General features: G+C 35.6%; 55 protein-coding genes and 1 tRNA gene (1 of these 56 running past the window's edge). 19 read left to right on the plus strand and 37 right to left on the minus strand.

All coding sequences use genetic code 11. The annotated features are described in order from the left end of the window. Positions 1 to 1,741: 1,741 nt before the first annotated feature. From F0460_RS11710 to F0460_RS11730, 6 genes are all read left to right on the plus strand, one after another. Entirely contained in the window at positions 1,742 to 2,602 is an 861-nt protein-coding gene (locus tag F0460_RS11710; protein WP_150013446.1) for an alpha/beta hydrolase, read from the plus strand. A gap of 802 nt (positions 2,603 to 3,404) precedes the next feature. After that, entirely contained in the window at positions 3,405 to 4,244 is an 840-nt protein-coding gene (locus F0460_RS11715) for an SDR family NAD(P)-dependent oxidoreductase (RefSeq protein WP_150013448.1), read from the plus strand. Between the two features lie 45 nt (positions 4,245 to 4,289). Further along, positions 4,290 to 4,466, plus strand: a complete 177-nt coding sequence (locus F0460_RS16400; protein WP_317132148.1) for a hypothetical protein — start codon at positions 4,290 to 4,292, stop codon at positions 4,464 to 4,466. Then, positions 4,450 to 5,202, plus strand: a complete 753-nt coding sequence (locus tag F0460_RS11720; protein ID WP_317132149.1) for a helix-turn-helix domain-containing protein — start codon at positions 4,450 to 4,452, stop codon at positions 5,200 to 5,202. Before F0460_RS16400 ends, F0460_RS11720 begins: the two co-directional genes overlap by 17 nt. 88 nt (positions 5,203 to 5,290) lie before the next feature. Further along, a complete protein-coding gene (locus F0460_RS11725) occupies positions 5,291 to 6,298 on the plus strand; it encodes an aldo/keto reductase (protein ID WP_150013450.1) in 1,008 nt (335 codons plus the stop codon). 266 nt (positions 6,299 to 6,564) lie between these two features. Further along, positions 6,565 to 7,461 (plus strand): helix-turn-helix domain-containing protein, encoded by an 897-nt coding sequence (locus F0460_RS11730; protein ID WP_150013452.1) that lies wholly within the window; start codon positions 6,565 to 6,567, stop codon positions 7,459 to 7,461. Between the two features lie 777 nt (positions 7,462 to 8,238). Here the strand turns inward: F0460_RS11730 and F0460_RS11735 are convergent. Then, complete coding sequence (locus F0460_RS11735; protein WP_190304147.1) at positions 8,239 to 10,011, minus strand: helix-turn-helix domain-containing protein; 1,773 nt, start codon at positions 10,009 to 10,011, stop codon at positions 8,239 to 8,241. Positions 10,012 to 10,269: 258 nt separating this feature from the next. On the opposite strand from F0460_RS11735, the gene F0460_RS11740 reads away from it, so the two are divergent. From F0460_RS11740 to F0460_RS11750, 3 genes are all read left to right on the plus strand, one after another. After that, complete coding sequence (locus F0460_RS11740) at positions 10,270 to 10,845, plus strand: hypothetical protein (protein WP_150013456.1); 576 nt, start codon at positions 10,270 to 10,272, stop codon at positions 10,843 to 10,845. A 311-nt stretch (positions 10,846 to 11,156) separates the two neighbouring features. Continuing rightward, entirely contained in the window at positions 11,157 to 11,420 is a 264-nt protein-coding gene (locus tag F0460_RS11745; protein ID WP_150013458.1) for a hypothetical protein, read from the plus strand. A gap of 512 nt (positions 11,421 to 11,932) precedes the next feature. Beyond that, positions 11,933 to 12,853: a hypothetical protein gene (locus tag F0460_RS11750; protein WP_223810809.1), complete on the plus strand. Its 921-nt coding sequence runs from the start codon at positions 11,933 to 11,935 to the stop codon at positions 12,851 to 12,853. A gap of 437 nt (positions 12,854 to 13,290) precedes the next feature. Here the strand turns inward: F0460_RS11750 and F0460_RS11755 are convergent, their stop codons facing one another. From F0460_RS11755 to F0460_RS11840, 18 genes are all read right to left on the minus strand, one after another. After that, a complete protein-coding gene (locus F0460_RS11755) occupies positions 13,291 to 15,573 on the minus strand; it encodes a multicopper oxidase domain-containing protein (protein WP_150013462.1) in 2,283 nt (760 codons plus the stop codon). A gap of 9 nt (positions 15,574 to 15,582) precedes the next feature. Further along, positions 15,583 to 16,422, minus strand: coding sequence for a DUF3347 domain-containing protein (locus tag F0460_RS11760; RefSeq protein WP_150013464.1), 840 nt, complete (start codon positions 16,420 to 16,422; stop codon positions 15,583 to 15,585). A 69-nt stretch (positions 16,423 to 16,491) separates the two neighbouring features. Next, complete coding sequence (locus tag F0460_RS11765; RefSeq protein ID WP_150013466.1) at positions 16,492 to 16,827, minus strand: hypothetical protein; 336 nt, start codon at positions 16,825 to 16,827, stop codon at positions 16,492 to 16,494. A 116-nt stretch (positions 16,828 to 16,943) separates the two neighbouring features. Next, positions 16,944 to 17,966, minus strand: coding sequence for an META domain-containing protein (locus F0460_RS11770; RefSeq protein WP_150013468.1), 1,023 nt, complete (start codon positions 17,964 to 17,966; stop codon positions 16,944 to 16,946). A 456-nt stretch (positions 17,967 to 18,422) separates the two neighbouring features. After that, entirely contained in the window at positions 18,423 to 20,546 is a 2,124-nt protein-coding gene (locus F0460_RS11775; protein WP_150013470.1) for a cation:proton antiporter, read from the minus strand. 13 nt (positions 20,547 to 20,559) lie between these two features. After that, positions 20,560 to 21,168 (minus strand): hypothetical protein, encoded by a 609-nt coding sequence (locus F0460_RS11780; protein ID WP_150013472.1) that lies wholly within the window; start codon positions 21,166 to 21,168, stop codon positions 20,560 to 20,562. A gap of 372 nt (positions 21,169 to 21,540) precedes the next feature. After that, positions 21,541 to 21,614, minus strand: a tRNA-Met gene (locus tag F0460_RS11785). Between the two features lie 123 nt (positions 21,615 to 21,737). Beyond that, positions 21,738 to 22,457, minus strand: a complete 720-nt coding sequence (locus F0460_RS11790) for a GIN domain-containing protein (RefSeq protein ID WP_150013474.1) — start codon at positions 22,455 to 22,457, stop codon at positions 21,738 to 21,740. Between the two features lie 5 nt (positions 22,458 to 22,462). Continuing rightward, positions 22,463 to 22,837, minus strand: coding sequence for a hypothetical protein (locus tag F0460_RS11795; RefSeq protein ID WP_150013476.1), 375 nt, complete (start codon positions 22,835 to 22,837; stop codon positions 22,463 to 22,465). Positions 22,838 to 22,905: 68 nt separating this feature from the next. Further along, positions 22,906 to 23,619 carry a GIN domain-containing protein gene (locus F0460_RS11800; RefSeq protein ID WP_150013478.1) on the minus strand — a complete coding sequence of 238 codons (714 nt, stop codon included), beginning with the start codon at positions 23,617 to 23,619 and terminating at the stop codon, positions 22,906 to 22,908. Between the two features lie 535 nt (positions 23,620 to 24,154). Next, on the minus strand, positions 24,155 to 25,384 hold the full coding sequence (clpX, locus tag F0460_RS11805) for an ATP-dependent Clp protease ATP-binding subunit ClpX (RefSeq protein ID WP_150013480.1): 1,230 nt from the start codon (positions 25,382 to 25,384) through the stop codon (positions 24,155 to 24,157). Between the two features lie 5 nt (positions 25,385 to 25,389). After that, a complete protein-coding gene (clpP, locus tag F0460_RS11810; RefSeq protein ID WP_150013482.1) occupies positions 25,390 to 26,067 on the minus strand; it encodes an ATP-dependent Clp endopeptidase proteolytic subunit ClpP in 678 nt (225 codons plus the stop codon). Between the two features lie 84 nt (positions 26,068 to 26,151). Further along, the gene (gene tig / locus F0460_RS11815) at positions 26,152 to 27,474 is read right to left on the minus strand and encodes a trigger factor (RefSeq protein ID WP_150013484.1); all 1,323 of its coding nucleotides are present in this window, start codon (positions 27,472 to 27,474) and stop codon (positions 26,152 to 26,154) included. Positions 27,475 to 27,572: 98 nt separating this feature from the next. Next, on the minus strand, positions 27,573 to 27,914 hold the full coding sequence (locus tag F0460_RS11820; protein ID WP_150013486.1) for a phage holin family protein: 342 nt from the start codon (positions 27,912 to 27,914) through the stop codon (positions 27,573 to 27,575). 11 nt (positions 27,915 to 27,925) lie between these two features. Continuing rightward, positions 27,926 to 29,512, minus strand: a complete 1,587-nt coding sequence (locus F0460_RS11825) for an SGNH/GDSL hydrolase family protein (protein ID WP_150013488.1) — start codon at positions 29,510 to 29,512, stop codon at positions 27,926 to 27,928. Positions 29,513 to 29,521: 9 nt separating this feature from the next. Next, the gene (locus tag F0460_RS11830; protein WP_150013490.1) at positions 29,522 to 30,772 is read right to left on the minus strand and encodes an OmpP1/FadL family transporter; all 1,251 of its coding nucleotides are present in this window, start codon (positions 30,770 to 30,772) and stop codon (positions 29,522 to 29,524) included. Between the two features lie 131 nt (positions 30,773 to 30,903). Then, entirely contained in the window at positions 30,904 to 31,674 is a 771-nt protein-coding gene (locus F0460_RS11835; protein WP_150013492.1) for an alpha/beta fold hydrolase, read from the minus strand. After that, a complete protein-coding gene (locus tag F0460_RS11840; protein ID WP_150013494.1) occupies positions 31,674 to 32,387 on the minus strand; it encodes a pyridoxine 5'-phosphate synthase in 714 nt (237 codons plus the stop codon). Before F0460_RS11840 ends, F0460_RS11835 begins: the two co-directional genes overlap by 1 nt. 71 nt (positions 32,388 to 32,458) lie before the next feature. On the opposite strand from F0460_RS11840, the gene F0460_RS11845 reads away from it, so the two are divergent. From F0460_RS11845 to murI, 8 genes are all read left to right on the plus strand, one after another. Beyond that, positions 32,459 to 33,130 (plus strand): CBS domain-containing protein, encoded by a 672-nt coding sequence (locus tag F0460_RS11845; RefSeq protein WP_150013496.1) that lies wholly within the window; start codon positions 32,459 to 32,461, stop codon positions 33,128 to 33,130. 6 nt (positions 33,131 to 33,136) lie between these two features. Beyond that, a complete protein-coding gene (locus tag F0460_RS11850; RefSeq protein ID WP_150013498.1) occupies positions 33,137 to 34,021 on the plus strand; it encodes an NAD kinase in 885 nt (294 codons plus the stop codon). Positions 34,022 to 34,096: 75 nt separating this feature from the next. Continuing rightward, on the plus strand, positions 34,097 to 34,789 hold the full coding sequence (gene porG / locus F0460_RS11855) for a type IX secretion system protein PorG (RefSeq protein ID WP_150013500.1): 693 nt from the start codon (positions 34,097 to 34,099) through the stop codon (positions 34,787 to 34,789). A 1-nt stretch (position 34,790) separates the two neighbouring features. Beyond that, positions 34,791 to 35,531, plus strand: coding sequence for an isoprenyl transferase (locus F0460_RS11860; protein ID WP_150013502.1), 741 nt, complete (start codon positions 34,791 to 34,793; stop codon positions 35,529 to 35,531). Continuing rightward, on the plus strand, positions 35,500 to 38,325 hold the full coding sequence (locus F0460_RS11865; protein WP_150013504.1) for a BamA/OMP85 family outer membrane protein: 2,826 nt from the start codon (positions 35,500 to 35,502) through the stop codon (positions 38,323 to 38,325). The genes F0460_RS11860 and F0460_RS11865 overlap by 32 nt, the downstream gene beginning before the upstream one ends. 28 nt (positions 38,326 to 38,353) lie before the next feature. Then, entirely contained in the window at positions 38,354 to 39,478 is a 1,125-nt protein-coding gene (locus F0460_RS11870) for an OmpH family outer membrane protein (protein WP_150013506.1), read from the plus strand. A gap of 63 nt (positions 39,479 to 39,541) precedes the next feature. Then, on the plus strand, positions 39,542 to 40,051 hold the full coding sequence (locus F0460_RS11875; RefSeq protein WP_150013508.1) for an OmpH family outer membrane protein: 510 nt from the start codon (positions 39,542 to 39,544) through the stop codon (positions 40,049 to 40,051). Positions 40,052 to 40,122: 71 nt separating this feature from the next. Continuing rightward, a complete protein-coding gene (gene murI / locus F0460_RS11880) occupies positions 40,123 to 40,902 on the plus strand; it encodes a glutamate racemase (RefSeq protein ID WP_150013510.1) in 780 nt (259 codons plus the stop codon). A 5-nt stretch (positions 40,903 to 40,907) separates the two neighbouring features. Here the strand turns inward: murI and F0460_RS11885 are convergent, their stop codons facing one another. Continuing rightward, positions 40,908 to 42,668, minus strand: coding sequence for a protein TolA (locus F0460_RS11885; protein WP_150013512.1), 1,761 nt, complete (start codon positions 42,666 to 42,668; stop codon positions 40,908 to 40,910). 1 nt (position 42,669) lies between these two features. Beyond that, a complete protein-coding gene (locus tag F0460_RS11890) occupies positions 42,670 to 43,656 on the minus strand; it encodes an LLM class flavin-dependent oxidoreductase (RefSeq protein WP_150013514.1) in 987 nt (328 codons plus the stop codon). A gap of 82 nt (positions 43,657 to 43,738) precedes the next feature. Here F0460_RS11890 and F0460_RS11895 point away from each other — a divergent pair, with 82 nt between their 5' ends. Both F0460_RS11895 and F0460_RS11900 read left to right on the plus strand, forming a co-directional pair. Further along, complete coding sequence (locus F0460_RS11895) at positions 43,739 to 44,359, plus strand: MarC family NAAT transporter (RefSeq protein ID WP_150013516.1); 621 nt, start codon at positions 43,739 to 43,741, stop codon at positions 44,357 to 44,359. Positions 44,360 to 44,523: 164 nt separating this feature from the next. Continuing rightward, positions 44,524 to 46,038: a SulP family inorganic anion transporter gene (locus tag F0460_RS11900; protein ID WP_150013518.1), complete on the plus strand. Its 1,515-nt coding sequence runs from the start codon at positions 44,524 to 44,526 to the stop codon at positions 46,036 to 46,038. A gap of 60 nt (positions 46,039 to 46,098) precedes the next feature. On the opposite strand, the gene F0460_RS11905 is transcribed toward F0460_RS11900, so the two are convergent. The 16 genes from F0460_RS11905 to secY all read right to left on the minus strand — a co-directional run. Further along, positions 46,099 to 46,647, minus strand: coding sequence for a hypothetical protein (locus F0460_RS11905; RefSeq protein WP_150013520.1), 549 nt, complete (start codon positions 46,645 to 46,647; stop codon positions 46,099 to 46,101). A gap of 178 nt (positions 46,648 to 46,825) precedes the next feature. Then, complete coding sequence (ctlX, locus tag F0460_RS11910) at positions 46,826 to 47,764, minus strand: citrulline utilization hydrolase CtlX (protein WP_223810810.1); 939 nt, start codon at positions 47,762 to 47,764, stop codon at positions 46,826 to 46,828. 35 nt (positions 47,765 to 47,799) lie between these two features. Next, complete coding sequence (locus F0460_RS11915) at positions 47,800 to 48,405, minus strand: hypothetical protein (protein ID WP_150013522.1); 606 nt, start codon at positions 48,403 to 48,405, stop codon at positions 47,800 to 47,802. 22 nt (positions 48,406 to 48,427) lie between these two features. Next, positions 48,428 to 49,339, minus strand: coding sequence for a dimethylarginine dimethylaminohydrolase family protein (locus F0460_RS11920; RefSeq protein WP_150013524.1), 912 nt, complete (start codon positions 49,337 to 49,339; stop codon positions 48,428 to 48,430). A gap of 111 nt (positions 49,340 to 49,450) precedes the next feature. Continuing rightward, on the minus strand, positions 49,451 to 50,734 hold the full coding sequence (locus F0460_RS11925) for a citrate synthase (protein ID WP_150013526.1): 1,284 nt from the start codon (positions 50,732 to 50,734) through the stop codon (positions 49,451 to 49,453). A gap of 276 nt (positions 50,735 to 51,010) precedes the next feature. Then, positions 51,011 to 52,306 (minus strand): phosphopyruvate hydratase, encoded by a 1,296-nt coding sequence (eno, locus tag F0460_RS11930; RefSeq protein WP_150013528.1) that lies wholly within the window; start codon positions 52,304 to 52,306, stop codon positions 51,011 to 51,013. A gap of 94 nt (positions 52,307 to 52,400) precedes the next feature. Further along, positions 52,401 to 52,718, minus strand: coding sequence for a HopJ type III effector protein (locus F0460_RS11935; RefSeq protein WP_150013530.1), 318 nt, complete (start codon positions 52,716 to 52,718; stop codon positions 52,401 to 52,403). An 81-nt stretch (positions 52,719 to 52,799) separates the two neighbouring features. Continuing rightward, positions 52,800 to 53,912 (minus strand): glutamine-hydrolyzing carbamoyl-phosphate synthase small subunit, encoded by a 1,113-nt coding sequence (gene carA / locus F0460_RS11940; protein WP_150013532.1) that lies wholly within the window; start codon positions 53,910 to 53,912, stop codon positions 52,800 to 52,802. A gap of 120 nt (positions 53,913 to 54,032) precedes the next feature. Then, positions 54,033 to 54,518, minus strand: a complete 486-nt coding sequence (rplQ, locus tag F0460_RS11945; RefSeq protein WP_150013534.1) for a 50S ribosomal protein L17 — start codon at positions 54,516 to 54,518, stop codon at positions 54,033 to 54,035. Between the two features lie 62 nt (positions 54,519 to 54,580). After that, a complete protein-coding gene (locus F0460_RS11950) occupies positions 54,581 to 55,573 on the minus strand; it encodes a DNA-directed RNA polymerase subunit alpha (protein ID WP_150013536.1) in 993 nt (330 codons plus the stop codon). 25 nt (positions 55,574 to 55,598) lie between these two features. Continuing rightward, complete coding sequence (rpsD, locus tag F0460_RS11955; RefSeq protein ID WP_150013538.1) at positions 55,599 to 56,204, minus strand: 30S ribosomal protein S4; 606 nt, start codon at positions 56,202 to 56,204, stop codon at positions 55,599 to 55,601. An 89-nt stretch (positions 56,205 to 56,293) separates the two neighbouring features. Next, complete coding sequence (gene rpsK, locus F0460_RS11960) at positions 56,294 to 56,677, minus strand: 30S ribosomal protein S11 (protein WP_091522117.1); 384 nt, start codon at positions 56,675 to 56,677, stop codon at positions 56,294 to 56,296. Positions 56,678 to 56,685: 8 nt separating this feature from the next. Then, on the minus strand, positions 56,686 to 57,060 hold the full coding sequence (gene rpsM / locus F0460_RS11965) for a 30S ribosomal protein S13 (protein WP_150013540.1): 375 nt from the start codon (positions 57,058 to 57,060) through the stop codon (positions 56,686 to 56,688). 2 nt (positions 57,061 to 57,062) lie between these two features. Beyond that, positions 57,063 to 57,179 (minus strand): type B 50S ribosomal protein L36, encoded by a 117-nt coding sequence (gene ykgO, locus F0460_RS11970; protein ID WP_002987490.1) that lies wholly within the window; start codon positions 57,177 to 57,179, stop codon positions 57,063 to 57,065. An 11-nt stretch (positions 57,180 to 57,190) separates the two neighbouring features. After that, positions 57,191 to 57,406, minus strand: a complete 216-nt coding sequence (gene infA, locus F0460_RS11975; protein WP_011963449.1) for a translation initiation factor IF-1 — start codon at positions 57,404 to 57,406, stop codon at positions 57,191 to 57,193. A 3-nt stretch (positions 57,407 to 57,409) separates the two neighbouring features. Beyond that, positions 57,410 to 57,671, minus strand: the final stretch of a protein-coding gene (gene secY, locus F0460_RS11980) for a preprotein translocase subunit SecY (protein WP_150013542.1). Its footprint extends 1,085 nt past the window's final position; only the last 262 of its 1,347 coding nucleotides appear in the window; its start codon lies beyond the right edge, outside the window; it ends in the stop codon at positions 57,410 to 57,412.

Genomic DNA, 57,671 nt, shown 5'->3' on the forward strand with positions numbered 1-57,671 from the left:
GTCCTTTACAAAATTCTCTGCTGATTTCTTTTTTGGTGTTGCCATAATTAAAGTTACATTTTTTTATGAAAACACTCCTTTAGTTTCTTTTATAAAATGTCTACTTTTTGCTGACGATTTACATTGAATGAGGAAAGGCACAATTTTGATTAATTGTTAATTTGTTTAATTGTTGAGATGCCGCCGATTTAAGCTTGATAACTTTTGTTTTGCTTGATTTTTCTCCACAGATTTACAGATTATGACTTGATTTGTTGTGCGTAAAATTACGATGATAGCATTAGAAATATACACAGATTCTGAATGTTCTATATTCAGTTGTTTACATTATGTATTTAATTGAAGTAATTTATGCAGGCTGTCTTTCTGTTGTGCATCCCCTTGTCAAGCAAGGGGTGAAAGCAAACTGCTATTTTTAGTTTGGATGTATTGGTTCTCGACTGGGCTTGAACTAACGTGACGTTGGGGTGGTAGAAATATTTGGCTTTGAGATCTCCTTTGTTAGTGATAGATGTATTAAGTTTATTGTATTCTTTTAAGAGATTAAAAGAAACAAAAATCTTCTTATTGCGGTCAAGCTTTAAACGGTCAAAATCTTGTTTGGTGTCTAACCCATCGGAACGATCGCTATGCGACCCGATGTGTTTTAACGACAACTGCACCGTTTTGACACCCGATTAAAGCTTAAATACCGCTTTTGATTCGTGCGGGTTGTATTTATTGTGTTTTCATTTTCACTGAGATATTATGCGTCGTGATTAATAGTTCTTGACTACCGCTTGAACTGACGTTGATTGGCAGTGGTGAAATATTTGGCTTTGAGATCTCCATTGATAGTTGTAGATGCATTTCGGTTTCTCCATACTTTAAGTCTAGGTATTATTTTACTAGCTTGGAAGCCGTGACTCGAGCGGAGCCACTGAACGAAGTTAATCTGACGATTTTTAAAGATAAAAAGTATCAAAAATCTTTTTGTTGCGGTGATCTTTTAAGCGATCTAATTGAACTTTTGAAGCTACATGATCGAAACGGCGCTCTGCACCCCGATAAGCTTGCGCTTCATGCCGTTATTCGACGCTTCCCGATACTCGGGGCAGGCTCCTTAAAAGTTCATACCGCTTTTGATTCGTGTGGATTGATTCTTATGTTTTTTGATTAAGGGGATATTGTTCAAGATGATAACTGGTTCTCGACTATCGCTCGAACTGACAGGTGTTTGAAGTGATAGAAATATCTCGCTTTAAGATCTCAGTTGTTAGTAGTTAATACTTTTCGGTTTCTCTGTTCGTTTATGACTAAAAGAACCAAAAGTCTTTTCTTTTTGGTCTTGCCTCGGTCTAAAATCGGTTAAATAATGTATTACAAGCTAACTAATCGAAACGTAGCAAAGCTACCCGATTAGTTTACGCTTGTTTCAACATTTTAACTGTCGATTTGATACCAATGACGCTTTGATCCGGGTGGATTGACTCATAGTGTTTTTAAGTTTAAATGAGGAATTTGTGACATGGTAACCGGTTCTTGACTGGGCTTAAACTGCAGACCACAGACTCATTGAACGGGATTTGGAGTGGTTGAACTATTTGGTTTTTACAGTTGGAGATTCCGGAACAAGTCCGGAATGACGGTTAAGTGTTAGGAAATAGGGAAATTGAGAAATAAAACTTTTCTTAAGTATAAATCTAAGAGAAATATAAAAACATCACTATATTCGGCTAATCTAAAAAAACATCAGCATTCAATGAATATATACAAAACATCATTATTATTAATTACCCTTCTTATCAGTGCCTTTTGTGCAGCTCAGGAAAACAGCAAATCTTTAACTGTAGGAAAATCTGACGTTTTACATTCGAAAATATTGAAAGAGGATAGGATAATTAACATTTATCTTCCTGAAAATTACCATGAAAGTGACACAGTAAAATATCCTGTAATCTATATTCTTGACGGAGGTATTGAAGAAGACTTTCTGCATATTGTAGGAATTGTTAGGTTTAACACGCAAGACTGGATTGCGCGTTTTCCGCGATCAATAGTTGTAGGCATTGAAGGAAATACCAGAAAACGTGATTTTACATTTGCAGTTAGCAGTATCGATTTTATTGAGAAAGAAGGTTTTTCTAAATCAAGTTTTACGCAGTACGGAGGCTCTGATAAATATATGGATTTCATTGAAAAGGAACTGCAGCCGTACATTAACAAAACCTACAAAACAGAGGCTAAAAAAACAATAATTGGAGAATCTTTAGCCGGATTACTGACTACAGAAATACTTTTAAAGCGACCACACTTGTTTGACGACTATATTATTATAAGTCCAAGTTTATGGTGGGGAGACCGATTGCTTTTAACTGATGCAGAAAACCTATTACATAAAAATCTTTCAAAAAAAGCAAATGTATACCTTGGAGTTCCCAGTAAAGAGGAAGATATAAAAATGTACAATGAAAGCGTACTGTTACAACAGCACCTGAAAAGCAACAAGAGCATTAATCTGATTTTTGACTATATGCCGGAGGAACTTCATTCTACCGTAATTCATCAGTCGGTTTATAACGCATTTAAAAAACTATACCCAAAAACAGCCTATTCAAAATAAGCTATACAGACAACCGGCTGCTGAGACCCGATGTGTTTTAACGACAACTACACCGTTTTGACACCCGCTTAAAGCTTAAATACCGCTTTTTGATTTTTGTGGATTGACTCATAGTGTTTGTAATTTTCAGAGGAGATTATGTAACATGATAACTGCGTCTCGATTCTCGACTACCGCTTGAACTGACGTGGCTTTGTGGTGCAAGAGCTATCTTGCTTCACAATCTCCATTGTGGCAACAGATACATCGGTCTCTCCATACTTTACGTCCAACTATTATTTTACCGCTTGGAAGTCGTGACTCGAGCGGAGCGACTGAAAGAAGTTTAATCTGACGATTTTCAGAGATCAAAAGAAACAAAAATCTTCTTATTGCGGTCAAACTTTAAACGGTCGAAATCTTATTTGTTGCCTAACCCATCGCGGTTAGACAAGCTCACCGGCCACCTGATAAGCCAACGCTTCCGCTATAGCGGGGCTTGTCATGAGTTATTCGACACTCCTCTATAGTGTGATCGGGACAGGCTGCTGAAAATTTAAATACCGCTTTTGATTCGCCTGGGTTGGTTTGATGTGTTTTTATAACTGGTATTTTGGCTACTGTCTATTTCCCACACATGAACAGATTCTGAATGTTGTACATTCCATATTATTCAGCACTAAATTTATACGCAAAATACTCCCCTAACTATTAACCTATATTTGTTTTGGCTACAACAATCTTTGATTCGGTCACACATAGGATTTCATTCTTACTCAACTTTGCATTGTAAATAATTAATCAATTAAAAACAATCAAAAAAATGAGTACAAAAAAAGTATGGTTCGTGACAGGAGCTTCAAAAGGTTTAGGTTTAACATTAGTGAAAAAATTATTGGCAGAAGGTTATTCGGTGGCGGCAACTTCGAGAAATATTACTGAACTTCAAAACGCTATTAGTGAAGAAAATTCAACTTTTCTACCGTTGGAAGTTGATTTGGTGAATGAAAATTCAGTTTCAGAAGCTGTTTCAAAATCAATTGAAAAATTCGGAAATATTGATGTGGTTGTAAATAATGCTGGTTACGGGCAATTGGGAACTTTGGAAGAAATTTCAGACCTCGAAAGCCGTCAGAATTTTGACACCAATGTTTTCGGTTCTTTAAATATCATCAGAAAAACAATGCCTTATTTAAGAGAGCAGAAAAGCGGTTTCATCATTAATATCGCATCAATTGGAGGATTGACGGGTGAATTTGCAGGCTGGGGAATTTATTGTGCCACCAAATTTGCAGTTGTAGGTTTTACCGAAGCTTTGGCGGCGGAAGTTAAAGAATTCGGTGTGAACGCAACCGTTGTTTATCCCGGATATTTCAGAACTGATTTCTTAACAGGCGGTTCACTCAGAACACCGAAAACTGAAATCGAAGAATATACTGTGGCGAGACAACTTCAAGTTGCGCACGAAAAAGACATCAATGGAAATCAACCCGGAAGTCCTGAAAAAGCGTCGGTTGCATTGATAGAATTGGCAGAAATGCAAAATCCTCCGGTTCATTTGGTTTTAGGCTCTGATGCTTTTCAGATTGCTGGAAATAAATTAAATGCACTTCAAAATGAAATTTCTAATTTCAAAACATTGAGTACATCTACAGATTATTAACTTTGTAAAGGCAACAGCCACAAACTGTTGCCTAATTTTGAAATAATGACCAACAGAAAATTATATACAGTCGATACGATTGCCGAATTCCACAGGATTTCAGGATTGCCCAAACCTCAACATCCGTTGATTAGTCTGGTAGATTACAGTTTGGGAATATCAAATCGAAGAATCGGAAATCAGCTGGATTCAGGATTTATATTTTATGGGTTTCAAGCGTGATATTCAAGGGAAACTGCATTATGGTCAGAGTCAATATGATTTTGATGAGGGATTAATGTGTTTTATCGCGCCGAGACAATTGGTGAAGATGATTATCGATAAATCTGGCATAAAACCTTCAGGATACCTTTTGGCTTTTCATCCAGATTTCATTTGGAATACGCCTTTGGCAAAAACCATTAATAATTACAAATTTTTCGGTTATGATGTGAACGAAGCATTATTTCTTTCCGAGAAGGAAGAGGAAACTTTAATCGGTCTTTTCAAAGGAATTGAAAAAGAATATCAGTCAGGAATTGATGAATTCACTCAAAATATTATCATTTCTCAAATCGAGGTTATTCTGAATTACTGCGAAAGATTTTATCAAAGACAATTCATTACCAGAAAAAAGAGTAATCATCAGGTTTTAGACAAATTAGAAAATATTTTGGAGGATTATTTCAAAAATGATGTTATCAACAAAGGTTTGCCAACTGCAAATTATGTCGCCGAATCTCTAAATATTTCAACCAATTATTTAGGAAGCTTGCTAAAATCTCTGACTGGGCAAACGACGCAACAACACATTCACGAAAAGTTAATTCAAAAAGCAAAAGAAAAACTTTCTACGACAGAACTTTCTGTAAGTGAAATCGCTTATGAATTGGGTTTCGAGCATTCTCAGTCTTTCAGTAAATTGTTTAAAGCTAAAACGGATCTTTCGCCTTTGGAATTTCGGAAGTCATTTAATTGACATCAGTAATTCTCATACAACATCCGTCGTTTTGCATACATCAGAGTTTTAATTTCTTCTGAATTTTGTATCTATAAAATTTAACGATATGAAATTGAATCAAGTAAAATTAGGAAGTCAGGGATTAATCGTTCCGAATATCGGTTTGGGATGTATGGGAATGACAGGCTTCGGCGATGCAGATATGTATGGAAAAACCGATGAGCAGGAAGCGATTGCAACTATTCATCGTTCTTTGGAATTGGGTGGAAACTTCCTCGACACTGCAGATTTGTACGGACCTTTTGCGAATGAACGATTGATTGCAAAAGCAATTGAAGGCAATCGTAACGACTACATTATTGCAACAAAATTTGGTTGGGAAATTGATGACAATGAGCAGGTCACTTGGAAAATCAACGGAAGTAAGGATTATGTAAAAAAATCGATTGAACGTTCGTTGAAAAATCTGAAAACCGATTACATCGACCTTTATTATATGCATCGTCTCGATAAAAATGTTCCGATTGAAGAAACGGTTGGAGCGATGAGCGATTTGGTAAAAGAAGGGAAAATTGGGTATATAGGTTTGTCGGAGGTTGGTTCGGAAACCGTGAAAAGAGCGCACGCTGTTCATCCGATTTCGGCAGTTCAAAGTGAATATTCTTTGTTTGAGAGAACCGTTGAAGAGAAAGGCGTAATCAAAACTTTGAATGAATTGGGAATTGGTTTTGTAGCGTATTCTCCACTTGGAAGAGGATTTTTGTCTGGAAATATCAAAACAATTGAAGATTTGCCGGAAAATGATTTCAGAAGAGGAATTCCACGTTTTCAGGGAGAACATTTCCATAAAAATATTGAATTGGTGGAAGCGATTGAAAATTTGGCAAAAGAAAAAGAAACCACATCTTCTCAGTTGGCTTTGGCTTGGATTATCAGCAAAGGAATTTTACCCATTCCGGGGACGAAACGCAGAACTTATCTTGAACAGAATATCGAAGCAAGTAATATCGTTTTAAGCGAATCTGATATTCAAAAGTTGGAAAGTATTGTACCTTTGGGAACGGATACGGGTGCGACTTATGATGAATTTGGGATGGGACTTTTGGATTATTAGTTTTTGCCACGAATACACGAATTTTAGCTTCAGAAATATTTAGACCTTCAAGGTTTTTGAAACCTTGAAGGTTTATTTAAAACGGAATACGATTGCGCGCCGGCTTATCTCACCTCTCTATTTTTTATTTGGAATCGATGAATCACTTCGTTAGGTTTGAACGGAGCTCTTTTTGCGGAACGAAGTGTAGCAAAAAAGCGGGAGTGGAAGACGGATAAAGGCGCCCAAATAATAATTATTACCTTTAATATTTAGAATTTCAAATTATGAACACGATAAAATCTATTTCGGCTTTTCACAGATTGTTGTCGCTTCCGGAACCGAAACATCCGATGGTGAGTGTGGTGAATCTTTCGGAAAGTGTTTTTATTGAAGATGATGTCTGGAAGGGTTTTGTGAGCCGTTATTACTGCGTTGCGCTGAAACGGAATGCGACCGGAAAAATAAAATACGGACAGCAACATTATGATTACGACAAGGGTGTTTTGAGTTTTACGGCGCCAAATCAGGTGCAATATCTCGATTTGAAAACGATGGATTGTGAAAATACGGGTTATCTTTTGATTTTTCACGAAGATTTTCTACTAAAACATTCTTTGGCGAATACGATTTCGTCTTACGGATTTTTCTCTTATGCTGTAAATGAAGCGTTACATTTATCTGAAGATGAGGAAAATGACTTGCTTGAAATTCTGAATAAAATTGATAAGGAATGTCAGCACATAGACCAACATACTCAGGAAATTATTTTGTCGCAGATTGAATTGTTGCTGAATTATTCGAAGCGTTTTTATGAGAGACAATTTATCACGAGAAAAAGTGGAAATCATCAGCTTTTGACGAAGTTTGAAACGTTTTTGAATGATTATTTTGATAAAAATTCTTCTGAAAAAGGATTGTTAACCGTTCATCAAATTGCCGAAGCGATGAATCTTTCTCCAAATTATCTGAGTGACCTTTTGCGCGTTCATACCGGACAAAATACACAGCAACATATCCACGAAAAGCTCATCAGCAAGGCAAAAGAGAAACTTTCTACAACTGAATTATCAGTAAGTGAAATTGCGTATGAACTGGGATTTGAGCATTCGCAGTCATTTTCTACGCTTTTTAAAAAGAAGACGAGTATGTCGCCAGTGGAATTTCGGCAGTCTTTTAATTAGCATAGGTGCGGGGTGTTTGGATGCTTTTACCACAGATTCACAGATTATGACTTGATTTGTTGTGCGTAAAATTACGTTGAAACTTAGAAATACACACAGATTCTGAATGTGTACATTCAGTTAGCCTAAAAATGGGCTCTCGACTACCGCTCTAACTGACGTGGATTTGTGTGGTGCAAGAGCTATCTTGCTTTGCAATCTCTATATCAGTAACAGATACGCTTCGGTTTTTCTCTTCTTTTAATAGACTAAAAGAAGCAAAAGTCTTTTTTTTTTTGCTCTTGCCTCGGTCTAAAATCGGTTAAATAATGTCTTCCAAGCTAACTAATCAAAGAGTAGCGAAGCTACCCGATTAGTTTAAACTTGTTTCAACAATTTAACGTTCGATTTTATACCAATGGAGCTTTGATTCTCGATATATATAATAATTTGTTTTTGATATTTATTTTTTTTGGTTCTCGACTATCGTTCGAGCTGACTGTAGGTAGACAGGCTCAATGACCGGGATTTGTAGTTAAATAAATATTTAGGTTACCTATTGGAGACATATCGACAGGCTGGATATCATCTCTTAAGAGGTGATAATAACCAAGCCCGCTGTGACGCATGATAATTGCAAATCTTTATAAAATAAATTCAGCCGATGTACCTACTTAGCATAAAGAATACTAATGTGAATAATACACATGTCCTAAGATTACGCCATTTAATATTTGGAAGGTTAAAAGAATAAAATACTTTGTTTTATTAAGTTTTTAAACAAGCAACATCTTTCAATTAATTACCTATCGTATTTTTAGAATGTCCGTTTTCGAGTTTTAACTGTTTAATATAATCGAGCGGACTATTATTCATTTCTGTTTTAAACTGACTGCTAAATGCTTTTGCATTAGGGAAACCGTAAATAAAGGAAATCTCTTGAAGCGTTTTTTTTCGGAGGCTTTTGCTGGTTTTAAGATCTGCGACTACTGCTGCTACCCGTAATTTACTTAAATAGTTATTGTAGCCACCTTTATGAGTGTTTAGGAAGTTTGAAAGTGTAGTGCGGTTGGTACCAAACTGTGCAGCTAACTGTTCTAGCGTAATTGTTTTTTTAAACTCTTTTTTTGCTTCAAACAGCTTAAATTCGCGCATTAAACGTTTCTCTGTTGAAGTTAATATTATAGAGTTATCTTGCTCTTTTTGATCGGATACAGTATACTTATTTTTATCTGTATCGTTTTGTAAATCTGCCTTATCTGTGAGATCTTCTTCGGTTACACCGACATTTACTACAGTATCATTCTTAGAAAACGTGCTATTTGGATTAAAATCTGCGGGTACCTTTTTATTTTGAAGTTTACGTACAAAAAAAGCACCTGCGACTATAGAAGCACTTCCAAAAACAACCAGCCATAAGACCACCGGAATTTTATTGTTATTTTTCAACTGTTTCTGTAAAGCAATCTTTTCTGCCTGTAACTCATTTGTTTCGAGCTGGTAATGCAGGACATCAGTAAGATACTGCTGTTCTTTCTCGAACTGCTGGTTTAATGCGATAAGGCTTTCCGTAGCCTGCAGCTGTAATTCTGTCTGCCCGCTATCTTTATAATACATACGTAGATAATCATAAGCCTCGCGCAACTCGTAATTTAAAAATTTCTTATCCTTAAACAATTCATCTATTTTGGTAAAGTATGTTATTGCTTTTTCTTTCTGGTTTTGTTCCCATCTTATTTTTCCCAAATATAGATATATCATATGTATGTTGGTAATATCTTCATTTTTCTGTATTTCTTTCAAAGCACTTTCAAAATAACCTTCTGCCACAGTGTAATCTTTTTGAAGAAAGGCTCCACCACCTTTTATATAGTTAATATAAGCTGCTTCCATTATTCTATCTTGTGGTTTTAGACCAGGCAACATTTTTTCGCTTTCATTAATAACGTTTTTAAGAGCCACAGGTTCATTTAATATCCAGTAACATTTACCTAAGCTGTATAAACTGCTTACATACCCCTGAACATGATTGTAATTGTGAGAAGTTTTGTAGTAATTCTTTGCCAATAAAAAATATTGCTTTGCTTTTTCATAATGCTGTGTATGAAAATAAATATTACCAATTGTAATACGTGCAGCATTTAAATTATAATGATTGTTGGTTTTTTCATTAAATTTTTCTGCTTGGATGGCATAGTCCAGTGCTTCTTTAAAATGTCTGTTTTTATAGTACAACGTGGTGCTGCGGTTATAAAAACGACCTTGTAAACTATCGTTTTTAAGACTTTGAACCAACGGATTCATTTTATGCAGTAATATTACAGCCTGATTAAAGGGTAAGAGATATGTTTTTTTTTCTAGCGCACGATATTCTTCGTAACTATTCTTTTCTGAGTGCGCTTTTTCAATGTAACTGTCTAAATAAAACAGTTTTTTTTCTTTAGCAACGGTATCGGAATCTATCAAGAGCCACAATTTATCATAAGCACCAAATTTTGACTGCGCATAAATAATGGAAGGCAGGGTAAAAATGGTACATAATACAATAACAAATAATATTTTTTTGGGCAAAATCATCAATTCTTATGTGGTTTGTCATAACAAAAATACTAAAAAAAGATCACTTTTAAAACTTACTCAATAATCTGTAAATAAATAACATACAAAAATTAAAATGGTAAATTATACAAAAAAAAACGTTTTGCCTGATGGCAAAAAAGTACATTTTTTTTATTTCTTATTTTTTTGCCAATCACTTTAGCGAAAATCAGCCACATTTGTTAAACAACAAATGCTACCCGGGCAGCACCATTAAAAATCCGAAAACAAATGAGACATTTTTTTTTATGGGCTGTAGCAATTTCAGCTTTATGCAGTTCATGTGAAACTGCCGATGAATCTATTTTTGAAAACCAGAAGGCATCTGACGTGAAGTTGGAAAATAATCATCGTACATTAAGTGATTATGACTTATACACAAGCGTTGTAAGTAGCTTTGAGTATAATAAAACACAGTCGCACTACAACAATCAGCTAGAGTTTGAACAGCATGTAAATAATTCCGTACTAAACGGCAGTACTTACGAAGCTATTAACTTTGCCCGTTTAAGTACGTTGGAACATACCGACGCCACTTTTGTAAGCCAGCTTATGTATTCAACCAATACAAAAGCTGCTATTGTTGGAATACTTAATGGAACCTTTATTATAGGTAACCTGACATTAATAACCGATACAGACGAACAAAACTTAATTATGACACTTTATGCTTTACACAATGATGGGAACGGTGACGATGAATGGAAAAATAATAGAACTATTGCGTTTGCGTACGGTGCCCAGCATAACCTTACACAGGCAATACTTTATGCAGGTACAGTAAATTTGGTACAATATAAGAATTAATAAAAAGTACACGATTAGTAAATTAAACACAAAAACGTATAACAATATTTAACTTTTTGTTTCGGAGGCCGGTGGTCCGGAATACCGGTTTACGAAACAGAACCTAACATTGTAATTATTATTACAACAGTTGAACAAAATATATTGTTCATTAAAAGTTTATAAGAAGGAAAAGATCGCCAATAATTTACCGATCCCGTACATAACACAAAGTTCTATGTGAGGGTTCTTAAAAAGCGTAGGACCTTCCTTTATATTTAGTTTGATATTTTAAATAATTCTCTTTGGAGCTCATTCTAAAATTGATCAGTATGCAGGTAAATTTTTTATTAAACGAAAAAACAATACACAGGGAGATATATAACCATTTATCGGTTTCTGCTAATAGATTTAACACAAAAACTCAGACAGCACCTTTTAAAATTTCTGAAAAAGCAGTGCTGCCAGATAAAAAAGAAATTACGGAGAAAATTATATTATTAGAGCATATTGTTAAAACACTTGAGAAAAAGGTGCGTGATTTAAGAGAATACACCAATTCTTTAAAGACTGTTGCCCCCGGCAAGGGTGTATAGAGAAGACAATAAAAAAATTATTAAACATCTTATGTTGCTTACCCCAACCACACGTGCGTTGTTAGTTTAACACGTGTGGTTTTATTTAAACATACAGCTTGCTTTAAAACCATATTGTTATTTAACCTATTGGTAAATATACTTTATGATCGTACAATTACAGTAATTATAACTGTAGAAAGATAATACAACGAACCTCCGGATCATTTCTGGGAATATAATTTAGATGAGTACGGTAAATTTAAACCGAAAACGCGTATCCAACTTATGGATCTTTTAACAATGTATATTTATTATCTGCGTATTGTATAAGAAACCCATAGACTTCCTAATGTCTATGCTTATACAAACATCTCTGTGGCGTAAGCCACCTGTAACTATTATAAACTTTATAACAAATTAACATGAAAAAATTAATTTTCACCTTGCTAACAGCAACGTTTATATTCATTTCTTGTGATTCAGAATCTGCATTTAATGAAACAGAAAATCAAACTACACAAAACACAACGATGTCTGCTAAAGCTTCACCAGGTTTGGAAAGCTTAAGAAAATCGGCACTTACTGACATTAATCAGGGAGGTACTGTATATTACAGTAACCAAAGAGGTATTACCTTTACTACCAAAACAAAAGGATCTATTGTGATACCTCCCGGTTCTATCACAACAAAAGATGGTAAACCTATTAACGGAAATATCAAGATTGAATATATTGAGATCTTTAACAGAGCTAAAATGGTTGTAACAAATAAACCAACCGTTGCAAATTTGCCGACAGGGCAAAAAGGTTTCCTTGTGACGGGAGGAGAATTCTACTTGGATATAACATATAACGGTCAGCAAGTTAATGTTGCTACACCGATAAAAGTAAATATTAACACCAACAACTCTAATGCCAATCCAATAAATATGGCACTTTGGAATGGTGCTATAGACCCCAATGGTGATCTAACATGGAACGGGGCAACTACCAATGATTTAGAGTTTGCAGTAGACGGTGCCGTGTTTGGAGGAAAAGGAGGAACAGGTGTTTATGATGTGCTTATAAAAGATTCTGGTAGCTTTGGCTGGTGTAATATTGACAGACTTATGAGCTGGCCGGGAACTAAGGTAAAACTTAAAGTAACACCGCCTGCCGGTTTTAATCAAAGTAATTCTTCTGTATATCTGGCTGTAGAAGGTGAAGACAATATGCTTGCGCAGTTTGATATGTTTTACAGTGCTACAAATACTTTCGAAGAACACACAGGACTTGTTCCAGTAGGTCTGGACTGTCATATTATTTTTGTAGGTGAACAAAGTGGTAACTACGTATACCATATCATTTCTGCCCCTATTTCCAGTACAGGTACATATACAGTGCCATCGAGCGGACTAACAACAACAACGAATTATGGACAGGTGGAAACAGCCATCTTGGCATTACCTTAAACCGATATTTGATCAAAAAAAAGTGTAAAATTTAAATTTATGATAATTAACACTGTTGTATTAATGAAAGAAATACAAAACGATGACTTTATTAGCTAATTTAAAAAGGCATTCCTGAAATATTAGTGGTATTAAGTAAAATATAAATTTTGTATTTTTAATGGCGGTTAATTAGAGAGTATATGAGTTTAAGAACCTGTAAGTTTATTGACTTGCAGGTTTTTATTTGCTGCAAAATTGCAGAGTTTTAAAAATTTTCATAATTCTGTGGCAATTAGAACAATCTGATTTCTAGTAAATAAAATCTACAATGACGATTTTAAAATAAGTCTTCGATTTCAGATGAAAAGAAGCAAAAATTTCTTCTTGCCACGATCTTTTGCTGTAATACCTTTTACAAATAAAAAAGCGCCGTATTTTCATAAAGCGCTTTTATTTTAATAATTCAATTTAAGACCTAATCCAAAGCCCATATCACTGTCGTAATGTGTTCTAAGACTGACATTCCGATTTAGAATATAGCTTAATTCGCCCATGTATTCCCTATCGGTATTTACCATAAGTCCGGCACGTATTCGTTTTGAAACAGGGATGTCTTCGCGCATTAATTGCAATCTAACATTTCCGTCGTGATAAACTTCGGCCTGAAAATTAACCAGCATAGGCAGGGTATAAACAAAGCCGGTACTTAATAAAGCTCTTTCATCTTTGGTGTTTTTTTTACCAAAAAGATTTTTTTCAACTTCGTGATGTCCCATTTTCCGGTAACGCCAATCAAAACCTACAAATACCTGGAACCATTGATTGCGGCCTAAAAACCGACCCAAATGAGTTTCAACTTCATAGCCATGCTTATCGTTATATCCCAAAGCCCACTCTGAATTTAGCGCCCAACGTGCATTTTGCAGCATTAACATTCCGTCGTTCCCGTTCGTTGCAAAATCGTTTTCGACCATAAAATGCGTCATATTACTTTCGTGCTGCAACATTTTATAAGCTTTTTCTTTATTAGGTAGTGAGGGATTTGTGTAATTTCCGACTTGGAACACACGGTTCATTCCCGCCATCATGTGGTACAGAATATGGCAGTGAAAAAACCAGTCGCCTTCTGTATTCGCCTGAAATTCTATTACATTTGTTTCCATAGGCATGATATCCAACACATTTTTTAATGGTGAATACGCACCGTTTTTATTGATTACCCGAAAATCGAAACCATGTAAATGCATGGGGTGACGCATCATTGAATTGTTGTACAACGTTATACGCAGAATCTGCCCTTTTTTAACGGGAATTTTATCTGTTTCGGACATAACCTTATCATCCATACTCCACACATACCGGTTCATGTTTCCGGTTAACTTGAATTGCAATTCTTTTACAGAAGCATGTGTTGAAAGTTCTGTATTTTCGGTTGATTTCAACATTCCGTAGTTTAATGTTGTGATATTTGACGACGAATTTCCATGTAAGGAATGATCGATTCCACTGCTTTCCGAATGTCCCATTTTCTGATCTTCTTCTTTAGAAACTTCCGATTTTTTTGAGATTTTGTTTTTGGTTTCGCCCGTAATTTCAGGATACATTACAGTATTCATATCCATTTGCTGCAAACTCATTTTCATGCCCATATCGTTCATTGTTCCGTCTGAATTCATCATATCGTTCATCATCTTCATTCCTTCAAAATATTTCAACTTGGGAAGCGGTTCGATCAATTGTTTTCTGCCCTCACCAATAAAGAGAGAAGCTGAAGAAGTTCTGTCTTCTGAAGTTGCCTGAAATTCATACGAAATTCCTTTTTCGGGAATTGTCACCACCACATCATAGGTTTCGGAAACACCGATAATCAAACGATCTACAGTAACAGGTTCGACATCGTTTCCATCGTTTGCCACCACTGTTATTTTTCCGCCGGCATAACGCAGCCAAAAATAAGTTGAAGCGCCACCGTTTGAGATTCTCAACCGGACTTTATCGCCTGCCTTAAATTGTTTTAGCTGACTTTCGGAAAATGCATTTATTAAAAACCTTTCATAATAAACATCGCTCACATCCATTGCCAGCATGCGTTTCCATTCGTTTGTGAGTTTTGTTTTAAAATGTCCGGCCCGGACTGCTTCTGCATAACTTTGCGTTGATCCTTTTTTAATTGCAAACCAGTCATTTGCATTATGTAACATTCGTTGAACGTTTCCTGGTTTTAAATCGGTCCATTCACTCAACATAACCGGTACCGCAGGCAAATCATCAATCCCTTTTCTAAAAGCCACATCACTTTCCCGTTTTTTTAAAATCATAGATCCGTACATGCCGATTTGTTCCTGATATCCGGAATGACTGTGATACCAATGTGTACCGTTTTGAATAATTGGAAACGAATACGTATAAGTTGTTCCCGGCTGAATATGCATTTGCGTAAGTAAAGGAACGCCGTCTTCTTTATTAGGAAGCCACAGTCCGTGCCAATGCAACGAAGTGCTTTCTTTTAATTGGTTGTGAACGCGAATAACCGCCGTATCACCTTCGGTAAAAACCAATGTAGGCATTGGGATTTGACCATTTACCGAAATTGCCCGTTTTTGTTTTCCCGAAAAATTAACAATGGTGTCGCGAACGAACAAATCATATTCCACCCGTTTTTGCGCGTGCAGATTAACAGAAAAAACAAACGCAATTACCGCATAAAACCAATGCTGAATTCTAAAATGTGCTTTCATGATACCAGACTATTTTAAAGTTTCTACTGTACTTCCGCACGAAAGCATCTGGTTTCCGTAAAACGGATTTTTTATAGCCGAATCTTTACTCAACCAATTAGATCCGCCTTCAAACATTGGGCAATTTTGGTAATAAACGGCAGATTTTAATTTTGCATTTTTTGCTAATTTATACATGGGCTGTGTAAGTTCGGCGAAAAATTTACGTTGTTTTTTAATGTCTTTTTCCTGAATGATTTTATGGGTAAGATTTGATAAAGACGTTAGATTTTGTGAAGAAGGAGTTTCTTTTAATGTATTATCCAATATCTTTTTAAACAGCGTAGCTTGTTTTAAAATTTCGGACTGATCTGCCTGTACAAAAGCATCTTTCATATTAAAATATGCATTCAATACCAGATCTGATTTATCATCGGCGTGCATTTCATGATCTTCATGAAGCGTCTGAGTGTGCGATTGAATTTTAGACTGATTATGCGTGCTATTTGAATGTACAGAATGATCTGCCGCTTTTTTATCGCGCGTGTACTTGCAATCTGCTGCCAGTTTTTCGTACACATTATCAGGAGCGAAATATTGTTCGTTATCAAAGCCGGACAAAGCGATCTTTTTTAGAATTGCTTCGGCAGTTGTTTTAGTATTATCAAATTTAATTGTTGCAATACCTTCATCAGTATTGTATGAAACTGTGGAAATTCGTTTTTGATTTCCAGCACTTTCTATTATTTCTTTTGAAGAAACGCATTTTGCTTTTACCTTGAACGTTTTAGTTTCGGCATTTTTTATTTGAGCAAAAACCGTAGCACATGAGAACAAACCCATTGTTACCAATAAATATATTTTTTTCATTTTTAGAAATTTAAATTTTATAAAATCCCTTTTACACCTTTATTAAAAAGACGCAATTAGGGCTGGCAATTATAAATTTAAACTTATTTTAGGCGGTTGCCAAACAGCCAAAAAATGACTTTTTACATGAAGATTTACAAATGTATTGGGTTGTTGCCTGATGTTAAGAACAGAAGATTGTAGATTGAAATCTTGTTTAATTTCAGAAAATAAAACAATGTTATTAATCATTTTAGAACAACAATCATTTTCTTTACATGCATTGTTCTTAGAAGCTGTCTTTTTTTCGCAACAACTTTTCATTTGTGATGGAGATGGGCAACATGAAACGGTTTTTTCTAAAGGCTGAATATGTGCAAAAGCATTAACCGTTGTTAAAAAACAACTGAATAATACGAGCATCATTATTTTAAAAAACCGAATCATGTTTACAAAATTAGGAACATATTTGACTTAGTTGCCGACTTTAACTTTTTGACAACTAAAAAGCCTTCCGAAGAAGGCTTTTATTAATTTGATTTTTATTCGGTGTACAAACCGAACATCATAATCAACCGGTCGTTATTATAAAAATTTAAGGTTTGATCTGCAACATCGAAATTCACTGTTGCATCTGACAAATATTTTAATATTTTGCTTTCAATTTCTGAAGTTTCCTGATCTAAACATGCCATACGGGTAGAACCTAAACCTTTAAAGGTAATGGTCTTTTCTGTTGTTGAATACGTTCCGAAAAAGTTATTGCATCCGCTGTTTCCGTTTACTTTTTTGTTCTTAGCATCGAATTGAATAAAGGATTTTCCATAATCCTGACCTACATTTTCCAACATGATCAGCTTCCATTTTTTTCCATCGATAAACGACCAAATATCGTTTTCTGTCGGAATATTGAATTCCATTACCACTTCTTTGCTATTTGCTTTTTTGAATTTCACAACTGAACCAGCCGTTTCAATATCAAAGTTCTTACTTTCTAACATTTTTAAAAACTCTGCTTCCAAACGCATACTCTCTTCATCACATGCCATTAAAGTTCCCATTCCCGGCGTAACCTCCAGCTTATCTCCATTTAATTTGTACGAAGCCGAAAAACGATTGCAGCCACTTTTGCCAGACATCTTATCATCATTTAAAGTAAAATAAACGCTTGCGTTATCAACCTTTTTTCCGTTGATTTTAGAAAGAACCATTTTTTTGTTCAGAATATATGAATTCTTTACCGTTGTTGACTTTACTTTCTTTTTACTAACCACTTTTTTAAGTTTATAGGTATACGCCGAAGCATCAGCAGGTAAGTTTCCTTCGCGTTTGCTTTTTTCCACCTTTAATTTGTAACGATATCCCGGTTCAAAATCAAATCCTTCAATATTTTCATAAAAGTATGTCCATTCTTTTTCTTTACCTGTTTTAACCTGTAAACATTCCATAGGACCAACGCCTGTGCAGTGAACTTTACTTTCTTTTACCTGCATTTTAATTGTTTCTTGGGCAAGCGCCATTGAAGCAACACTAAAAAACAGCACTAACATTTTTAAACTTTTCATATCTTTTCTTTTTACTGTTGTTCCAAATAACCAATACCGTGCCAGTATTGAGATTACGTTATATAAACAAATCAACTTAAATAGAAATATCTAGGATTAAGCAATTATTCCCTACGGTGTAGTGATAAAGCTGCAAGCCCCTTTTAGGCACCTATACCCGAGACAACTGCAATGAAATAACACCGGTAGACTTTCATTTTGCTTACCTTTTCTTAAAGAAAATGCTTTGTCGTTTTGGTAATTTTTATTACGGTGACATTTTTATAAACAAATGTTTTGCTTGATTTTTTTCACGTATTTAATTTAAAAATTTTTCGGCTCTAGATTAAGATCGAAATGATGGAGTTTATAATGTGATACTTTTTTTATTGAAACTCCGAATCTACTTTGCAAAACAATTAGCAATTACAATTCGGAGTAATTTATTATTTACTGTAACAACATTTTTTTAATTTACTATTTAAACAACTTACCTACAATATTTCCAATTTCAACGAAATCGCCATGGTTGTTTACCGATCTTTCTTCGGTATTATCAACTTCAGTTCCGTGGTACGGATATACCAGCAGATAGTTTTTATCAAGAAAATCGCGGTTAAGTAATGCCGGCATACGGCTCATTTGCGGAAAATAAGATGCCATGCCTCTTTTTGCCATTAACATAATCAATCCCTGATTGTCGCCAATGTCCGACAATATCGCTTCTACTTCTTTCCAAGAATTAATTTCGTTAAATTCCGCTTCAATATTTACTTTTTTAATTACTCTTTTAAGAATTCTGATAGAAGATGCAGTTGCATAAAAATCGACCTTCGCACCTGTATTTCGGGCAATATTCCATACACGAAGCAGGCAATGGAAAAATCCCGGTTCCAAATGCGATTTTGACGGTATTATTACAATCTGTCTTTTAATGGTTGCAATAGGTTGCGCAGCATGGTAAACAAACACATTTGTTTGCTTGCTTTGCAGATAACCATTGTATAGGTTGTAAACAAAAGACGAAGAAAATTCCCTACCTTTTTCCAAACCAATAACCAAATCTGTAACTTTTTTTTCTTTAATTACGTTGTTAATTCCGTTTACTACATCGCTGTCGTATCGAGTTAATGGCGTTAAAACCTCATCGGCTGCTGAAGCTTTTATAACAGCATCGTGCAGTATTTTTTCGGCGTTTTTTACCGATGAATCATTTTTTTCTTCGTTGATAACATTCAGCGCAAAGAGTCCGTCTTTATTACTTTTAGATTTTATGATCACCGCCAGATTCACCATAGAATCAACAGTATCCATATAATTAACAGCCAGCAGTACATTTTCCTTATCGTCTGTTTCACCTGCAACCGTATCTTCTTTATCAGCTTCTGCAATTTTTTCTGCACTTGCAAGCGATATAAACGACGAAATGGTACAAGAAACAAGAATAAGCAGGATGCTTCCGTTCAATACATGTTCATTTAAAAGTCGGACAGGTTCGCCTGCTGCGGTTTCAGAAATGATAATATTGTATCCCACCATCACCGCTGCCAGTGTAGCAGCAGCCGAAGCCGAACTTAATCCAAAAATAAGTTTCCCCTGTTCTTTATTCAGCTTGAAGGTTTTGCGAGTTAAAACTGCTGCAATGTATTTTCCGGCAATGGAAGCAACCAGCATAATGGAAGCAACGGTAATAGTATCCCAACTTTTGAAAAACACACTGAAATCGATCAGCATACCTACACTTATCAGAAAGAACGGAATAAATATGGCATTCCCCACAAATTCTACCCTATTCATTAACGAAGAGGTATGCGGAATAAGCCTGTTAAGCGCCAAACCTGCAAGGAATGCACCAATGATGGCTTCAACCCCCGCTACTTCTGCAAGCAACGCCGCAAGGTAAATCATTACCAAAACAAAAATATACTGTGATATTTTATCTTTTACGTTCTTAAAAAACCAGCGTGCAATGATTGGAAAAACCAAGAGAACAATTAATCCGAACACTAGAATGGAAAGCGACAATCTTATCCAGAATTCGGTTCCTACTTCACCTTGCGCCATTCCCACACAGGCAGCCAATACTAAAAGCGCCAGAATATCGGTAATCATGGTTCCGCCAACTGCAATGTTTACAGCTAGATTTTTCGCAACCCCAATTTTACTCACCAACGGATAGGCAATCAAGGTATGCGATGAAAAAAGACTGGCAAATAGTACAGATGTAAGCAGGTTAAACTGCAACAGATAATATGCCCCGACAAACCCGAGGATAAACGGCACTATAAACGTATAGATACCAAAACCCATACTTTTCCATTTATTCTTTTTAAAATCGCCCATGTCAATTTCCAATCCGGCTAAAAACATAATGTACAGCAAACCGGTTGTTCCGGTAACCACAATACTGCTGTCCCGCGCCAATACATTGAAACCGTTGGGGCCAATAGCGGCACCGGCAATAATAAGTCCTAACAAATGTGGCACTTTAATTTTATTTAAAAGCAACGGCGCAAAAAGTATAATGATAAGCAGCAGCAGAAACTTTAACACAGGATCTGCAATGGGTAGCGATACGTTTTGAATACTAAGAAGTAACATTTACGGTCTATTTTTATTGTTTTTTATTAGAAGAAGGTCTAGTAAACTCTACAGTAAATTTAGCTGTACAGTCGTTATCTATGGTAATTGTATGAATGCCTTTCATTTTATCGGGCATTATTTCGTTCAATGTGGTCTGCATAGCAACCTTTTTACTAACAGAAGGATCGGTTTTAAAGGAAAGAACAATATTATTTCCTGAAAAAGTGGCATTGTATGTACGAACAATCTGGTTTTTATTATTCAGCAGATCTGCATACAGATTAAGCGAATCGCTTTTAAATTCCCAGGTATCCACCCTTTGATCACCAATGACATAATCACTGCAGTCTGATTCTGTACAAACCAATCTGCCGTTCCATCTTCCGGCAAGGTGCTGTGGCCAGAATTTCACCACAGAACTCAAAGAATCATTTACCAATCTTAACGAATCTGCTTTCACGATACTGTCTTTCATCTGTAATAATTCATGGTATTCTTTTTCTACATTGGCAAAAGAATCAATCCGTAACTGCAGATCAAGTTCGCGTTGTCGCAGTTGGTCTTCCCTGTTTTTACCGTTACAACCAACGAGCAGAAATATACTTAAAAGAAATGTTAGGAAAGGGAATGTACTCTTCATTATACTTACTTTTTACGATTAAAATAGGAGTTATAATCTGTAAGATACAAAAAATATTGAGTTTAAAAAAAGGGAATGGGATAATAGAAATTTTGTTTAGTATTAACGGGATTTTAGTAGAAGAGCTATTTGAATTTTACCTATTGCAGATATCTCGTCGGACTCTAGCTGACGGAAGTTTGGAGTGTGACAAATATTTAAGTTTTACATGTTGGAAATATCTCGACAAGATCGACATTAAAAATTGTTGGGAAATGAGAAATAGGAAAGTGAAAATTTGGGAATCAATCGAGGTGTAGACGGCACATAAACATTTATAGTGCATAGATAAAATAAAAAAAGAGAAATACTATCGTATTTCTCTTTTTTCTGTAGCGAAGACGGGAGTTGAACCCGTGACCTCAGGGTTATGAATCCTGCGCTCTAACCAACTGAGCTACCTCGCCATTGGTATTTTATTTCGGATGCAAATATAGCAGTAATTTTAATACCTGCAAAGGAAAATTAAAAATTAAAACATATTTTTTCTAATGAATCTGCTACCTTTCTGTATGTGAACAATTTAAAAATTATTCTTTAATTACTTTTCCTTCGCTGTTTTCGGTTACGTTCACGGTTTTGGTTACACGGTAGTATAAATTTCCTCTTCCGTTCAGGCTTCCGTCGATGCCATTAACTGTGTTGGTATAGATATTTCCCGAACCCGACGAATCTACTTCGGTAAAAAAAGTAGACAATTCTTTTGCGTTGATATCGCCAGAACTTTTGCTGTTTATTCTTACGGTGTTCGAATTTCCTTCTACTGTAATAGCCGCATCATTTTCGGTGTTTAAATACAGATCTTCTACCTTTACCCTTAATTCCATTTTATTATTGCCGGTATTGGTCAGTGTGAGTTTCGGAATTTCGATCGCACCCATATTTGTCAGCGTTCCCTTATCGCCATTCATGGTAATTTCGGTAAGATCTTTAGTCGCTAGCGTTACCTTTAAAGGTTCGGTTTGACTAGTGACTTCGAAACCCGGTTTGCATTTCAGCGTTAACACCTCGTTTACAACGCTTACCTGAACTAACTGGTGCAGATTTGCGTCACCGGTGGTTCTGATTGTATTTTTAAACGGATTGTTCAAAAGTTCAACAATTACCTCGCCCTCTACGACCAACTTGGTATATTTTTGAACTTTACGGTTTTTTTCCTGAACTACACCGTTTCCTTTTATCTTTCTATTTTGCGCATAACTTGTTACGGTAATGATTGAAACAAATAACAATGCTAAAAATTTTCTCATACTATTTAAATATTGTTGGTTAGAAATACATCTTCCGGGAAGATACCGAACACATCTTCGGTAAAATCCAACACTTCGGAGTTTACAAAATTATTCTTTAAATCGTTCACTCCCTTTTCCATTAAAAGCGGTGTAGTGAACTTTCTGCTTACTCCCAGAATATGATCGTTTACATTAACCTTAAAGAACAATTTTCCTGCCGGAGTTTTATAATGTATAAATTTTATTATTGAAAAATTACGTTTTATTACGTTTATTTCACTTAAACAATGCGCTTTAGAAAGGTAGCTGTTGCTTGTAAATATTACATTTCCCTTACGATTGTTATAGGTATATTTATACTGGTTATTTTCTTTTTTACTTATTACTAACGTGCCCATTTTTCTTTTAATACACACAAAGCTATTCATAAATACAGTGAAATGAAACTTTGTTTTTCGTGTTTTTTTTAGTACGGGTTGATACTGCCTACGCCTGATATTTTTTTAACGATTTTAAGTCGGTCGTAATTTTTGTAATCCAGATTACCCACACCCGAAATTCGCACGTTAATTTCGTCTGACGTGTTGACTTTTGCATTACCTGCTCCGGAAATTTCAATATTCGCCAGTTTGTTAGTCAATCCTTCGGAATTCAAGTTCCCCGCTCCCGACATGCTTGCCTTTATTTCGTTGCTGATTCCACGCAGACGCACATCGCCCGCACCGGTTACAAAAACACTTGTGATGTTATTGAACAATTTTACATTGATTTCACCCGCACCCGAAATATGAAATTCAACGTCTTTTGTCAATGTAATGTTATTTGTTGCAACCGAACCCGCACCTGCAATTACCACTTTTTGTAAATTAGGATTGTTCATTTTAATAATCAGCGGTGAAGATTTTGATTTGTAATAGATTGATTCTTTACTTGAGATATTGATCTGACCGTCATTATTATCAATCTCCAGATTATCGACCAAAGTTTTATCGCCGGTAATTAAGATTTCGTTTGCAGCAACCGATGAATCCAATTCGATGTTTGCAGAAGAATTATTTGAAACGGCATTGTACGATGTCACCTGTTTTGTTTGACTGACAATTTCGCCAGACAGTTCTACTTTTTTATTGCAGGATAAGGCGAAAACGCTTAAAAATGTAAGTAATAGTAACTTCTTCATTTGTTTTTTCTTTAAAACTACAAAAAAGTATTTACATTTTATAATTGTAGTGTGTTATTAATGTGCCACAGATGCGCAGATTTAATATTTTGTAATATGATTGATACAAGTTTGATGCCAAAAAAAGTATGTTAGGTTTTCGACTCTGTTTGAACTGACGTGGATTTGTAGTGGTAGTAATATCCAGCTTAAGATCTCCTTTTCAGTAAAAGATAAACTTCGGTTTCTTTGTACTTTTTAAAGACAAAAAATACCAAAAGTCTTTTTTGTTGCGGCGACCTTTTAAACGGTCGAATTAAACTTTTGAAACTATCTGATCGAAACGGTGCTTTGCACCCCGATCAGCTTACGCTTCATGCAGTTACTCGACACTCGCTTAAAATGTCATACCGCTATGGATTCGTGAGGGCTGATTTATTCTTTTATTGATTTTTAGGTTGGGAATTATTAACCATGAATTTATAGATTATCGACATAGCTCCGACTGAGAGTTTTAAAAATAACAAAACCCTTTCTTGCGAAAGGGTTTGTGTATTTAAACGGTTAAAGCCAGGCGCTTCATTAAGTTTTTATCTAAAGCGTGTTTAACGAAATCTCTGTCAATCTCGAATTCGGTAGTATCAGAACCCGGAAGATCGTACATAGGATCGGTTAAAACGGCTTCGCATAACGAACGTAATCCGCGTGCACCTAATTTATATTCCAAAGCTTTGTCTACAATGTACCAAAGTGCATCTTCGGTAAACGTCAAAGCAACACCATCCATTTCAAACAACTTCTGATATTGTTTTACCAACGCATTTTTAGGTTCGGTTAAGATAGAACGCAACGTATCGCGATCTAACGGATCCATGTGTGTTAATACCGGTAAACGACCTATGATTTCCGGAATCAATCCAAAATCTTTTAAATCTTTAGGTATAATGTATTGCAACAGGTTGCTTTTATCTGCTTTTTCGTTTTCTTTAGATGATCCGAAACCTACGGCGTGAAAGTTCAAACGTTTTGTTATGATTCGTTCGATACCATCAAAAGCTCCACCTGCAATAAACAGAATATCCTGCGTGTTTACTTCGATAAACTTCTGATCCGGGTGTTTTCTTCCACCTTTTGGCGGAACATTCACTACAGAACCTTCTAAAAGTTTCAACAACGCCTGCTGTACCCCTTCGCCACTTACATCGCGCGTGATTGACGGGTTATCGCTTTTACGGGCAATTTTATCAATTTCATCGATAAAAATAATACCGCGTTGTGCTTTATCCACATCATAATCTGCAGCCTGCAATAATTTCGTTAAAATACCTTCTACGTCTTCGCCCACATAACCAGCTTCAGTTAAAACGGTAGCATCAACAATAGCTAAAGGTACATTTAACATACGGGCAATGGTTTTTGCAACCAGCGTTTTACCGGTTCCGGTTTGCCCAACTACAATGATGTTACTTTTTTCTATTTCAACATCGTTTTTTAAATCAACCTGTAACAAACGTTTGTAATGGTTGTAAACCGCTACTGAAAGTACTTTTTTGGTTTGATCCTGACCAATTACGTATTGATCTAAAAACGCCCTGATTTCTTGAGGTTTTCTTAATAAAACATCATCTGACAATCCTGATTCGCTTTGCGATTTTAATTCTTCTATTACAATACCGTGTGCCTGTTCTACACAGTGATCGCAAATATGCGCATCTACACCGGCAATTAAAATATTTGTTTCGGCTTTTGGCCGTCCGCAAAAAGAACAGTTAAATCCTTCCTTCATTATAATTATTCTCTTGTTAAAACTTCGTCAATCATTCCGTATTCCTTCGCCTCGTCTGCACGCATCCAATAGTCGCGCTCTGAATCTTTATACACTTTATCGTACGGATTTTTAGAGTGTTTTGCAATGATCTGATATAATTCTTCTTTTAATTTCAACATCTCTTTCAGGTTGATTTCCATATCGGTTGCAACACCCTGTGCCCCGCCCGACGGCTGGTGGATCATTACACGAGAATGTGGTAATGCCGAACGTTTACCATCGGCACCTGCACATAACAATACCGCACCCATTGATGCCGCCATACCTGTACAGATTGTAGCTACATCGGGCTTAACGAACTGCATGGTATCGTAAATTCCCAAACCTGCGTAAACACTTCCGCCCGGAGAATTGATATAGATTGAGATGTCTTTAGAAGCATCTACACTTTCTAAAAACAGCAATTGTGCCTGAATAATGTTTGCCACATAATCATCTACACCTGATCCAAGGAAGATGATGCGATCCATCATTAAACGCGAGAAAACGTCCATAGACGCTATGTTCATTGGGCGTTCTTCGATAATGTAAGGCGTCATACTGCCTGTTGGTGTCATGCTGCCCACGATTTTATCGTAGTACATATTATTTACCTTATGGTGCTTTGTAGCGTATTTTTTAAATTCTTTTCCGTAATTCATATTTTTACTTTCTATAAGTTATAAAAAAACAAGCGTCGAAACAAACCGTTCGACGCTCAAATATACTTAAATTTTCGCAGAAAATTATTCTCCGTAAACCTCTTTAACGAAATCTTTGTAAGTTACTTCTTTTTCACTTCCGCTTACTTTTTCAGTAAACAATTTCATCATTTTATCGTTCATCAATTGTTCAGAAATACGTTTTACTTCTTCTTGGTTTGATAAAACGCGCGATACGATATTGGTCACATCGTCTTCTGACGGCTCTAACTGACCGAACTGTGCCATTTGATCTTTGATTAAGCCTGAAGTGTAGTCTTTAATCTCGTCAAAAGTAATCTGTAAACCGTTATCGGTAATAATTCTACCTTCGATTAACTGGTAACGCAAACCTTTTTCAGATTTTGTATATTCTTCTTCTGCCTGCTCTACAGTTAAATCTGTTTCACCTGCCGTTTGCAACCATTTAATTAAAAATTCTTTCGGTAAATCGAATTTTGTATTATCAACCAATGCTTCAACAGCATCGTTCATGAATTTTTGATCTGCCTGTTGTGCGAATTGTTTTTCGGCATCTTCTTTAATACGTGTTTTTAACTCGTCTTCTGAAGTTACTTTACCTTCACCAAACAATTTATCGAAAAATTCCTGGTTTAATTCTGCTTTTTCTTTAGTTGAAATTTCTTCGATAGTAAACGTTACTTCAACATCCAATCCATGAATTTTATCGTGCTCTACTTTTAAAACGTCCATTAGTTTATGATCGTCTTCAAACAAACCTTTTGTTGAAATAGTAACCTCATCGTTTACTTTTTTACCGATGAATTTCTTTTGATTTGTTTTTGTACGGATATCTGCAACATTGATAGTTGTTTCGTTTTCGATACCTTCTTCCTGGTTAGAAACTTTTACGCGGATATCGTCACCTTCTTCAATTTTTTCTTTAGAAATTAATTTTCCGTATTGTTTCTGAATGTATTCAACCTGCTCGTTTACCATTGCTTCGTCGGCAACGATTTTATATTTTGCAGCTGTTTTAGCAGCATCTAAATCAACAGTGAATTCCGGAGCTAAACCTAATTCAAAATCAAAACTTAATGTATCAGCATCCCAATCGATATCTTTTGCAACAGGAAGCGGATTTCCTAAAATATCCAACTTTTCTTCGTTTAAATAATTACTTAAACTCTCCTGTAACATTTTGTTCACTTCATCGAACATAATTGCCTGTCCGTATTGTTTTTTCACCAATGCAGCAGGTACCTGACCTTTTCTGAAGCCCGGGATATTCGCGTTTTTTCTGTAATCTTTAAGAACTTTTTCAACGTTCGCAGCAAAATCTTCTTTTGCTAAATCAATTGTAATAACTGCGTTTAACGCATCTACATTATTTCTTGTGATATTCATTGTAAATTTTGTTTCTAACTAAAATTGGCTTGCAAAAATACATTATTTTTACAAGCCAATCAAATTTTTAAATAATTGAATATTAATTATTAGTAAAATTAATCTTCGCTACCTATCCCTCCTACTATTGATTGAACAATAGACAAAACCAAACTGAATAACAGTGCCGGCCAGAAACCTTCTACATGAAAGCCACCAACGATATAACCGCACAACATTATTATTAAAGCGTTGATAACAAAAAGGAACAAACCTAATGTTAATATGGTTACCGGAATGGATATTAACTGTAATATTGGTTTAACTATAAAGTTAAGCAATGCCAGTACAATTACGACGATTATTGATGATCCGAAACCATCGACACTTATACCCGGTAAAAAATTCGCAAGCAGATAAACAATTACTGCCGTTACAATTAAATTGATTAAAATTCTCATAGCTTATAATTTTAATTTGATGCTTTTATTGTTACTCCAGGGTAGTTACCAGGAACCAACATTGGCAACTGTGCCTTGTAATGTTCGTTGATTACTTTAACTATTTCGTTAGCTACAAATGCGTAACCACGCGGGTTAGGATGCACACCGTCTAAAGAGAACAATACTTTATTCATATTTGCCGTACCTTTAAAGTAATCTGCCGTGTACCATTGTCCGTCGCCTAAACGAATACCGCCAGTTAAGTATCCCATAATGGCATTCATATCTGCAACTGCCAGTTTTTTAGAACGTGCAGCCGCCCAGATTGCATCGTTAAATTTATCGGTAGCTGTTTTAATTTCTCTTTGTTCTGAAGGAATCAACACATATTTATCTTCCAAAGCAAAAGTTACACCTATTTTGCTGAATAATTCTTTGTAAGGTGATGGAACATTTGCAAAAATAGGAGCCGTTGATGTGGTACCTATTACCGAACTTGTACCTAATACAAACAAATCGTTTTTAGAAGCATGACGCACTTGTCCGTACAATTGCCCTAATAATCCTGCAATTGGCGCCAATTGCTGATTTTGTGAAGCAACTGCCGTAATTTGCTGTGATAAGTCAGTTAATGTTTCATCTTTAATCAATAAAGCATTCCCTTCTGTTTTAGAAAATGAATTAATACGGTTACCCTGCCCTAAAGCGGTAAGAATTTGTTTTAAAGGACCTAATAACTGTGTATTTAACTGATCAACCGTTGCCGCACCACCTAAGGCTTCTACCGTTAACGGATTGTAAGGAACTGTTGTAAAATGTGGAATAGACGTTACATAAGGAATCGTTGCAACCACACCTTTTGCCCCTTTGCTTGTTAATGTATTGGTTATTGTTGTGTAAACCGATGCAAAAACCTGCGGATCGGTAATATCATTACTTCCGTAAGTAGAAGGATCCATATTACCTTCTTGATTTACACCCACACCACCTGATAAAGCATAAGCCAACACGTCGTTAGAACCAATCCAGTTTGTAAAAAACGTAGGGTTCATACTCATAGCATCGCTTAAAACCGTTGTATTAGGACTGGTAGCATGGCGTACGAAGTACGGATTTGCTTTTCCTGTAGCTACATTAGCTAAATTTCCATAGCCTGCAGCCAATAAGTGGAACGATTTTGCACCAGGAACTCCCATGTTATTATAAGCCTTGGCTTGTAATTTACTAATTTCTATGGTCGGCGTACCTTTTAAATTTTGTGGACCACCTGTTGACATGTTTATGATTAAACGGGTAGCAGCTGCCTGTTGACCCATTAACAATAATCCTCCCAAATCATTGGTATCGTCACTGAATGATGGTTGAGAAAACGCACCGCCACCAACTACAGCAAACTGTTTTGCCAGTAAATTAGGGAACGAATACTGCTGACCCGAACGATAAATGGTTCCGTCCATATAGCCTGAAGTCAATGAATTTCCCAATGCAACGTAGGTTGTAAAATCAGCATCGCCTTTAGAGTATGTTTCGTTTGTAACCTCGTTTTCAAAATCTGGTTCACAAGCAGCAAAACCAATTGCACATGCTGCTAAAAGTATAGATTGATATTTTTTCATAATGATCGATTAAAAGTTGTATGATAAACCTAAACCTAAAGAATATGCCGATGAGCGGTAATCACCACCAAAAGAAACATGTGTACCATCTTCTATATAATGATCGTACGAGTTTTTGGTTTCTTTAAAGTGTAATGCGCTTGCAGCAAAATCGATTCCAAATTTAGGCGTAACCTGATAAGTGAAACCTACTGTTCCTGCCAAAGCATCGTTACGAGGTGTTTCTGGTGCGAAATATCCATCCTGTACCGGCGATATATCATAATAACCACCTACACGTGCAGAGAATTTTTCAGAAGGTGCAAATTGCAGACCTCCGCGCATTGTTCCGCTGCTTTTATAGTTACGAGGATTTACCGATGTTGCGATTGCAGGATTATCAAAATCAATCACTAAATTATCATACGCTTTCCAGAACGTGTGGTTATAATCTACAGCAGCCAACCATTTTTTATTGATCTGGTAAGAGAAACCAATTGTCAACTCGGCAGGTAACGGCATGGTAGCATCAAACTTTCCGTCAGTATATGTTCCACCCAAAAAGCTCGGCATGTCATGGAACTTCGCATCGCCGCCTTCAACCTTCATATCGATCTGCGAACGGTAGTTCACACCAAAAGTAACATAATCATCCAAGCGAGCAGTTACCCCAAGGTTGTATCCCCAAGCGCTAACACCCGCAGCATCAATGGTAACATCAGAACGATTTCCGTTTTCATCTACCATACTTCTTGAAAGATTTCTGTTGAAGGTTACACCACCACTTACATAAATCAATCCCGCACCCACACTGATGTTATCGGTAATTTTGTAAGATACGGTAGGTTGAACGAATATTGCCTGTAAATCGATGTTGTTTACCAAGTGCGATCCCGGCCAGTCACGATCCCACTCAACCGAACTTCCATACGGAGTGTAAACAGCCAAACCGACAGAAAAACGATCGGTAGCCTGATAATTTCCGTAGAAATAAAACGGAGTTCCCGTATTCGTTGTGGAATTAGACCAGTTATAGATAGAATTTTGAAACTTTACGTTAGATACCAACGCTGTGGCACCTGCAGAAAAACTCCATTTGTTTTTTAAAAAAGTACCACTCGCAGGATTAAAGAACATACTTTCGGCGTTTTGACCAATAACCGCAACACCTGTATGACCCATTGCCAACTGACGCTGCCCCTGCATACTAATGCGGTAGCCGCCGGCAAATGTGTTGGTAGCCAAGAGCGATAATAAAGAAATAGATAAAATTTTCTTCATAACTAAACTTTTATTTATGTTAGTATTCCAAATATAGGACATTTTACAAAAGTTTAAAAACTGTTGAAGAAAATTACAGAATTATTAATTATTTGTTAAATACAAACAGAATTAATTATTATGCATGCATATTATTTTAAAAAATCGATTGATTTGTCAAAGAATTCGGTTGGATTGTCTGCATGCAACCAATGTCCCGCATTTGAAACCGTTTGAATAACCGCCTTTGGAAAATGTTTGCGTATTAATTCCGTATCTTCTTCTGTAATATAGTTTGAATTACTTCCACGTAAAAGCAAAACCGATCCGTTAAAAACATCAGATTCTTTCAACGCTTCGCCAATTGCTTCTTCATCGTTATTGAACGCATCTAAATTAAAACGGAAGCCTAATTGTTGCGGAGTTATTCGGTACACATTTTTCATTAAAAACTGCACAACGCCAGGTTCGGTCACATGTTTTTCAATGGTTTCCTGAACATCGTTACGGGATGGATTTGTAGAAAAATCAACAGCATTTAAAGCAGCCATCACGTCCTGATGGTGCGGTGTGTAATATTTAGGAGAAATATCGGCAACGATTAATTTATCAACTAATTCGGGATATTTTACCGCTAAAAACATAGCTACCTTTCCACCCATTGAATGTCCAATAACATCTACCTTATCCAGATTATTTGCTTTACAATATGCCACAATATCATCTGCCATTGCCTGATAGTTGAATGTATCGGAATGAAAACTGCGCCCGTGATTACGTAAATCCAACAAATGCGCAGCAAAACCGCTTTCGGCATATTTTGCTCCCAAAGTTTTCCAGTTATCGCTCATTCCCAAAAAACCATGTAATACAAGTAATGGTTTTCCCGAGCCTTCTATTTTGGCATATAATAAATTGTTCATTATCGTAATTTTTGATTATACAAACACACCACATTTTCCAATCCCAAATAAATAGCTTCAGAAATTAATGCGTGACCAATAGAAACTTCTAACAAACCGGGAATATTCTGTTTAAAAAATTCGATATTATCTAAACTTAAATCGTGTCCGGCGTTGATTCCTAAACTTAATTCATTCGCTAATTCAGCAGCTTTAGTGTAAGGTTCAATTGCCTTTAAATTTCCTAAACCATATTGGTGTGCAAAAGCTTCGGTATATAATTCAATACGGTCGGTTCCGGTTTCCTTTGCCCCTTCGATCATACTTAAAACCGGATCAACAAAAATAGAAGTTCTTATTCCGTTGCGTTTAAATTCGGCAATTACTTCTTTTAAATATGCCTGATGCTTTACGGTATCCCAACCAGCGTTCGATGTAATGGCATCAACAGCATCGGGCACCAAGGTAACCTGCGTAGGTTTGCATTCTAAAACAAGGTTCATAAAATTATCCATCGGGTTTCCTTCAATATTATATTCGGTATACACCACAGACACCAAATCACGCGCATCCTGATAACGCACATGTCGTTCATCTGGTCGCGGATGCACCGTAACACCCTGCGCACCAAAACGCTGAACATCGGAAGCAACCTTTAACAAATCGGGAACATTACCACCGCGCGCATTACGCAATGTGGCAATTTTATTGATATTTACAGATAATTTTGTCATTCTATATTTAATTTATCAACAAAAATACAAAGTAAATTGGGTACAAAACCGATTATTTTAATTATTTTGCAATGAATTTTACCGTTATGAAATCGATACAAAACCTGATTAAACACAAACCAAAGCCTTTTACTTTTGATACTAAATTCAATGACATTGTTGAATTTATAGAAGCCAACCAATACAGTCATTTTCCGGTGTTGGAACAAGATGTTTATGTAGGATCTATTGCCGCATTAGACATTCAACCGTCTGAAAGTAAAACCGTTGGCGATTACCGTTATGCGCTGCAACCTTTTTTTGTTAGGAAAGATGCCAGCTGGTTTGAAGTTTTAGAGAAATTCGCACAGTTTGACTGTAATATATTGACGGTTTTAACCGATAACAACAAATATATAGGATACTACTTTCAAGAAGATATTCTGCCTTTTTTAAACAGTACTCCGTTTATGAAAGATGCCGGTTTGGCGGTGGTTGTACAAAAACATTATCTTGATTACAGCATCAGCGAAATTGCACAGATTGTTGAAACCAATAACTGCAAATTACTGGGTGTTTTTGTATCTGAAATGAAAGACCAGACGGCACAAATCACCATAAAAGCATCGGCAGGAAACATTAATGAAATAATTCAGACATTTCGTCGTTTTGGATATGAGATCATATCAGAACACAATCAGGATTCCTATTTAAACGAATTAAAAGACCGTTCGGCTTATTTAGATAAATTTTTAAACATTTAACAAGGTATGAAGTTTGCCATTTACGCTCAAAATTACAAACCCAACTATAAAGAAATTATAGAAAAATTAGTACGTGCCCTGAAAGCGCACAATGCGACTGTAATTTTTGAAAAAGAGTTTCACAAGCTGTTGGTAGAAAACAATGTTTTGAATGCTGAATTTGATACATTTTCATCGCACACCGATATAGACGACGATACCAATTTTTTTGTAAGTATAGGCGGAGACGGAACTTTGTTGCGTGCAGCAAATTTTGTAAAAAGCAAAAACATTCCTATTATAGGTGTAAATGCAGGCAGATTGGGTTTTTTGGCGAATGTACAGCAGGAAGCCATCGGGTTTTTAATTCCGCTTTTGTTTTCAAACCAGTACACGCTGTCGCGCAGAACGTTGTTGCAATTGAATGATCCCGATGAAGCTACTTCTAAATTCAATGTGAATTTTGCATTGAACGAAATTACCGTGACGCGTAAAAACTCTACATCGATGATTACAGTGGAAGCTTACATAAACAACGAATATCTGGCAACTTATTGGGCAGACGGAATCATAATTTCAACACCAACAGGTAGCACGGGATACAATTTAAGCTGTGGCGGACCAATAATTACACCAGACAGTAACTGCTTGGTAATAACGCCAATTGCACCGCATAATTTAACAACGCGACCATTAATAATTAACGACCGCAGTAAAATTAAAATGAAGGTAAGCAGCCGCGAAGCGCAATTTTTATTATCGTTAGATTCGGAAACTGCTGCCATAAGCAATGATTCGGAAATAGAAATATCGTTAGCCAACCACACGGTAAACATGGTAGAATTTCCGTCGGTAACTTTTTTAAGAACCCTGCGCAGTAAATTATTGTGGGGAGAAGACAAAAGAAATTAAAGAGTATTTCACAAAATACATCATAATTATAAAATATATTCGTTTACATTAGTATATTTGCAAATTAGTCATAAAATGAAAAGAAAACTTTTAACCATATTAACTATTTTAGGTGTTTGCACAACAGCTCAAAGTCAGATACACGAACTTGGAGTAACTGTTGGCGCAACTAATTATATTGGTGACATTGGATCTACCAAATACATAAATCCTACCGATATGGGTTATGGTTTTCAATACCGTTGGAACAAAAGTGCAAGACATTCATGGCGTGTAAACTACACCTATATGCCTATATCGGGCAAAGATGCAGATTCTGATATGCCTTTAAGACAAGCACGCGATCTTTCAACAAAAAATAATTTGAACGAATTAATGCTGGGTTTAGAATTCAACTTTTTTGAATTTGACCTGCACAACGACTGGTTTGCCTTTACACCTTATGTGCATACAGGTATTGCAGGAATATCGTACAAAGAATCGTATTTTAACGAGTACGCAAAACAAATAGAAAAAGACACCGAATACGCACTTGCCATACCGGTAACGTTAGGCTTAAAAGCATTAATAAACAAAAAACTGGTTATTAGTGCCGAAGTTGGTGCACGTTATGCCTTTACCGACAATTTAGACGGAAGCAATCCTGCAAACCCGTCTACAAACATTGTAGCGTTTGGTAATACAAATTCTAAAGACTGGTATGTTTTTTCCGGTATAAACATTTCGTATACCTTTGGTAAAAACCCTTGTTACTGTGCCCCAAGATAAAATGAAAGAAACTACACTTATTCCCGAAAAACTACCTCAACATCTGGCTATTATCATGGATGGTAACGGCAGATGGGCAAAACAAAAAGGTTTTTTAAGAACAATTGGTCACGAAAACGGTGCAACAGCAGTAAAGCGTACCGTTGAACAATGTGCCCGTTTGGGAATTCCCTATTTAACTTTATACGCATTTTCTACCGAAAACTGGAATCGTCCAAAATTCGAAGTAGACATGTTGATGAAGTTATTAGTTAAAGCGTTGAAAAAAGAAGTAAAATCGCTTCACGAAAACAACATAAAATTAAACGCAATTGGTAATTTAGACCTTTTACCTTCGTCAGTTCGCAAAGAATTAACAGAAGTTTTAGAAAAAACCAAAAACAACACGCGTTTAACACTTTCGCTTGCATTAAGCTACGGCTCTAGAAATGAACTACTTGAAGCCACAAAAGAGCTGTGTAACAAAGTTAAAAATAATATAATTTCAATAGATGCTATTGACGAATCGGTTATTAATAAGCATCTTTACACCCATAATTTACCAGATGTAGACTTATTAATAAGAACAAGCGGCGAACAACGTATAAGCAATTTTATGTTATGGCAGATAGCCTATGCAGAATTGTATTTTACCGAAGTTTTATGGCCCGATTTTTCTAACGAACATCTTCACGAGGCGTTAGAAATCTATCAGAACCGCGAACGTAGATATGGTAAAACAAGTGAACAAATCAATAAGTAATTTTAAAGGAATGCATCGCAAAAAATTAAAATACCTTTTTCCATTATTAGTAAGCTTTGCTGCGGCAAACGCACAAGAGCAACCGGTAACAACACAAACCGGTAACAGTGATGCTGCACAAGAAACATTGATTCCCGAAACAGACCCGAATACGCCACGCAAATACCGTTTGGGAGCCATTAAAGTAACAGGAAATTATCATTTTAACGAACTGACTATCTTTACCTATGCAGGTTTAGAAAAAGGTCAGGTAATAAACCTTCCGGGTGAAGAAATTTCCGATGCCATTAAAAAATTATGGAAAACCGGCTATTTTAGCGACATCAACGTTTACGAATCGTCTGTTGCAGGTGATGTTTTAAATCTTGAAATCTACTTAAACGAATTACCACGTCTTAAAAATGTGGAAATTAACGGTATTAAAAAAGCCAAAAAAGAAGAAATCTTAAAAGATTTACAGTTAGCAATGCCAGCTTCATCTACCACTTCAGGTAAACAAGACAAGAAGATAAAAATTATCGAAGGTAAAATCATCAACGATAACCTTATCTCTACCACAAAAAACTATCTTACCAACAAGTATAGAAAAGACGGTTTCTATAACACAAAAGTTACAGTTAACCGCAAATTACACGACGATAAAAAAACAGCCGATTTAATTATCGATATTGATAAAGGCAGCAAAGTACGTATCTCTAAAATTAATTTTGAAGGCAATACACAGCTTACCGATGCAAAATTGCGCAAGGCAATGAAAAAGACCAAACAAAAAAGTCCTTTAAACCCTATGCGTATTTTTACTCCTTCTAAATTCATAGAAAACGAATACAAAACCGATCTTGTAAATGTAATTGATGCCTACAAAGAAAAAGGATACCGCGATGCCCGAATTACAGAGCAAAAAGCAACCTACAATCCTAAAAAGAACAATGTAGCCATAAACATTAATTTAGAAGAAGGTAAAAAATATTATATAGGCGATATTCGTTTTATAGGAAATACAGAATATCCTGATCAATATCTTCGTAACCGCATATTAGGCGTGCAAACAGGAGATGTTTACAACGGTCCTTTATTGGAAAAACAAGTCAGAGACCAAACAAATCCTGATGGAAGAAACATTGAAAACGAATATCAGAATGCCGGCTTTTTATGGTCGCAAATCAATTTGGTTGAAACAGCTACCCGCAACGACACCATTGATTTCGATATCCGTATCATGGAAGGACCAATTGCGCGTTTTAACAACGTAACCGTTTCTGGTAACGATAAAACGCACGATTACATTATTTTGCGTGAATTACGTACACTTCCGGGACAGAAATGGAGAAAAGCAGATGTAGTAGAATCGGTTCGTCGTTTAGGAAGTATGGGGATTTTTGATGCTACCGCATTGAACCCAGATGTTAAAAACCCTGATCCTGTAGACGGTACTGTTGATTTAGATTATCAGGTAGTAGAAAATGGTCAGTCGCAGGTTGAAGTTCAAGGTGGATACGGCGGTGGTACTTTTATTGGTACATTGGCATTATCGTTTAACAACTTTTCGGCACGTAATCTTTTCAACAAAGACGCTTATACGCCTTTCCCAATGGGTGATGCACAAAAAATGTCGTTACGTTTACAGGCAGCAACATATTTTCAAACATACAGTTTAAGCTTCTCTGAACCTTGGTTTGGTGGTCGCCGTCCTATTTCGTTATTCGGATCGTTATCATACACAAGTCAGAAATCATACAACTTTAGAACAAGAGATATTGACCGCAGCCAGGGATTAAACATTTCTACTGCAACAATTGGTATAGCAAAACGTTTGTTGGTACCAGATGATAACTTTACGTTGTCGCACTCGTTAAGTTTTCAGTATTATGAGTTAAACAATTATACTTCTAACTTCTTTGCTTTCAGCAATGGTGTATCAAGAAATCTAGCTTATACTGTAGAACTTTCTCGTGATAACCGTGGAGGAATAATGCCTGCAATTTACCCACAATCAGGAGCTTTCTTAAGTGTTTCGGGTAAATTTACAGCTCCTTATTCTTTATTCAACAATGTTGATTACAAGAATTTAGAGAATATGGAAGAGTACAAATACAGAACATCAAGTGTACAAACTAACCCTGTTACAGGTGCAGATATTCCGGCTGGCACATATTTAGACGCTAACAATATGCCTGTTTCAGACTACCGAAATGCAAGAGTAGATCAGGATAAATTGAATCAGAAAAAATTTAACTGGTTAGAGTATTATAAAATTAATTTCAAGGCAGACTGGTATACTACCATTGTTGATAAATTGGTTTTACGTACACAAGGGCAGTTTGGTTTCTTGGGAGCTTACAGCAATGACCGCGGTATCATTCCATTTGAGCGCTATTATTTAGGTGGTGGCGGAATGATGATGAACAGCATGGACGGAAGAGAAAATGTTGCGTTGCGTGGATACGGTGATAACACCCTTACACCTAGAGAATTTGACAATCAGTTAGGATACGATAGAGAAATAGGTGGTACTGTGTACAATAAATTCTCTGTAGAATTACGTTATCCTGTAGCATTAAAAGGACAAATGAGTGCGTACGTATTGTCATTCTTCGACGCAGGTGCTGCATATGAAGGGTTTAGCAACTACAATCCGTTTAAATTACAACGTTCGGCAGGCTTAGGTGTACGTGTACACATGCCAATGTTTGGTTTATTGGGTGTTGATTTTGGTTATGGTTTTGATAACGTACCCGGAACAAACCAAAAAGGCGGATGGCAACCACACTTTGTGTTAGGTCAGCAATTTTAATGGCACACATTTTGAATAATTGTTTTATATGAAAAAATTAGTTTCTATTTTACTTGTCTGCTTGTGCAGTGTTGGATATGCTCAAAAGGGTCGTATAGCTTATATCGATTCCGACTTTATTATGAGCAAAATGCCCGAGTATGAAGAAGCTAACAAAGAACTAAAGAAAAGAACTGTTGAGTGGGAAGCTGTTATTGAACGAAAGAAAAAGGAAATTAAAGATTTAAAAGATCAGTTAAATGTTGAACGTCCTTTGCTTACCCAACAACTGATTGACGAGAAGGAAGAAGATATTCAGGTTATAGAAAAAGAATTATTGGATTTTCAGCATGAAAAATTCGGTAAAGACGGATCTTATTTCAAACAAAAATTAGATCTGGCAAAACCTTTACAGGATCAAATATCAACCATAGTTGAAGAAATCGCTAAAAAGAAAAGATATTCATCTGTAATTGATAAATCAACAAGTAGTGAAACTGCGCTTCTTTATGTAAATTCATCAGACGAAATTTCTGATCAGGTGCTTCGTAAGCTGGATCAAACCAGAAACAAAAGCAAATTATCTAAAAAAGAAGTTGAACAGCTTGAAATTGCCGAACGACAAATTGAAGTCAAAGAACGCCAGCGTAGCAAACGAGATGAATTAGAAGAACGCCAACGTTTAATTGAAGAAGAGAAAGAGGAACTTGCAAAAACGCAAACTTCTCAACAAAACTCAAATACAAATCCAGAAGAATCTCCAGAAGATAAACGCAGACGCGAACAGTTAGAAAAAGTAGCTGCAGCAAAAGCCGAACGCGAGCGTATAAGAGAAGAAAAGCTGAAAGATATTGAAAAGCGTAAAGCCGATATTCTTAAAAAGCAGGAAGAAGCTCGTTTAGCTAAAGAACAGGCACGCGAAAAAGCATCGCGAGACAGAGAGAATGCTGCAAACGGTAAAACGCAGCAATCTTCATCGAACAATTCAAAAGCTTTGTCTGAACGTGCACAGCAAATAAAAGCACAACAAGAACAAAGAAGAAAAGAAGCAGCCGACAAAAAGGCAAAAGCTTTGGAAGAACGCAAAAAAATGATCGAAGACCGTAAGAAAAAGATGGAAGAAGACAGACAGAAGCGTTTACAGGAGATTGAAGAGCGTAAGAAAAATAAATAATAATTAAAAAAAATAAGTACCTTCGCGGAGGTTTTATAAGTTGAATTAAATTAAAAATCGAAAATGAGAAAATTAAGAAATTTGTTTTTAGCAGCAATTGCAGTTGTTGGTTTTAATGTTGCAGCACAAGCACAAGAAGTTGCTCACATTAATGTTTCAGAATTAATTCCGGCAATGCCAGAATCTAAAGCTGCAAAAACTGAATTAGAGAAAAAGAGTTCTACACTTGATGCTTCTTACAAAACAATGGTTACAGAGTATCAAACAAAATTAACCAAATATCAAGGTGAAGCTCCTACTGCTGGTGATGCAGTAAATGAAACACGTGGTAAAGAAATGCAAGATATGCAGGAAAGAATTATGCTTTTCGAAAAAAATGCAGAAAAAGAATTAACTGACAAACAACTTGCTTTAATGAAACCTATTATGGATAAAGCACACGCTGCTATTCAAAAAGTAGCACGTGCTAAAGGTGCTAAATATGTATTAGATTCAAGCATTGGTGCCGGAGTAATAATGGCTGATGGTATTGATTTAATGGCAGACGTTAAAAAAGAATTAAAAATGAACTAATTTTTTTTTTAAGATTAAATATCATAAAAACTACCTAAAATATTAGGTAGTTTTTTTTTAAATTTGTTTTTATGAACAACACGCAACCTATTGGTTTATTTGATTCGGGTATTGGCGGAACTACCATTTGGCGATCTATACATAATTTGCTTCCAAATGAAAACACTTTGTTTCTTGGAGACAGTAAAAATGCACCTTACGGACAAAAAACAAAAGAGGAAATAATTCAGTTATCAAAAAAAAATGTGGAGTGGCTTTTAAGCAACAATGCTAAAGCTATTATTGTTGCATGTAATACCGCAACCACGAATGCTATATCAGAATTGCGCAGTTTATACGATATTCCAATTATTGGAATTGAACCGGCAATAAAGCCCGCAGCTGCAAATACCAAAACTGGTAAAGTAGGTGTTTTGGCTACACAGGGAACCTTAAATAGCACGAAATACGCCGAGGCGCAAAATTTGTATCCAAATATTGAATTTGTAAATCAGATTGGCTTTAGAATTGTTCAATTAATTGAAGATGGACAACTTTATTCGGAAGAATTGGAAGTATTGTTAAGATCGTACATCGATCCTATGATTGAAAAAGATATTGACTATTTGGTACTGGGCTGTACGCACTACCCTTACCTGTTACCTATTTTAAATAAATTTTTGCCTGAACATATAAATGTAATTGACTCTGGCGATGCTGTAGCCAAACACACTTATAAAATTTTAAACGAAGCTAATTTACTTAAAACAGATAACCTGCCGGGATATTCTAAATTTTACACCAATAAAGATGTAGCCATTCTGCAAAGCTTTATAGCAGATTTTGGTATTGCCGAAAGACTTGATTTTTAATAAGCTTACTTCTTTGTAAGCTTTATTTCTATACTTCCGTCGCCATTAACTCTGTCATAAGTTATGATGGATGTTTCTACATCGAAAACACTTAATTTAACGGCTTCTTTTTTAGTTACTTCTTTACCTTCTATTAATACTCTTTTAATTTTAGGATTGTTGATGCTGTTTTTAAAGTCTTGCTCTAATTTATTTATGAAATCGGCACTTGCTTGATTACTGTTCTTTTGATCTTCAGCTTCTTTTAAAGCCTGTTTCTTTTTTTCTTCGGCTTCCAATCGAGCTTTTTCTTCCGCATCCTTTTTAGCTTTTGCTTCAGCTTCTAATCGTGCCTTTTCTTCTGCTAATTTCTTGGTTTTTGCCTCTGCTTCTAATCGAGCTTTTTCCTCTGCGGCTTTTTTTGCTTTTGCTTCGGTTTCTAGTCTAGCTTTTTCCTCCGTATCTTTCTTGGCTTTAGCTTCCGCTTCTAATCGTGCTTTTTCATCCGCAGCTTTTTTTGCTTTAGCTTCTGCTTCTAATCTAGCTTTTTCTTCGGCATCTTTTTTGGCTTTGGCTTCTGCTTCCAGTCGAGCTTTTTCATCCGCATCTTTCTTGGCTTTAGCTTCCGCTTCTAATCGTGCTTTCTCTTCAGCATCTTCCTTTGCTTTAGCTTCTGCTTCCAATCTTGCTTTCTCTTCAGCATCTTTTTTGGCTTTTGCTTCTGCTTCTAATCGAGCTTTTTCTTCGGCATCTTTCTTAGCTTTGATTTCTGCTTCTAATCGAGACTTTTCTTCTGCATCTTTCTTTGCTTTAGCTTCTGATTCTAATCGAGACTTTTCTTCTGCATCTTTTTTGGCTTTGGCTTCTGCTTCTAATCGAGACTTTTCCTCAGCATCTTTTTTAGCTTTAGCATCTGCTTCTAATCGAGCTTTTTCTTCAGCATCTTTCTTTGCTTTTGCATCAGCTTCTGATCGAGACTTTTCCTCAGCATCTTTCTTTGCTTTAGCATCGGCATCTAATCGAGCTCTTTCTTCAGCATCTTTCTTTGCTTTGGCATCAGCATCTAGCAAAGCCTTTTCTTCTGCATCTTTCTTTGCTTTTGCATCAGCATCTAACAAAGCCTTTTCTTCTGCATCTTTCTTTGCTTTTGCATCAGCATCTAACAAAGCCTTTTCTTCTGCATCTTTCTTTGCTTTTGCATCAGCGTCGGCACGGTTTTTCGCATCGTACTCTAAACGCTGGTTTTCTTCAAATTCTTTGCGAGCCTTATCTTCGGCATCCTTTTTAGCTTTCTCTGCGGCAGTGAGCTTAGCGTTTTCTTCGGCGGCTAATCTTTCGGCTTCTAATTCTTCTCTTTTGGCTTTAGCTTCGGCAGCCAAACGCTCTTTTTCTTCTGCATCCTTCTTCGCCTTCGCTTCGGCTTCTAAACGTGCCTGTTCTTTTAATTTAGCTTGTTCGGCATAGTAGGCAACTTTTTCAATAATACGTTCATCAATCTTTGCCCCTTCTAACGAAAAACCTTTAAAACTATCAATCAGTTTTATAATTATTGCGCCGTTTCTTCCATTCTCACCAAAAACTTCAACAGCATCTTCAGGCTCTAATTCAATAATACTTTCAATATGTTCGGGTTTAATTTTTGCGTAATCTACAAATCGAATTTTGTATCCGTTCACAATAACCAACGGATTTTTATAACTGATTTCTTTAGAAAAAGAAATAGTTGAAGCGGCATTAACGGTTAATGTTGCAAAAGCGCAACCAATTGATATAAGTATTTTTTTCATATTAAATTTTAGAAATAATTGCAGCAAATTTCTCCATAGAATACAAACGTTTTTCTAAAGAATATATTGGGCACGACATCATAATTTCGTTTATTTGATAACGATTTATAAACTGTTTCAAATTTCGAGCCACAGTTTCTTCATCGCCAATAAAACTTCCTGCGGTCATTTGGCTTAACTGCGCTTCTTCAACCACCGTCCAATCATCATAAAAAGCCATATCGGGTTGTTTCATTTTTGATCGCTGGTTTCGGATCAATCCTAAAAACATCCTATAGAACGTAGACGCATGCAGTTTTGCCTCTTCATTTGTTTCGCCAATAATTACATTTACACACGCTATTTTGTAAGGTGACGGAATTTCTCCGTTAGCCTGAAATTCATCGGTATAAAACTTAAACGCCGCACCCAATTGCTGTGGTGCAAAGTGCGATGCGAAAGCATAAGGCAAACCGTAAGCAGCAGCCAGAACAGCACTATCGGTACTTGAACCCAACAGATAAACAGGAATATTTGTACCTTCTGCAACAAAAGCACGGACTTTAGATTCGGTATTTTCGGTAGAAAGATATTGCTGGATTGCCGATACGTTTTGAGGAAACTCATGTACGTTTTTCATGAAATTCTCATTCATGTGCTGCGCGGTTAATCCATCGGTTCCGGGTGCCCTTCCCAATCCCAAATCAATACGGTTCGGATAAATCTGCGCTAAAGTTCCAAACTGCTCTGTAATAGCCAACGGCGAGTGATTTGGAAGCATTACACCGCCCGATCCTACCTTGATTTTCTGCGTGTTTGCCGCAACATAACCCATTAAAACCGATGTTGCATTACTTGCTACACCTTCCATATTATGATGTTCTGCAAGCCAATATCTTGTAAAATTCAAGTCATCGGCTTTTTGTGCTGTTGCTTTTAATTCGGCAAAAGCATCCTGAACAGTTTTGTTTTCCTTTACGTAAACTAAATCCAGAAAAGAATAGTTCATATTTTTTTTATAAAAATAGTCAATTTATTTTTAACCTTATTTGAAATTATTTTTTAGCTTTAAAAAAAACTTGTTTCGCGCTATGGATTTATTTCTGATAACATTTGCCGCTTTATTTTCTGTAATAAATCCGTTGGGATCTGTCCCTATTTTTTTAGGATTAACGCAAGGAGATCCTAAAGAAGCCAAGAATAAAACAGCCTTTTGGGCATCGGTAAACGTATTCATCATTCTTGTAATTTCGTTCTTTATAGGAAAAATAATTTTAAACTTTTTTGGAATAAGTATCGATGTTCTACGAATTGCAGGTGGTGTGGTGATTTGTTCATCGGGTTTTGGACTGCTTTCGGGAACTTTTAGCAAGCGTAGAGGTGTGAATAAAAAAGTAGCCGATGACGCGCAACAACGAAACGATATTGCTTTAACTCCGTTAGCAATTCCTATGATGGCTGGTCCGGGATCTATGTCGCTGCTTATTGCAATGGAACAAGACAATCCCGAAATTATAAATAAACTTTTAATTGTAGCGGCTATTTTTGCAGTTGCGATTACCGTATTCTTAATTTTAAGAAGCGCAAATTACATCTCGAAACTTTTAGGAGCATCGGGTATTGTTGCTATTTCAAGAATTATCGGGTTCCTTGTGTTAGCAATTGGTATTCAGTATATTATAAATTCTTTATTGATTCTTTTTAAAATATAAAAAAGGTACGCTGTGTGAAACGTACCTTTATTAAAAACTAAATAACTAACAACAATAATATAAGCAATAATTTATTCACTTAATTACGAGTGTAAAAGTAATAAATTATTTTTATTTATTCTAAATAAGAATAAATATTTTTAAATATATTTTAAGTTCATCAAATGTCTTTTGATTTAAAAACGTACCGAATTGAAATTTTAGCAGGTTTAACCGTTGCTATGACCATGATTCCCGAGTCGCTTTCGTTTGCAATTGTTGCAGGTTTACCGCCTTTAACAGGATTGTACGGAGCATTTATCATGGGAATTATTACTGCTTTTTTAGGCGGAAGACCGGGAATGATTTCGGGCGGAGCCGGAGCAACCGTTATTGTAATGATTGCGTTGATTGCTACTTACGGTATTGAATATTTTTTTGCGGCAGTGGTTTTGGCAGGAATATTTCAGATTTCTGTTGGCGTTTTTAAGTTGGGGAAATTTGTACGATTAGTTCCGCAGCCCGTAATGTACGGATTTTTAAACGGATTAGCAGTTGTGATATTTATGTCTCAAATAGAACAGTTCAAACTTAAAACTGGCTTACAATCAAGCTGGTTACAAGGCGAATCGTTATACGTCATGGGCGGTTTGGTAGCTTTAACTTTGATATTGGTTTACTTTATTCCGAAAATATCAAAAGCCTTACCTACCACTTTAATTGCTATTGCAGTAATTTTTGGTATTGTTCATTTTTTTAATATCGATACAAAAACAGTTCAAGATATTGCTTCGATCAGCGGAGGTTTTCCTCCTTTTCACATACCACAGATACCTTTAAATTTAGATAAACTTCAGATCATTTTTCCGTATGCAGCTATTATGGCAGGCGTTGGTTTGCTTGAAAGTTTACTGACCTTAACACTTGTTGATGAAGTTACAGAAAGTCGCGGAAATGCTAATAAAGAATCGGTTGCGCAGGGAATTGCAAATGTTGCCAACGGTTTTTTTACCGGAATGGGCGGATGTGCTATGATTGCCCAAACATTTGTAAACTTAAACGCAGGTGCACGCAAACGGATTTCGGCAATTGTCAGTAGTTTGGCGATATTGTTCATCATATTGGTTGCTGCTCCCGTTATCGAGCAAATTCCAATGGCTGCTTTGGTGGGCGTAATGATGATGGTTGCCATTACTACTTTTAGCTGGGGATTTTTTAAGAAGATGACCAAAATGCCTAAAACTGATATTTTAGTAACCGTGATTGTTGCCGGAATTACCATTATTTTTCACAATTTAGCTGTAGCCGTTTTGGTTGGAATTATCATTTCGGCATTGGTATTTGCATGGGAAAGCGCAAAACGTATCAGAGCCAGAAAATATGTTGATGCTAACGGAATTAAGCATTACGAAATATACGGACCGTTGTTTTTTGGATCGGTAGCTAATTTTAACGAAAATTTTGATTTAGCAGATGATCCCGAAACTATTATGATTTCTTTTAAGGAAAGTAGAATTGCCGATATGAGCGGAATTGAAGCGGTTGATTTACTTACAAAAAAATACAGCGAACGCAACAAAAAAGTAATTCTTACACATTTAAGTGAAGACAGTCGAAAGTTGTTAGAAAATGCATCGGCAATTATTAAAGTGAATATTGCAGAAGATCCACATTACAAAATACCGAGTGATTTGTTGTAGTTCTACCACAGATGCACAGATTGTAATTATAAAGCTAACCACGATTCAGATTCCTGATTATTAATGTATCCAAATTTGTTTTCGTTCTACCTCACTCCATCGATTATCTTTTCTTTCAAAAATAATAATTTCTCCATAACCACTCAACAAACTGCTAACCAGAGAAAAACCAACAAAAGCGAAATTACCATCATCTGTAAATACAGGTAAGGTAGTATAATATAGATTACTTTGAAGATTTAAAATCGAATCAGATTGACTTTCAACATCTTCTTTAAATAATTTATAATTAGAAAAAAATTCATTATACTTTTCACTAATAATAAAACTGCTCATTTGTGATTCAATATCTTCCTTTTTCATATCAGAAGCATACTTTTTCAACAATAAACCTTCTTCTGAATACAAAGCCTTTTTAAAAGGAGTCCAATCCAATTGATTACTTAAATGATTACAAACCAAAGAATCTTCCACATAAAATTTTAAAATACTGTTAGTAAATTTTAATTTATCTTCTAATGTGTAGTCATTTTTATGCAGCAATTTATTCTTCGTACACGATAATATCAAAAAACACAATAGTATAACTTTTACCGTAAGTGATTTCATAGTAATTATTATTAAAATCAAGATACAAAAACGCATTGATTTCTCAATGCGTTTTTTCTATACTTTTTATGTCATTCCAAACTTGTTTCGGAATCTCATTAAGCTAACTTCTAATGAGAAGCTGACCCGAGCTTGCGAACTGAAGGAAGTTAAATAAATTCAGCTTGACACCTCGATGCTATTCCTGTGGTAAAAACACTTCCGCCAGCATACAACGGGCGCTTCCGCCACCGCAAGCTTCAATTGTGTAAAGTGGTGCGTGTAAAATAGCACAATGCTTTTCTATAGCTTTAATCTGTACATCGGTTAGAATTTCATATGCCTGTGTACTCATTACCATATATAATTGCCCGTCTTTTCCTTCAACTTGTAACATATTTCCTGCAAAATGGTTCACCTGATTTTCGGTAATATAGATAATTTCTTTACCATCTTCTTTCAGGCTGTTTACAACCAGTTTACGTTCTTGTTTATCATCGATACTATCGCCACAAATAATAGCAAAAGTTTCGGCAATACTCATCATTACATTGGTATGATAAATTGGCAAACGTTTACCGTCAACCGTTTGGTATGCTTCAAAAATTACCGGGTGCATATCGTTGTCCTCGCAAAACTCTATAATCAACTCTTCATCTGCACGAGGCGATAAAGCGGCGTAAACTTTAGCATTTTCACGATCGATAATCATGCTTCCGGTTCCTTCTAAAAAGATATCATCTTCTTCTGCCGATGTATAATCGTTTATTTCTGATATTTTAAAACCTTTTTCTTCCAAGATATCCAAAATATCTTCGCGACGCTCTAATCTGCGGTTTTCTGCAAACATCGGGTACAAAACCACTTCGGCATTATAGTGAAACGAAACCCAGTTGTTTGGAAAGATACTATCAGGCGTGTCGCTTTCTTTGGTATCATCTACCACAACCACGTTTACACCAACCGAACGCAAACGTTCTACAAAACCATCAAACTCTTCTTGTGCTTTTTGGTTTACATTTGCCGGAGTTAATCCTTCTAATTTCTTTTGATAATAATTATTTACTGCCGTTTGTTCGTTCATACGGAATTGCACCGGACGAATCATTAATACGGTATTTGCTGCTTGCTGACTCATATTCTTTATTTTTTTTTCTATGTTGTTTAGTAATCTTATTGTTTCTTATATTCAAAAGTAGCATTGTAACTATAGCCCGCTGCAATAATAATTAATAAAGCACCGGAACTATCTACTGCTTCATTCACAAGAAGATTTCCACTTTTAGTCAAACCTACTCTTCTTTTGTTATGAGTGCATCCACCAAAAAGATATGGAATTCCTCTACATTCCAAAAAAGTATTATCTAAATAAAACATTCCTTTTTTATATTTTCCTGCTAATAATGTATCTTTGATTACTAATGAATTTTCAAATACTTTTATTCTTAAACTATTCTTATTTTCAAGATTTAAGGTGATTTGATATTCATTATCTTTCATTCTCAAAGAGTCAAACTCTCTACTTTTCTGATAATTTTCATTTATCAAAAAATCATAGGCATTATTATATCTTAAAGAATTAGGAACACTGTCATTTTGTTTTTTATCATTTCCTATGTATCTTTTTATCGGATAAAATGAATAATTTCCGTTTAACATAGTAAGATTTGTTTCTTCTAATTTATCAACCTCTTTTCTAAATCCTTTTTTAGAAAAAGTAGCACAACTAAACATTATCATGCTTAAAATTAATACAGTTAAAACATTTAATCTTTTCATTACATACAAAACTAAAACTAGTTTATTCTCTAACCAATGGTAAAGTGGAACAACGTAAAAGACCTTCTTGTTTTGAAATTTCTGCGTACGGGATTTCTTCTACGGTGAATCCGTGATCGCGTAACCAGTTGTTTAATCGGGTAAAATTACGTTCTGAAACAACAACGTCTTTATCAATAGAAAAAACATTCGAGTTCATGTGGTACATTTCTTCACGTTCGATATGAAACAAGTTTTCTCTACCAAAAAGGTTTACCAGATACATATAATCTGCCTCTTCACGGAAGCCTGATTTATATATAATTCCTTTGTTTGATCCTACCGGCTGAAAGCAACAATCTAAATGCAGTGCGTTATCGCGTGGTTCAATTTTAGATTTTACCAAGTCGAATTCCTTTACAATTTTATGCGGAAACAAATCTTTTATAAACTGTACGCCTGCCATATTGGTACGTGCGGTAATAAAATCTTTATAATCGCTGCCTTTGTATGTGCCGATAAAAATATGATCGTTATAAAGCATTACATCGCCACCTTCGATATGAACTTCTTCTGGCGGACGAACTACTTTTGTTTGATCCATTTGATCGATCACATACTGAATAGCTTCTAATTCACGTTCGCGATCAGGTAAAATATTGGCTTTTATAAAAACATCGTCAATCACAAAACCAATATCTCTACTAAAGATCTGATTGTAATTTTCGATAATTTCCGGACGGTAAACTTCTACATTATATTTTTTAAAAACTTCGTTAAAAGCTTCCATTTCGTTAATCATATCTTTTTCTACAGGATAAGTGCCTGCCTTGATATGCTCTAACGATTTTGGATCATAAGCTTCATCTATTGTCGGTGTTGGGCCATTACTTTGAGCGGTTCCAAGTATTACGGCCTTAAGCCTAGAAGTTTCGTCGGTTACATGTAAATTCATAAAAAAGTAATTAGGTAGGCAAATATAAGAAGTTCTTTGCTGTTATGCTATTAAAAACAGAAAAGCCAAATCGGTTTGATTTGGCTTTTTATTGTGAATGACAGATTTTTATTATCTGTTTGACATTTCTTTGAACGGACGCAATGGCTCGCCAACATAAATTTGACGTGGACGACCGATTGGTTCTTTGTTTTCACGCATTTCTTTCCATTGAGCAACCCATCCCGGTAAACGACCAATTGCAAACATTACGGTAAACATTTCGGTTGGAATTCCTAACGCACGGTAAATAATACCTGAATAGAAATCTACGTTTGGATATAGGTTACGTGCTACGAAATACTCGTCTTTCAACGCCATTTCTTCTAAATCTTTAGCGATTTTTAAGATAGGATCGTTAACACCTAATTCTGCTAAAACTTCGTCTGCCGCTTTTTTGATGATACGTGCACGTGGATCGAAATTTTTATACACACGGTGACCGAAGCCCATTAAACGGAACGGGTCATTTTTATCTTTTGCTTTTGCAAGATACTTGTTTGCGTCTCCGCCGTCTTTTTGAATTTCTTCTAACATTTCTAAAACCGCTTGGTTTGCACCACCGTGAAGTGGTCCCCAAAGTGCAGAAACACCTGCAGAAACTGACGCGAATAAACCTGCGTGAGAAGATCCTACCATTCTTACAGTAGACGTTGAACAGTTTTGTTCGTGATCTGCATGTAGAATAAACAATTTATCAATTGCGTTTAAAACAACAGGATTTATTTTGTAAGGCCCTGTAGGTAATTTAAACATTAACTGTAAAAAGTTATCTACATAAGGCATTGTGTTATCGTAATAATTTAACGGGTAACCGTTGATTTTTCTGTAAGTCCATGTAGCAACTACCAAGAATTTACCCATTATTTTACAAACAGCATCATACATTTGCGCTTCGTTCTCTACGTTTACAACGCTTGGGTTAAAAGCAGTTAATGCACAAGTTAACGATGCCAAAATACCCATTGGGTGTGCATGTTTAGGAAAACCGTCGATAATGCCTTTCATTTCTTCGTTAACCAATGTATACTTGCGTATGTCAGCTTCAAATATTTCAATTTGTTTTGCTGTTGGCAACTCACCAAAAATAACCAAATAAGCTACTTCTAAAAAGTTAGATTTTTCAGCTAAATCTTCAATAGAATAACCGCGGTATCTTAAAATTCCTTCTTCACCATCTAAATAAGTAATGGAACTTTTACATGAACCTGAATTTTTATAACCCGGATCTAAAGTAATTGCACCCGTTAAATCTCTTAACTTTTGAATATCGATAGCTACTTCGTTTTCTGTTCCAACGATAACCGGTAAGTCAATCGTTTTGTCATCTATCGCTATAGTTGCAGTTTTTGACATATATCTTTAGTTTATTTTTTATTTTGTTTTTAGCGAATTTAATAAAAATGTTTCACTTAGTAAAGGATAAATATATAAATAATTCCTATTAATTATAGAAAATACTTATTATTAATACAACAATCAATCCGCATAAAGAAGTTTTATTTTTAATAATTTAAGATTTTATTTTCATATTCTCAAAGTTTAATAACTTGCATTATCATATCAGAAAAAAAACACCCTAAAAACAAAAAATGACGCATTTAGCGTCATTTTTTTAAATCTTCAAAAAAATTATCTTTTTATTTTAAAAGCTTTATTTTGCGGGTAGTATGCAACCGATCCCAATTCTTCTTCGATACGCAATAACTGGTTGTATTTACTCATACGATCTGAACGAGAAGCAGAACCCGTTTTAATTTGTCCGCAGTTTAATGCCACAGCCAAATCTGCAATAGTATTGTCTTCTGTTTCACCCGAACGGTGGCTCATTACCGATGTATAACCTGCATTATGCGCCATGTTTACAGCTGCAATCGTTTCGCTTAACGTACCAATCTGATTCACTTTAATTAAGATCGAATTTGCTGTATTTTCATTGATTCCGCGTTGTAAACGAGAAACATTAGTAACGAATAAATCATCGCCTACCAACTGTACTTTACCTCCAACTTTCTGTGTTAATAAATTCCAACCAGACCAATCGTCTTCGTACATACCATCTTCAATTGAGATAATAGGATATTTCTCGCATAATTCAGCCAAATAAGCCGCTTGCTCTTCAGATGTACGAATTACTCCTGTTGTACCTTCAAATTTCGTATAATCGTAGTTTCCGTTTACATAAAATTCAGAAGCAGCACAATCTAACGCAATCATGATGTCTTTTCCAAAAACATAACCTGCTTTTTCAACAGCCAGTTTAATAGAATCTAATGCATCTTCTGTTCCGCCGGCTAAATTTGGTGCAAAACCACCTTCATCGCCAACTGCTGTACTTAAATTTCTATCGTGTAATACTTTTTTCAAGTTGTGAAAAATCTCTGTTCCCATTTGCATTGCTTCGGTAAAATTAGCAGCAGAAACCGGCATAATCATAAATTCCTGGAATGCGATAGGAGCATCAGAATGCGATCCTCCGTTAATGATGTTCATCATTGGAACCGGCAACGTATTTGCAGAAACACCACCAACGTAGCGGTATAAAGGCATTCCCAATTCGTTAGCAGCCGCTTTCGCAACCGCCAATGAAACACCTAAAATAGCATTTGCACCAAGGTTTGATTTATTTGGAGTACCATCTAATTCAATCATTGTCTGATCGATCGCGTTTTGTTCAAAAACACTGAAACCAACAATATTTTCTGCAATTACTTCATTAACATTTTTAACAGCCGTTAAAACGCCTTTTCCCATCCAGTGTTTACCGCCATCGCGTAATTCAACTGCTTCGTGTTCACCTGTTGATGCTCCAGAAGGAACTGCTGCGCGACCTAAAACGCCTGTTTCTGTAACTACGTCAACCTCTACCGTTGGATTTCCACGAGAATCTAAAATCTGACGTGCGTGAATTTTTACAATTGTACTCATATCTTTAATTGTGTTGTTTAATTTGTTGTTGCAAATGTAATTATTTGATTGATAAAAAAAAAGAGGTAATTTTTAACAAAAAAATATAAAGAATTTATTTTCGCTGAAGAACCTCTTTTTCAAATACGACACCTTCCCAACCGTTTTGCATAAAGTTTCGAATGTTTTGATGCGATGATACTTCTTTATCATCTAAAACTGCCTGATAATGTTCTGCAAATAATTTTAAAGTATCTTCTACAGACAAATTATTCTGCTTTGCAAAATATAACGTTTTCGCACTTCCTTGATTTTCATTTTGGGCATTCATTAATGCACCATTTTTAAAAGACGATGCTGTATATTCAAAATTATTATCAATATAAGCTATTATTTCTTTGAATGGTAATTTTTGTAATTCTGCTAATTCCATAATTATAAATATTTTATTATATAAGAAAAAACCTTTCAGAGACATAACTCCGAAAGGTTTTTATATTACATAGAAACTTATTTAAGCTTCTTTTTGTTCTTTCATATAAGTAACAAACTCATCAAACAAATATTTTGAATCGTTTGGTCCCGGCGAAGATTCCGGGTGGTATTGTACCGAAAACACCTGCTTGTCTTTTAAACGGATACCTGCAACAGTATTGTCATTTAAATGGTAATGTGTAATTTCTAAATTCGGGTTTTGTTCCACTTCTTCACGAACTACTGCAAAACCGTGGTTTTGAGAAGTAATTTCACCTTTACCAGAAACCGCATTCATAATCGGGTGATTAATTCCACGGTGACCGTTAAACATTTTATAGGTATTTACGCCTTGTGACAACGCAATGATTTGATGCCCCAAACAAATTCCGAAAACCGGTTTATCTGTAGCAATAATATCTTTAGCAGTTTCGATAACTTGTGTTAAAGGCTGTGGATCTCCAGGTCCGTTAGACAAGAAATATCCGTCTGGATTAAAATTATTTAAATCTTCAAGCGTTGCGTTGTAAGGATACACCTTTACATAACAGTCGCGTGCAGCAAGGCAACGCAAGATATTTGTTTTGATACCAAAATCTAAAGCGGCTACTTTATACGTTGCATTTTCATCTCCATAGAAATAAGGTTCTTTTGTAGAAACAGCAGATGCCAGCTCCAAACCATTCATATTTGGTACGGCAGCCAAGATTTCTTTTAATTCGTCAATTGATTTTCCGTCTGTTGAGATTACCGCATTCATGGCTCCGTTATCACGAATGTAACTTACCAAAGCGCGTGTATCAACATCAGAAACAGCAACCAGATTTTTCTTTTCGAAATAATCGTATAAAGATCCATCGGCATCAGGGCGAGAAAAATCTTTACTGAAATTTTTACAAACCAATCCGGAAATTTTAATTCCGTCTGAATCTACCTCGTCATTATGAACTCCGTAATTACCAATATGTGCAACGGTTGACAACATTATTTGTCCGAAGTATGAAGGATCGGTAAAAATTTCCTGATAACCCGTAACACCTGTATTAAAACAGATTTCGCCGGTTGTTGTGCCTTTTATCCCTACTGATTTTCCATGAAAAATAGTACCATCGCTTAAAAGTACAATGGCTTTATCTTTAGAAGTATATTTCATTATTGTTGATTGTTTCGGTGTACAAAATTAATACAAATACTTTAAAAAAAAGCATAAAAAAAAGGACAAACTTTAAAAGTTTGTCCTTTTAATATTAAAGAATAATTTATGTTTAATAAATTACTCATTAGTTTCGTTAGCTTCAGTAGAAGTTTCAGCAGCAGGAGTAGTTTCAGCTGTATCAGCTTTTTTTCTACCTCTACGAGTTGTAGCTTTTTTAACTTCTTTTTTACCAGCGTTATAAATTTCGTTGAAATCTACTAATTCGATCATTGCCATTTCAGCATTATCTCCTAAACGATTTCCTAATTTAATAATACGAGTGTATCCTCCCGGACGATCACCTACTTTAGGAGCAACTTCTCTGAACAATTCAGTTACAGCATGCTTATCTCTTAAGTAAGAAAAAACGATACGACGGTTGTGTGTATCGTCTGTTTTACATTTTGTTACTAAAGGCTCAATAAATTGCTTTAATGCTTTAGCTTTAGCAACCGTAGTATTAATACGTTTGTGTTCTATTAAAGAACAAGCCATATTAGCCAACATAGCTTTTCTGTGACTAGCCTGTCTACCTAAATGGTTTATTTTTTTTCCGTGTCTCATGACGTAGTTTTTTAACCTTCATCTTGCATCAATCCTTTACGGAGCGCAAAATATGAAGTAATTTATTCTTTATCTAATTTGTATTTTGATAGATCCATTCCAAAAGTTAATCCTTTAACCTGAACTAGTTCTTCTAATTCTGTTAATGATTTCTTTCCGAAGTTTCTAAACTTCATTAAATCGTTTTTGTTATAAGAAACTAAATCGCCTAATGTATCAACTTCAGCCGCTTTTAAACAATTTAATGCTCTTACCGAAAGATCTAAATCTACCAATTTCGTTTTCAGAAGCTGTCTCATATGTAATGATTCTTCATCATATGATTCAGTTTGAGCAATTTCATCAGCCTCTAGAGTGATTCTTTCATCAGAGAATAACATAAAATGATGAATCAATGTTTTTGCTGCTTCTGTTAAAGCGTCTTTAGGATTAATAGATCCATCTGTTACAATATCAAAAACTAACTTTTCATAATCGGTTTTTTGTTCTACACGATAGTTTTCTATAGCATATTTAACATTTTTTACAGGTGTATAAATACTGTCTGTATAAATTGTTCCGAAAGGTGAGTTAGGTTTTCTATTTTCTTCTGCTGGAACGTATCCTCTACCTTTTTCGATAGAAATTTCCATGTTAATGGTAATTTTACCGTCTAAGTTACAGATAACTAAATCAGGGTTCAATACTTGAAAACCTGAAATATATTTTTGGAAATCGCCAGCTGTTAATTGATCTTTTCCTGTGAAGGAAATGCTTACAGATTCGTTATCTACATCCTCAATCTGACGTTTGAAACGTACCTGTTTTAAGTTTAAGATAATTTCTGTTACATCCTCAACAACACCAGAAATAGTAGAAAACTCATGCTCAACACCTTCAATACGTACCGAAGTTATTGCATATCCTTCTAATGATGACAGAAGTACTCTTCTTAGTGCATTACCAATGGTTAATCCATAGCCAGGTTCTAAAGGACGAAATTCGAATTTCCCTTTAAAATCTGTTGAATCAATCATGATAACTTTGTCGGGCTTTTGAAAATTAAATATTGCCATGTGTGTTTCGACTGAATGTCAATTATTATTTGTTGTACAACTCTACGATTAACTGTTCTTTGATGTTTTCTGGAACTTGAAGTCTAGCAGGAATACTTACATAAGTACCTTCTTTAGTTTCGTTATTCCAAGTAATCCATTCGTAAACAGCGCTAGAATTAGATAATGAACGTTCGATAGCATCTAATGATTTAGATTTTTCACGAACTGCTACTTTATCACCAGCTTTTAATTGGTATGAAGGAATGTTTACTAATTCACCGTTAACGGTTACGTGTCTGTGAGAAACGATTTGACGAGCTGCACGACGAGAAGGAGCGATACCCATTCTGTATACAACATTATCTAAACGTGATTCACATAACTGAATTAAAACATCACCTGTAACACCTTTAGATGCAGATGCTTTTTTAAACATGTTACGGAATTGTTTTTCTAAAACACCGTAAATATATTTAGCTTTTTGCTTTTCCATTAACTGGATAGCGTATTCAGATTTTTTACCTCTTTTCTTAGCTAAACCATGTTGCCCTGGAGGGTAATTTCTTTTTTCGAATGCTCTGTCATCTCCGAAGATTGCTTCTCCGAATTTACGAGCGATTTTAGTTTGTGGACCAGTATATCTTGCCATTTTAAAAAAATAAAAAAGGTAGGGATTATGAATTCAGGTCTCATCCTCCGATAATCGTTCTCCTACCTTAGGTTATACTATAATATAAATTAAACTCTTCTTCTTTTTGGAGGACGACATCCATTGTGAGGAATTGGAGTGATATCGATGATTTCTGTAACTTCGATTCCACTATTATGGATAGAACGAATTGCAGATTCTCTACCATTTCCTGGTCCTTTAACGTAAACTTTCACTTTTTTAAGTCCAGCTTCTAACGCTACTTTACCACAATCTTCTGCTGCCATCTGTGCTGCATAAGGAGTGTTCTTTTTAGAACCACGGAATCCCATTTTACCAGCTGACGACCAAGAAATAACTTCACCTTTTTTATTAGTTAACGAAATGATGATATTGTTAAATGTTGCGCTGATGTGAGCCTCTCCAGTAGATTCAACTATAACTTTACGCTTTTTTGTATTTGCTTTAGCCATACTACTTATTATTTAGTTGCTTTTTTCTTGTTAGCAACAGTTTTTCTTTTACCTTTTCTTGTTCTAGAGTTGTTTTTAGTTCTTTGTCCTCTTAATGGAAGACCAGCTCTATGACGGATTCCGCGTTGACATCCGATATCCATTAAACGTTTAATGTTTAAAGATACTTCTGAACGTAGTTCACCTTCAATTTTGTAACTAGACATAGCTTCACGAATAGCACCGATTTCGTCATCGTTCCATTCTGAAACTTTTTTGTCTTCGTTAACGTTAGCTGTTGCCAACACCTCTTTTGCTCTACTTGAACCTACACCAAAAATGTAAGTTAAAGCAATAATTCCTCTTTTATTTTTAGGTATATCTACCCCTGCTATTCTTGCCATATTTATCCTTGTCTTTGTTTAAATCTAGGATTCTTTTTGTTTATAACGTATAATCTTCCTTTTCTACGTACAATAATGCATTCCGCACTTCTTTTTTTAACTGATGCTCTTACTTTCATTTTAACAGCCTTTAATATCTATAAGTAATTCTTGCTTTAGACAAATCATAAGGGCTCATTTCTAACTTCACTTTATCACCAGGTAATAATTTGATGTAATGCATACGCATTTTTCCAGAAATATGAGCAATTACAATATGTCCGTTCTCTAATTCTACACGGAACATTGCATTTGATAATGCTTCAATGATTGCTCCGTCTTGTTCTATTGCTGATTGTTTTGCCATATATTAAGCAATTGCTTTTCTATTTTTTCCACTCTTCATTAATCCGTCGTACTGCTTGTTTAATAAATAAGCATTAATTTGCTGTATTGTATCAATAGCAACACTTACTAAGATTAATAAAGATGTTCCACCATAAAACATTGCCCAACCTTGTTGAATTCCCATTAATGACACGGCGATTGCAGGTAAAACTGCGATCACAGCAAGGAATAACGAACCTGGAAATGTGATTAACGACATTACGCGATCTAAGAAGTTTGCGGTT

The organism is Paenimyroides baculatum, assembly GCF_008629655.1.
Lineage (GTDB): Bacteria > Bacteroidota > Bacteroidia > Flavobacteriales > Flavobacteriaceae > Flavobacterium > Flavobacterium baculatum.

What these genes read in the sequence shown, in the direction of transcription:
- F0460_RS11870 (WP_150013506.1), top strand. Translation starts at nt 38,354, where the DNA reads ATGAAAAAATTAGTTTCTATTTTACTTGTCTGCTTGTGCAGTGTTGGA.
- F0460_RS11720 (WP_317132149.1), top strand. Translation starts at nt 4,450, where the DNA reads ATGGGTTTCAAGCGTGATATTCAAGGGAAACTGCATTATGGTCAGAGT.
- F0460_RS11845 (WP_150013496.1), top strand. Translation starts at nt 32,459, where the DNA reads ATGAATTTTACCGTTATGAAATCGATACAAAACCTGATTAAACACAAA.
- rplQ (WP_150013534.1), bottom strand. Translation starts at nt 54,518, where the DNA reads ATGAGACACGGAAAAAAAATAAACCATTTAGGTAGACAGGCTAGTCAC.
- F0460_RS11795 (WP_150013476.1), bottom strand. Translation starts at nt 22,837, where the DNA reads ATGGGCACGTTAGTAATAAGTAAAAAAGAAAATAACCAGTATAAATAT.
- F0460_RS11730 (WP_150013452.1), top strand. Translation starts at nt 6,565, where the DNA reads ATGAACACGATAAAATCTATTTCGGCTTTTCACAGATTGTTGTCGCTT.
- F0460_RS11820 (WP_150013486.1), bottom strand. Translation starts at nt 27,914, where the DNA reads ATGAGAATTTTAATCAATTTAATTGTAACGGCAGTAATTGTTTATCTG.
- rpsK (WP_091522117.1), bottom strand. Translation starts at nt 56,677, where the DNA reads ATGGCTAAAGCAAATACAAAAAAGCGTAAAGTTATAGTTGAATCTACT.
- F0460_RS11710 (WP_150013446.1), top strand. Translation starts at nt 1,742, where the DNA reads ATGAATATATACAAAACATCATTATTATTAATTACCCTTCTTATCAGT.
- F0460_RS11715 (WP_150013448.1), top strand. Translation starts at nt 3,405, where the DNA reads ATGAGTACAAAAAAAGTATGGTTCGTGACAGGAGCTTCAAAAGGTTTA.
- clpP (WP_150013482.1), bottom strand. Translation starts at nt 26,067, where the DNA reads ATGAATTACGGAAAAGAATTTAAAAAATACGCTACAAAGCACCATAAG.
- rpsM (WP_150013540.1), bottom strand. Translation starts at nt 57,060, where the DNA reads ATGGCAAGAATAGCAGGGGTAGATATACCTAAAAATAAAAGAGGAATT.
- F0460_RS11950 (WP_150013536.1), bottom strand. Translation starts at nt 55,573, where the DNA reads ATGGCAATATTTAATTTTCAAAAGCCCGACAAAGTTATCATGATTGAT.
- tig (WP_150013484.1), bottom strand. Translation starts at nt 27,474, where the DNA reads ATGAATATCACAAGAAATAATGTAGATGCGTTAAACGCAGTTATTACA.
- F0460_RS11900 (WP_150013518.1), top strand. Translation starts at nt 44,524, where the DNA reads ATGTCTTTTGATTTAAAAACGTACCGAATTGAAATTTTAGCAGGTTTA.
- F0460_RS11890 (WP_150013514.1), bottom strand. Translation starts at nt 43,656, where the DNA reads ATGAACTATTCTTTTCTGGATTTAGTTTACGTAAAGGAAAACAAAACT.
- F0460_RS11765 (WP_150013466.1), bottom strand. Translation starts at nt 16,827, where the DNA reads ATGATGCTCGTATTATTCAGTTGTTTTTTAACAACGGTTAATGCTTTT.
- F0460_RS11780 (WP_150013472.1), bottom strand. Translation starts at nt 21,168, where the DNA reads ATGAAGAGTACATTCCCTTTCCTAACATTTCTTTTAAGTATATTTCTG.
- F0460_RS11755 (WP_150013462.1), bottom strand. Translation starts at nt 15,573, where the DNA reads ATGAAAGCACATTTTAGAATTCAGCATTGGTTTTATGCGGTAATTGCG.
- ykgO (WP_002987490.1), bottom strand. Translation starts at nt 57,179, where the DNA reads ATGAAAGTAAGAGCATCAGTTAAAAAAAGAAGTGCGGAATGCATTATT.
- F0460_RS11835 (WP_150013492.1), bottom strand. Translation starts at nt 31,674, where the DNA reads ATGAACAATTTATTATATGCCAAAATAGAAGGCTCGGGAAAACCATTA.
- F0460_RS11740 (WP_150013456.1), top strand. Translation starts at nt 10,270, where the DNA reads ATGAGACATTTTTTTTTATGGGCTGTAGCAATTTCAGCTTTATGCAGT.
- carA (WP_150013532.1), bottom strand. Translation starts at nt 53,912, where the DNA reads ATGAAATATACTTCTAAAGATAAAGCCATTGTACTTTTAAGCGATGGT.
- F0460_RS11905 (WP_150013520.1), bottom strand. Translation starts at nt 46,647, where the DNA reads ATGAAATCACTTACGGTAAAAGTTATACTATTGTGTTTTTTGATATTA.
- F0460_RS11920 (WP_150013524.1), bottom strand. Translation starts at nt 49,339, where the DNA reads ATGAATTTACATGTAACCGACGAAACTTCTAGGCTTAAGGCCGTAATA.
- F0460_RS11865 (WP_150013504.1), top strand. Translation starts at nt 35,500, where the DNA reads ATGGTAAAACAAGTGAACAAATCAATAAGTAATTTTAAAGGAATGCAT.
- F0460_RS11935 (WP_150013530.1), bottom strand. Translation starts at nt 52,718, where the DNA reads ATGGAATTAGCAGAATTACAAAAATTACCATTCAAAGAAATAATAGCT.
- F0460_RS11885 (WP_150013512.1), bottom strand. Translation starts at nt 42,668, where the DNA reads ATGAAAAAAATACTTATATCAATTGGTTGCGCTTTTGCAACATTAACC.
- eno (WP_150013528.1), bottom strand. Translation starts at nt 52,306, where the DNA reads ATGAGTACAATTGTAAAAATTCACGCACGTCAGATTTTAGATTCTCGT.
- infA (WP_011963449.1), bottom strand. Translation starts at nt 57,406, where the DNA reads ATGGCAAAACAATCAGCAATAGAACAAGACGGAGCAATCATTGAAGCA.
- F0460_RS11745 (WP_150013458.1), top strand. Translation starts at nt 11,157, where the DNA reads ATGCAGGTAAATTTTTTATTAAACGAAAAAACAATACACAGGGAGATA.
- clpX (WP_150013480.1), bottom strand. Translation starts at nt 25,384, where the DNA reads ATGAAGGAAGGATTTAACTGTTCTTTTTGCGGACGGCCAAAAGCCGAA.
- F0460_RS11760 (WP_150013464.1), bottom strand. Translation starts at nt 16,422, where the DNA reads ATGAAAAAAATATATTTATTGGTAACAATGGGTTTGTTCTCATGTGCT.
- F0460_RS11860 (WP_150013502.1), top strand. Translation starts at nt 34,791, where the DNA reads ATGAAAGAAACTACACTTATTCCCGAAAAACTACCTCAACATCTGGCT.
- F0460_RS11825 (WP_150013488.1), bottom strand. Translation starts at nt 29,512, where the DNA reads ATGAAAAAATATCAATCTATACTTTTAGCAGCATGTGCAATTGGTTTT.
- F0460_RS11875 (WP_150013508.1), top strand. Translation starts at nt 39,542, where the DNA reads ATGAGAAAATTAAGAAATTTGTTTTTAGCAGCAATTGCAGTTGTTGGT.
- F0460_RS11775 (WP_150013470.1), bottom strand. Translation starts at nt 20,546, where the DNA reads ATGTTACTTCTTAGTATTCAAAACGTATCGCTACCCATTGCAGATCCT.
- F0460_RS11830 (WP_150013490.1), bottom strand. Translation starts at nt 30,772, where the DNA reads ATGAAGAAAATTTTATCTATTTCTTTATTATCGCTCTTGGCTACCAAC.
- F0460_RS11840 (WP_150013494.1), bottom strand. Translation starts at nt 32,387, where the DNA reads ATGACAAAATTATCTGTAAATATCAATAAAATTGCCACATTGCGTAAT.
- F0460_RS11895 (WP_150013516.1), top strand. Translation starts at nt 43,739, where the DNA reads ATGGATTTATTTCTGATAACATTTGCCGCTTTATTTTCTGTAATAAAT.
- F0460_RS11770 (WP_150013468.1), bottom strand. Translation starts at nt 17,966, where the DNA reads ATGAAAAGTTTAAAAATGTTAGTGCTGTTTTTTAGTGTTGCTTCAATG.
- porG (WP_150013500.1), top strand. Translation starts at nt 34,097, where the DNA reads ATGAAAAGAAAACTTTTAACCATATTAACTATTTTAGGTGTTTGCACA.
- F0460_RS11925 (WP_150013526.1), bottom strand. Translation starts at nt 50,734, where the DNA reads ATGTCAAAAACTGCAACTATAGCGATAGATGACAAAACGATTGACTTA.
- ctlX (WP_223810810.1), bottom strand. Translation starts at nt 47,764, where the DNA reads ATGAGTCAGCAAGCAGCAAATACCGTATTAATGATTCGTCCGGTGCAA.
- F0460_RS11725 (WP_150013450.1), top strand. Translation starts at nt 5,291, where the DNA reads ATGAAATTGAATCAAGTAAAATTAGGAAGTCAGGGATTAATCGTTCCG.
- murI (WP_150013510.1), top strand. Translation starts at nt 40,123, where the DNA reads ATGAACAACACGCAACCTATTGGTTTATTTGATTCGGGTATTGGCGGA.
- F0460_RS11800 (WP_150013478.1), bottom strand. Translation starts at nt 23,619, where the DNA reads ATGAAGAAGTTACTATTACTTACATTTTTAAGCGTTTTCGCCTTATCC.
- rpsD (WP_150013538.1), bottom strand. Translation starts at nt 56,204, where the DNA reads ATGGCAAGATATACTGGTCCACAAACTAAAATCGCTCGTAAATTCGGA.
- F0460_RS11790 (WP_150013474.1), bottom strand. Translation starts at nt 22,457, where the DNA reads ATGAGAAAATTTTTAGCATTGTTATTTGTTTCAATCATTACCGTAACA.
- F0460_RS11750 (WP_223810809.1), top strand. Translation starts at nt 11,933, where the DNA reads ATGTCTGCTAAAGCTTCACCAGGTTTGGAAAGCTTAAGAAAATCGGCA.
- F0460_RS16400 (WP_317132148.1), top strand. Translation starts at nt 4,290, where the DNA reads ATGACCAACAGAAAATTATATACAGTCGATACGATTGCCGAATTCCAC.
- F0460_RS11915 (WP_150013522.1), bottom strand. Translation starts at nt 48,405, where the DNA reads ATGAAAAGATTAAATGTTTTAACTGTATTAATTTTAAGCATGATAATG.
- F0460_RS11850 (WP_150013498.1), top strand. Translation starts at nt 33,137, where the DNA reads ATGAAGTTTGCCATTTACGCTCAAAATTACAAACCCAACTATAAAGAA.